41 protein-coding genes (1 of these 41 only partly in view) are annotated in these 57,671 nt (G+C 36.6%); 17 read left to right on the top strand and 24 right to left on the bottom strand.

Going from position 1 to position 57,671, the window contains the following annotated elements:
• The 3 genes from purT to KO502_RS10620 all read right to left on the bottom strand — a co-directional run.
• Nucleotides 1-77, bottom strand: partial view of a formate-dependent phosphoribosylglycinamide formyltransferase gene (purT, locus tag KO502_RS10630; RefSeq protein WP_216022549.1) — the 5' portion only. 1,111 nt of this gene lie to the left of the window's left edge; the window shows 77 of its 1,188 coding nt (coding positions 1-77); its start codon is at nt 75-77; its stop codon lies off the left edge, out of view.
• Between the two features lie 177 nt (nt 78-254).
• Nucleotides 255-965, bottom strand: coding sequence for a hypothetical protein (locus KO502_RS10625; protein ID WP_216022548.1), 711 nt, complete (start codon nt 963-965; stop codon nt 255-257).
• A gap of 348 nt (nt 966-1,313) precedes the next feature.
• A complete protein-coding gene (locus KO502_RS10620; RefSeq protein WP_216022547.1) occupies nt 1,314-4,124 on the bottom strand; it encodes a bifunctional aconitate hydratase 2/2-methylisocitrate dehydratase in 2,811 nt (936 codons plus the stop codon).
• 436 nt (nt 4,125-4,560) lie between these two features.
• On the opposite strand from KO502_RS10620, the gene KO502_RS10615 reads away from it, so the two are divergent.
• Nucleotides 4,561-5,562, top strand: a complete 1,002-nt coding sequence (locus tag KO502_RS10615; protein ID WP_216022546.1) for a rhodanese-related sulfurtransferase — start codon at nt 4,561-4,563, stop codon at nt 5,560-5,562.
• 161 nt (nt 5,563-5,723) lie between these two features.
• Here the strand turns inward: KO502_RS10615 and KO502_RS10610 are convergent, their stop codons facing one another.
• From KO502_RS10610 to KO502_RS10590, 5 genes are all read right to left on the bottom strand, one after another.
• The gene (locus KO502_RS10610) at nt 5,724-6,710 is read right to left on the bottom strand and encodes a glucokinase (protein WP_216022545.1); all 987 of its coding nucleotides are present in this window, start codon (nt 6,708-6,710) and stop codon (nt 5,724-5,726) included.
• Between the two features lie 49 nt (nt 6,711-6,759).
• Entirely contained in the window at nt 6,760-7,761 is a 1,002-nt protein-coding gene (locus tag KO502_RS10605) for a LacI family DNA-binding transcriptional regulator (protein ID WP_216022544.1), read from the bottom strand.
• A 149-nt stretch (nt 7,762-7,910) separates the two neighbouring features.
• Nucleotides 7,911-9,233, bottom strand: coding sequence for a glycoside-pentoside-hexuronide (GPH):cation symporter (locus KO502_RS10600; RefSeq protein ID WP_216022543.1), 1,323 nt, complete (start codon nt 9,231-9,233; stop codon nt 7,911-7,913).
• A gap of 72 nt (nt 9,234-9,305) precedes the next feature.
• Nucleotides 9,306-10,841: an MFS transporter gene (locus tag KO502_RS10595; protein WP_216022542.1), complete on the bottom strand. Its 1,536-nt coding sequence runs from the start codon at nt 10,839-10,841 to the stop codon at nt 9,306-9,308.
• 178 nt (nt 10,842-11,019) lie between these two features.
• Nucleotides 11,020-12,351, bottom strand: a complete 1,332-nt coding sequence (locus KO502_RS10590) for a GH1 family beta-glucosidase (RefSeq protein WP_216022541.1) — start codon at nt 12,349-12,351, stop codon at nt 11,020-11,022.
• A 281-nt stretch (nt 12,352-12,632) separates the two neighbouring features.
• On the opposite strand from KO502_RS10590, the gene KO502_RS10585 reads away from it, so the two are divergent.
• From KO502_RS10585 to KO502_RS10575, 3 genes are all read left to right on the top strand, one after another.
• A complete protein-coding gene (locus tag KO502_RS10585) occupies nt 12,633-13,889 on the top strand; it encodes a sugar MFS transporter (protein WP_216022540.1) in 1,257 nt (418 codons plus the stop codon).
• A 135-nt stretch (nt 13,890-14,024) separates the two neighbouring features.
• Nucleotides 14,025-16,583, top strand: coding sequence for an exo 1,3/1,4-beta-D-glucan glucohydrolase (locus tag KO502_RS10580; protein ID WP_216022584.1), 2,559 nt, complete (start codon nt 14,025-14,027; stop codon nt 16,581-16,583).
• Nucleotides 16,584-16,692: 109 nt separating this feature from the next.
• On the top strand, nt 16,693-18,252 hold the full coding sequence (locus KO502_RS10575) for a tryptophan halogenase family protein (RefSeq protein ID WP_216022539.1): 1,560 nt from the start codon (nt 16,693-16,695) through the stop codon (nt 18,250-18,252).
• A gap of 249 nt (nt 18,253-18,501) precedes the next feature.
• On the opposite strand, the gene KO502_RS10570 is transcribed toward KO502_RS10575, so the two are convergent.
• From KO502_RS10570 to KO502_RS10560, 3 genes are all read right to left on the bottom strand, one after another.
• A complete protein-coding gene (locus KO502_RS10570) occupies nt 18,502-19,992 on the bottom strand; it encodes a tryptophan halogenase family protein (protein ID WP_216022538.1) in 1,491 nt (496 codons plus the stop codon).
• A gap of 25 nt (nt 19,993-20,017) precedes the next feature.
• On the bottom strand, nt 20,018-20,746 hold the full coding sequence (locus KO502_RS10565; RefSeq protein ID WP_216022537.1) for a SapC family protein: 729 nt from the start codon (nt 20,744-20,746) through the stop codon (nt 20,018-20,020).
• A gap of 251 nt (nt 20,747-20,997) precedes the next feature.
• Nucleotides 20,998-24,027 carry a TonB-dependent receptor gene (locus tag KO502_RS10560; RefSeq protein ID WP_216022536.1) on the bottom strand — a complete coding sequence of 1,010 codons (3,030 nt, stop codon included), beginning with the start codon at nt 24,025-24,027 and terminating at the stop codon, nt 20,998-21,000.
• Between the two features lie 472 nt (nt 24,028-24,499).
• On the opposite strand from KO502_RS10560, the gene KO502_RS10555 reads away from it, so the two are divergent.
• The 9 genes from KO502_RS10555 (at nt 24,500) to KO502_RS10515 (ending at nt 34,411) form a co-directional block, all read left to right on the top strand.
• Complete coding sequence (locus tag KO502_RS10555; RefSeq protein WP_216022535.1) at nt 24,500-25,918, top strand: MFS transporter; 1,419 nt, start codon at nt 24,500-24,502, stop codon at nt 25,916-25,918.
• Nucleotides 25,911-28,355, top strand: coding sequence for an NdvB protein (locus KO502_RS10550; RefSeq protein WP_216022534.1), 2,445 nt, complete (start codon nt 25,911-25,913; stop codon nt 28,353-28,355). Before KO502_RS10555 ends, KO502_RS10550 begins: the two co-directional genes overlap by 8 nt.
• Entirely contained in the window at nt 28,352-28,927 is a 576-nt protein-coding gene (locus KO502_RS10545; protein WP_252730721.1) for a gluconokinase, GntK/IdnK-type, read from the top strand. Before KO502_RS10550 ends, KO502_RS10545 begins: the two co-directional genes overlap by 4 nt.
• On the top strand, nt 28,927-29,676 hold the full coding sequence (locus tag KO502_RS10540) for a CBM9 family sugar-binding protein (protein ID WP_216022533.1): 750 nt from the start codon (nt 28,927-28,929) through the stop codon (nt 29,674-29,676). Before KO502_RS10545 ends, KO502_RS10540 begins: the two co-directional genes overlap by 1 nt.
• A 144-nt stretch (nt 29,677-29,820) precedes the next feature.
• A complete protein-coding gene (locus KO502_RS10535) occupies nt 29,821-32,475 on the top strand; it encodes a glycoside hydrolase family 3 C-terminal domain-containing protein (protein ID WP_216022532.1) in 2,655 nt (884 codons plus the stop codon).
• A 172-nt stretch (nt 32,476-32,647) separates the two neighbouring features.
• Nucleotides 32,648-32,821: a helix-turn-helix domain-containing protein gene (locus KO502_RS10530; RefSeq protein ID WP_216022582.1), complete on the top strand. Its 174-nt coding sequence runs from the start codon at nt 32,648-32,650 to the stop codon at nt 32,819-32,821.
• Between the two features lie 23 nt (nt 32,822-32,844).
• Complete coding sequence (locus tag KO502_RS10525; protein ID WP_216022531.1) at nt 32,845-33,264, top strand: hypothetical protein; 420 nt, start codon at nt 32,845-32,847, stop codon at nt 33,262-33,264.
• A 176-nt stretch (nt 33,265-33,440) separates the two neighbouring features.
• Complete coding sequence (locus KO502_RS10520; protein ID WP_252730720.1) at nt 33,441-33,854, top strand: MAPEG family protein; 414 nt, start codon at nt 33,441-33,443, stop codon at nt 33,852-33,854.
• Between the two features lie 32 nt (nt 33,855-33,886).
• The gene (locus tag KO502_RS10515; RefSeq protein ID WP_216022530.1) at nt 33,887-34,411 is read left to right on the top strand and encodes a hypothetical protein; all 525 of its coding nucleotides are present in this window, start codon (nt 33,887-33,889) and stop codon (nt 34,409-34,411) included.
• A 125-nt stretch (nt 34,412-34,536) separates the two neighbouring features.
• On the opposite strand, the gene KO502_RS10510 is transcribed toward KO502_RS10515, so the two are convergent.
• A complete protein-coding gene (locus KO502_RS10510) occupies nt 34,537-35,238 on the bottom strand; it encodes a PEP-CTERM sorting domain-containing protein (protein ID WP_216022580.1) in 702 nt (233 codons plus the stop codon).
• A gap of 478 nt (nt 35,239-35,716) precedes the next feature.
• Between KO502_RS10510 and KO502_RS10505 the strand changes: the two genes are divergently transcribed.
• Complete coding sequence (locus tag KO502_RS10505) at nt 35,717-38,074, top strand: diguanylate cyclase (RefSeq protein ID WP_216022529.1); 2,358 nt, start codon at nt 35,717-35,719, stop codon at nt 38,072-38,074.
• 55 nt (nt 38,075-38,129) lie between these two features.
• Here KO502_RS10505 and KO502_RS10500 read toward each other — a convergent pair whose 3' ends face one another.
• Genes KO502_RS10500 through KO502_RS10490 form a run of 3 tightly spaced genes read right to left on the bottom strand, consistent with a single transcriptional unit; the run spans nt 38,130 to nt 42,485 of the window.
• Nucleotides 38,130-38,819, bottom strand: coding sequence for a response regulator transcription factor (locus tag KO502_RS10500; RefSeq protein WP_216022528.1), 690 nt, complete (start codon nt 38,817-38,819; stop codon nt 38,130-38,132).
• The gene (locus KO502_RS10495) at nt 38,798-40,648 is read right to left on the bottom strand and encodes a HAMP domain-containing sensor histidine kinase (RefSeq protein ID WP_216022527.1); all 1,851 of its coding nucleotides are present in this window, start codon (nt 40,646-40,648) and stop codon (nt 38,798-38,800) included. Before KO502_RS10495 ends, KO502_RS10500 begins: the two co-directional genes overlap by 22 nt.
• Nucleotides 40,641-42,485, bottom strand: coding sequence for a von Willebrand factor type A domain-containing protein (locus KO502_RS10490; RefSeq protein WP_216022526.1), 1,845 nt, complete (start codon nt 42,483-42,485; stop codon nt 40,641-40,643). The genes KO502_RS10495 and KO502_RS10490 overlap by 8 nt, the downstream gene beginning before the upstream one ends.
• A 204-nt stretch (nt 42,486-42,689) precedes the next feature.
• Here KO502_RS10490 and def point away from each other — a divergent pair, with 204 nt between their 5' ends.
• Nucleotides 42,690-43,232: a peptide deformylase gene (def, locus tag KO502_RS10485; RefSeq protein WP_216022525.1), complete on the top strand. Its 543-nt coding sequence runs from the start codon at nt 42,690-42,692 to the stop codon at nt 43,230-43,232.
• Nucleotides 43,233-43,249: 17 nt separating this feature from the next.
• Here def and KO502_RS10480 read toward each other — a convergent pair whose 3' ends face one another.
• The 3 genes from KO502_RS10480 to KO502_RS10470 are packed head-to-tail and all read right to left on the bottom strand — an operon-like array spanning nt 43,250 to nt 48,008.
• Nucleotides 43,250-44,206 (bottom strand): alkaline phosphatase D family protein, encoded by a 957-nt coding sequence (locus KO502_RS10480; protein ID WP_216022524.1) that lies wholly within the window; start codon nt 44,204-44,206, stop codon nt 43,250-43,252.
• Nucleotides 44,207-44,266: 60 nt separating this feature from the next.
• Nucleotides 44,267-47,392 (bottom strand): DEAD/DEAH box helicase, encoded by a 3,126-nt coding sequence (locus KO502_RS10475; RefSeq protein WP_216022523.1) that lies wholly within the window; start codon nt 47,390-47,392, stop codon nt 44,267-44,269.
• A 28-nt stretch (nt 47,393-47,420) separates the two neighbouring features.
• Nucleotides 47,421-48,008 carry a class I SAM-dependent methyltransferase gene (locus KO502_RS10470; RefSeq protein WP_216022522.1) on the bottom strand — a complete coding sequence of 196 codons (588 nt, stop codon included), beginning with the start codon at nt 48,006-48,008 and terminating at the stop codon, nt 47,421-47,423.
• 355 nt (nt 48,009-48,363) lie between these two features.
• Here KO502_RS10470 and KO502_RS10465 point away from each other — a divergent pair, with 355 nt between their 5' ends.
• Nucleotides 48,364-49,215, top strand: a complete 852-nt coding sequence (locus KO502_RS10465) for a hypothetical protein (RefSeq protein WP_216022521.1) — start codon at nt 48,364-48,366, stop codon at nt 49,213-49,215.
• A 72-nt stretch (nt 49,216-49,287) separates the two neighbouring features.
• Here KO502_RS10465 and KO502_RS10460 read toward each other — a convergent pair whose 3' ends face one another.
• The 3 genes from KO502_RS10460 to KO502_RS10450 form a co-directional block, all read right to left on the bottom strand.
• Nucleotides 49,288-50,874: a phospholipase D family protein gene (locus tag KO502_RS10460; RefSeq protein WP_216022520.1), complete on the bottom strand. Its 1,587-nt coding sequence runs from the start codon at nt 50,872-50,874 to the stop codon at nt 49,288-49,290.
• Nucleotides 50,875-50,936: 62 nt separating this feature from the next.
• Nucleotides 50,937-52,271, bottom strand: a complete 1,335-nt coding sequence (locus KO502_RS10455; protein WP_216022519.1) for an alginate lyase family protein — start codon at nt 52,269-52,271, stop codon at nt 50,937-50,939.
• A 141-nt stretch (nt 52,272-52,412) separates the two neighbouring features.
• Nucleotides 52,413-53,510 (bottom strand): YeiH family protein, encoded by a 1,098-nt coding sequence (locus KO502_RS10450; protein ID WP_216022518.1) that lies wholly within the window; start codon nt 53,508-53,510, stop codon nt 52,413-52,415.
• A 165-nt stretch (nt 53,511-53,675) separates the two neighbouring features.
• On the opposite strand from KO502_RS10450, the gene KO502_RS10445 reads away from it, so the two are divergent.
• Nucleotides 53,676-54,581, top strand: a complete 906-nt coding sequence (locus KO502_RS10445) for a LysR family transcriptional regulator (protein WP_216022517.1) — start codon at nt 53,676-53,678, stop codon at nt 54,579-54,581.
• 271 nt (nt 54,582-54,852) lie between these two features.
• On the opposite strand, the gene KO502_RS10440 is transcribed toward KO502_RS10445, so the two are convergent.
• The 3 genes from KO502_RS10440 to KO502_RS10430 form a co-directional block, all read right to left on the bottom strand.
• Nucleotides 54,853-55,707, bottom strand: coding sequence for a PA4780 family RIO1-like protein kinase (locus KO502_RS10440; protein WP_216022516.1), 855 nt, complete (start codon nt 55,705-55,707; stop codon nt 54,853-54,855).
• A 134-nt stretch (nt 55,708-55,841) separates the two neighbouring features.
• Nucleotides 55,842-57,032, bottom strand: coding sequence for a sodium/glutamate symporter (gene gltS / locus KO502_RS10435; protein WP_216022515.1), 1,191 nt, complete (start codon nt 57,030-57,032; stop codon nt 55,842-55,844).
• Between the two features lie 3 nt (nt 57,033-57,035).
• Nucleotides 57,036-57,530, bottom strand: a complete 495-nt coding sequence (locus KO502_RS10430; RefSeq protein ID WP_252730719.1) for a potassium channel family protein — start codon at nt 57,528-57,530, stop codon at nt 57,036-57,038.
• Between the last annotated feature and the right edge of the window lie 141 nt (nt 57,531-57,671).

Raw genomic sequence — 57,671 nt, 5'->3', positions numbered from 1 at the left:
GCAACTTCTTTACCTAACTCGCCAGAGCCTAATAATAAAACGCGTGTTGCGCTTTTACTTGTGGCTGTACCAAACATATTAACGCCTTAAAATTTATAAAATAAAGGGGATCATACTGTATTTGTTATAAAGCGCAATCTTGTTTAAAAGGAAAATTTTGTTTAAAAGTGAAATGGAGCAATTTGTTAATTGTAATGAAGGTAAACAGAGAGGGGGAGTTTTGTTAGGTGCAATCATTAGACACCTAACAAACATTATTTATCTTCTTTATAATATAACTCAACAGGTATTGCTAAACAGGTAGCAAGAAACTCTTTTGCGCGTGCTTTGCCTTGACCTTTGTATTTCCAACCTAAGTCTAAGGCTATTTGTGGTGGGCGAGTGCTAGGGTTGTTTTTTTCAGCTTCGGTAAACGGGTATGCAACGCCATTACCTTGCATTAGTTGCTCTTTAGTTAGCGGGTTTTGCTCGGTTGTTGATAAATCAAATGCGCGTTGTGAAAAGTCTACAAAGAATGAAACTGATGCTTGGCAGTAATCAAAACGCATTTTTTTGGCCATAAAAAGACTCTCTTCATGGGTCATTAAACGCTTACGCTTGCCTTCAGGTGCTTCTTTTCTTAATGCTTTTCTTAATACCTTGTATTGTTTAGCGTAGGGATTATCCATCAAGGCTAATTTGGTATGCATTTCAGGCCAAGAATTTGAGGCTAACTGTTTATTATATTCAGCTACTACCTCGGGACTCATTTCGGCCGTTATAGAAAGGGTATTTGCGTTCGCAGTAAAGCTTGTCGCAAGTAAACTTGATAAAACTAGTCCTACAATTGTAATACTAGGCGTTATCAAAAACATATTTTTAAAAATTATTGTTTTAAGCATATTTAGCGTTTTATTGTCAGTTTTATTTTTAGTGAGTGCGTTATTAAGGAAATATTGCCCGTAAGCATACATTTTCGCTTCCATGCTATTTCTCTTATTTATTATCTTGTTTGTCACCAATTGCTCACCATTGTATTGATGAAAGCTTCTTTATACCATTAGAATCTACCATAAAATGGAGATACGATAAAATTTCTACAAACTGTTAACTTTTTTCAATTAGCCTTAACAAATAGATAACATTTTCAAAAAAATCAAATAATTAATTTAAATTACCTAAGGGATTGTATCGTTTCTCTATTAAACTCAAGAAATGAAATCTCACCATTAAAAATAATAGAATAGCTTTATAAAAAAGGCGCCTTAACTTTAACAAGTTAAGGCGCCTCTTATTTTGCTTAAAGCTATATCATTAGCTTATAGGCTATTTGTTTAGCTAGGATCTGCAATTTTAACCGCAGTAGCGTCAAACACAGTAGTCATTGCTTCTGTTGGCGGTGTAAATTTAGTTAAATCAATACCTTCAACAGCTGCTTTGTATTCTGCAATTGATGGGAAACGACCCAAGATTGAAGAAAGCACAACTAACGGTGTAGAACCAAGTAAAGATTCACCTTTTTTCTCAGCAGTATCAGCAACAACACGACCTTGGAATAAGCGAGTTGACGTAGCAATTACTGTATCGCCTGGTTCAGCTTTCTCTTGGTTACCCATACATAAGTTACAGCCTGGGCGTTCTAGGTATAAAATGTTTTCGTACTTAGTACGAGCAGCATCTTTTGGATTTACATCATCGAATACAAAACCTGAGTATTTTTCTAAAATTTCCCAATCGCCTTCAGTTTTAAGCTCATCAACAATGTTATACGTTGGTGGAGCGACAACTAATGGTGCTTTAAATTCAATTGTAGTACCTTGTGCTTCCATGTTACGTAACATTTGCGCGATGATTTGCATATCGCCTTTATGTACCATACAAGAGCCAACAAAGCCTAAATCAACAGACTTGTCTGCGTAGAAAGAAACAGGACGAATAACATCATGCGTATAACGCTTAGATACATCATCGTTGTTTACATCAGGGTCTGCAATCATTGGCTCATCGATAGCATCTAAATCAACAACAACTTCAGCGTAGTACTTAGCTGAATCATCTGGTGATAATGGAGGTTGCTCGCCAGACTTAATACCAGCAATACGTGCATCAGCAAGGGCGATTAAACCAGCTAACATGCCTGCTTCATTGTCCATACCCTTGTTGATCATTATTTGGATACGGCTCTTAGCAATTTCTATAGACTCAACTAACGTTTCGTTATTAGAGATACAAATAGACGCTTTTGCTTTCATTTCTGCAGACCAATCAGTAAAAGTAAACGCTTGGTCAGCTAATAAAGTACCGATATGTACTTCAATTACACGGCCTTGGAAAACGTTTTCACCACCAAATTGCTTAAGCATTTGTGCTTGTGTAGCATGTACTACATCACGGAAATCCATGTGATTTTGCATATTACCTTTAAAGGTTACTTTTACAGACTCAGGAATTGGCATTGCCGATTCGCCTGTTGCTAGTGCAATTGCAACCGTACCTGAATCGGCACCGAATGCTACACCTTTAGACATACGAGTATGCGAGTCACCACCGATGATGATTGCGCGATCATCAATAGTTATATCGTTTAATACTTTATGAATAACGTCAGTCATTGCGTGGTAAACGCCTTTTGGATCACGTGCTGTGATCACACCGAAAGCGTTCATAAATGCCATTAACTTAGGCGTATTTGCTTTTGCTTTGCTATCCCAAACTGAAGCGGTATGACAACCAGACTGGAATGCACCATCAACAGATGGAGAGATAGTAGAAGCAGCCATCGCTTCTAATTCCTGACAAGTCATAGGACCTGTAGTATCTTGTGAACCAACAATGTTTACTTTAACACGAACGTCACTGCCTGCATGTAAAGGAGCATCTGAAGCAACACCTACAGCATTACGGTTGAAAATTTTCTCAACAGCAGTTAAACCTTGGCCTTCATGAGAAACTTCTTTTGCTAGTGCATAGATTGCAGGTGCTTCAATACCTAACGTTTCTGCCGCAAATGTTTGTATTTTTTTACCAAAAGTTACCGCGTAAGAACCACCCGCTTTCATGAACTCCATTTTTTGTGGCGTAAATGCCGAAGCAACGTCAACTAATTCTTTATCGCCGTTGTATAATTTTTTAGCTTGAGTATCAATTGTTAATACTGTGCCTGTTTCTACAGAGTAAGCTTCTTCTAATACAGGGTCGCCGTTTGCATCAGTAACTGTGTTACCGTTTGCGTCAACTTTCTTAACCCAGTTTTTAAGGTCAAGACCAATACCACCGGTTACATCAACCGTTGTTAGGAAGATTGGTGCTATACCGTTAGTACCTGCAACTACAGGTGCAATGTTGATAAATGGAACGTATGGAGAAGCTTGCTCACCTGCCCAAAGTGCAACGTTGTTAACACCAGACATACGAGATGAACCAACACCCATAGTGCCTTTTTCAGCAACTAACATTACTTTCTTGTCAGGGTGCTGTGCTTGAAGTGCAACGATTTCTTGTTGTGCTTCTGGCGTGATCATACATTGGCCATGTAATTCACGGTCAGCACGAGAGTGAGACTGGTGACCTGGCGATAATAAATCAGTAGAGATATCACCTACACCTGCTACGTAAGTTACTACGTCAATTTTTTCAGAAACGTCAGGTAGTTTTGTGAAAAATTCAGCGTTTGCGTAGCTTTCTAAAAGTTCTTTAGCAACGGCATTGCCTGCTTTGAATGCTGCTTCAAGACGGTCGGTATCAGCTTCGTATAAGAATACTTGAGTTTTTAATACTTCAGCGGCAGGTGTTGAAACACTTGTATCATCAGATAATGCTAAATCAAGTAATGCGGCAACTGAAGGACCACCTTTCATGTGAGAAAGTAATTCAAAAGCGAATTCAGGTGTAATTTCTGCAACAACCGCTTCACCTAAAATGATTTCTTTTAAGAATTTAGCTTTTTCGCCAGCAGCACTAGTAGTACCTGGTAATGTGTTGTAGATAAAGAAGTTAAGAGAATCTGCACGGTACTCATTCCCTTGGTCTTTAATTTGCTCGATGATTTCGGCTAATAACTCAGCACCATCAATTGGCTTAGGCGCTAAACCAAGATCCGTCTTACGGCTTTCAATTTCTGCTATATAATCTAAATACAGGCTCATTCGATTCTCTCTCGCTTTAATATGCTAAAACCATGCAAAAACTAACATGATAATTAACAAGGACAAATTTTTACGTTAGTTTACCTGATTTTCCCGCTACTAGGAATCATTTGGTAAAATAAGCGTTATTCATACTCGTGATAGGCTTAACCGTTTTTCTTTTCAAAAAAATAATTGCTTAACTTCAATAAAATATCAAGGGGATAGCTGTTAACTTTAGAAGAACATTTATTCTTTTTGCATGCTTTATGAACAGTAAGTGCCTGTGTATTGATTTTTAGAAGCTTGATCTGTATCAATTCATAAACTACCAAAGTATGAAGTTCTTTGATAAAATGCGCGCCCTTAAATAGACTATCTCAGAAAATATTTAAGATACTTTTACTAATAATCTACAGCACTGGATTTACGATTCAGCTAGTTCAATGGAGTACACATGAATACACCGAAAAACACTACCGCTAATAGCATCACAATTTGCGCTCTTTATAAGTTTGTTCGTTTAGATGCGTTTGAAGCATTACGAGATCCGCTTATTAAAAAAATGACCAGTGTTGATGTTAAGGGCACTTTGTTATTAGCAGCAGAGGGTATAAACGGCACCATTGCAGGCCCGCAAGCAGGTATTGAAACCGTATTAGCTTTTTTAGCCGAACAAGAAGGTTTAGATAACATCTCGCATAAAGAGTCTTTTGCCGATGAAAATCCATTTCACCGCACTAAAGTAAAGCTCAAGAAAGAAATTGTTACCATGGGCGTTGAAGGTATCGACCCTAACCAAGTGGTAGGCACTTATGTAAAACCGAAAGATTGGAACGCGTTAATTTCTGATCCAGAAGTACTTCTTGTCGATACGCGTAATGATTATGAAGTTGAAATTGGTACCTTTAAAAATGCAGTTAACCCAAACACCGAAACTTTCCGTGAATTTCCAGAATATGTAGAAAAAAACTTAGATAAGAACAAACACAAAAAAGTGGCTATGTATTGTACTGGTGGCATTCGCTGTGAAAAATCTACCGCGTACTTAAAAGAACAAGGCTTTGAAGAGGTTTATCACCTTGAAGGCGGCATTTTAAAATATCTTGAAGAAGTACCAAGTACTGAAACAATGTGGGAAGGCGAATGTTTTGTTTTTGACGGCCGGGTTGCAGTAAATCACGACTTAGAGCAAGGTAAATACGACCAGTGTTTCGCTTGTCGTTTTCCGTTAACAGAAGAAGAAAAACAAAGTAAACATTACGTAAAAGGCGTTAGTTGTCATCGTTGTTACGACAAAGTGACTGACGAGCAACGTAACCGTTACGCTGAACGCCAACGTCAAATTGCCTTAGCAGAAGCGCGTGGTGAAAGTCATATTGGTGGCGATATTAAACATATCATTGAAGAACGTCGCCAAGAAAAAAATGATAAGAAAGCTCAACAAGCTAAAAAGTAACTACGCCTTAAGGCCTTTGCGATTACTGTAGTCGCTTAATGAACATAAAAGGGTTAACCGATAATAATCGATTAACCCTTTTTAATAACCATTAAATTATTCAGTTATTACTGAAGCCGAGTTTAGGTTATTTAAACACGTAGTGTCTTGATGTGATTTGGTTATGTTATTTGATTAAGGTATGCAGCTGCGCCAAGTAAGCCTGGTTGACTCTCAGTAATAATATAAGTTGGCGTATTTTTATTTAAGTGGCTCATACGGCCTTTTGCTTCAAAACGATCTCTAAATTCACTGTTTCTGACATACTCAACAAACCTAGGCACTATGCCTCCTGCAATATAAACCCCACCAATTGATCCCGTTGTTAATACTAAATTCCCCGCAAAACTACCAAGTATTTTACAAAATTGTGATAATGCTTGTTTACATGTAACACAAGTATTATTTAAAGCATTGGTACTGATGTCTTTAGCGGTTAGTTTTGCTGATTGAGGATCTACTTGAACGTTATTAATCACTAATAATGCGGCATATATTTGTTCTATTCCATAGCCAGAAAGTAACTGTTCATAAGAGATACGTTGTTTAGTTTTTTGTAGTTCTTGAAATATTTTTATATCAAGTTCATCTACTGGAGCAAAGTCGATATGACCGCCTTCTCCTCCTAGACAATGCCATTGATCATTAATATTAACCAAGTTGGCAACACCTAACCCAGTACCAGGCCCACACACGGCGATAGGGAGATTTTTAGCTGCTTCACCTTGACCTATTTTTATTTTTTGATTATCACTTAAAGCAGGAATTGCCATTGCTATTGCCGTGTAATCATTTATTAAGGTTAAGCTGTTTAACTTTAATTCAGCTTTAAGTTCTTTTTGCGAAAATTTCCAAGGTAAGTTGGTCATAGCAATTGCATCAGTGTCAACGGGGCAGGCTATTGCCAAACATGCATTGATAGATGATGTTAGTAATTCTTTTTCGGTTAAATATTGACGAATAACATCAGATAACAATGGAAAGTTTTTACATTGATATGTTTCAATTTCACTAAGAGTATTATTTTTATCGGTTATGGCTAAGCGGATGTTGGTACCACCAATATCGGCAACTAAATTAACGATTTTAGTGTCTGGTAAATTAGTCATTTTAAATATTTTTCCTAGTTAAAATTTATAAGTATTAATTTCCTATTATTTACAAAATGCTAATAACAGAATCTCGAACAATAAGTGTGGGTTCAAAAAAATGAGTAATTTCAATATCACTTTGTTGATAAATATTTTTTAATACTAACTTGGCTGCCATGTGACCCATTAGGTTTACTGGGTTATCTATCGTAGTCAGTTTTGGGTAGGTGTGCTGCGAAAAAATAATGTTATCAAAGCCAATTATTGATAAGTCTTGTGGCAGCGAAAAACCTTGCTCACGTGCATAAGTAATAGCCCCTGAAGCCATTTCATCATTAGCGCAAACTAGGGCAGTAAAATGTCTTTTATTTTTAATAAAGTACTCTAGGCCTTCACTACCTCCGGTTTCTGAAAAGTCACCTTCAAAATAAAGAGTATCATGAAAAGGGATTTTGTATTCAGCTAGCGCTTTTTTATGACCCGCTAAGCGACATTTTGCATCAGATTTAAATTGAGGTCCTGCAATATACGCTACAGATGAATGGCCCTGGGTGATTATTGATTTGGTGGCTAAATAACCACCTAACTCATTATCTAAACTAATGCAGTTTTCTTTAATTTCTTTAATATAACGGCTCATTAAATAGACAGGGGTATTACCTTTACATAACTCAATAAGGTAGTCATCACTAACGGCTTCAACATGTAAAATAATAGCATCGCAGTTTCGGCTGATCAAAAACTCAATCCCCTCAGTTTCTTTATCTTCTTCACTGTGCCCCGTAGTAATAATGACGTGTTTACCTGCTAACCTTAATTCTGACTCTATACCTGCCATCATTTGACCAAAGAATGGACCATGTAATTCAGATACTAGAATGCCAACACTGTTTGTTCTATTAGAGGCAAGAGATTGCGCGATAGAATTTGGTCTATAGTCTAATTCAGCCATGGCATCAGTAACTTTTTGGCGTGTTTTATCACTCACCCGAGAGTTATTATTAATGACTCGTGAAACGGTTGCTAACGAGACTCCAGCAAGTTTTGAAACTTCATATATTGTCGCCATTTTATTCCTGTTTTATGTCATCTAATGCTATTAAACTATAATTTATGGCAAAATATTAGCATGTTTTTCGATAGCTTAACTAGCAGACATTACTTTGTATTAACGCCAAGGATCAGTGCACTGTATTCGTGTTCTATTTTAGCGCTTGATCAGCTTGTTTTTAATTCGTGTTGAATAGTTATTATCTTTTGTTCGGTTAAAGTGTATTTTGTCATGACCCAAGCAACTAAAATGGAACCCATTGCAGGGAATAAAGTAAATGATAAAAGTATCCCTTGCTTAGCTGCTTCTGTTTGCTCTATATCTGCTTGATAATTATAAAAAGTTAATAACCATCCCGCTAAAGCACCACCAATAGCTACACCCATTTTAATAAAAAATATTACGCCAGAGTATACTAAGCCAGTGACTCGTATCCCTGTTTTTTTATGACCATAATCAATGGTATCTGTCATTTTTGCCCATAACAGAGGAGATGCCATATCAAGGAAAAACTTCCAAGCGATAAAAGCGACAAAGGCTAATATTGTTTGGTCAGCAGGAATGAAAAAACTAAATAAACAAATAAGTGCGGATATGCTTTGTAAAGCAATATAGGCTTTGATTTTGCACACTCGTTTAGCGAGGTATTGTGCAAAGGCACAACCTACCATACTACCAATAACGCCAAGGGTGAGGAATGAGGTGATTAAGTCTTCTCTGCCAAGAAAATATTTCACATAATATACTGCCAACGTTAAACGAAGTACTTGCCCAGTAAGTAGAAAAAATGCAGCAATACATAAAATTCGCCATTGATCATTTTGCCAAAGAGATAGTAAGTTTTCTTTCATTGAAGAGTTTTGGTCTACAGGTGCGACAACACGCTCTTTTGTGCCTAAAAAACATAATAAAAACAGTACAACACCTAAACTGCTCATTGCTACCATGGTTAATTGATAACCTTTTGCAGTATCGCCTTGACCAAACCATTGCACCATAGGCATTGTGGTTGCTGCGACAATAACACCACCTAGCATGCCAAAAACAAAGCGATACGACTGAACGGTAACTCGCTCTTTCGCGTTATCTGTTATAACACCTCCCAAGCCGCAATATGGGATATTAATAGCGGTATAAGCAATCATCAACAAGGTGTAAGTTACAAAGGCATATATAACTTTGTTATTGCCAGTTAAATCTGGCGTACTAAAGGCAAGTATACTTATTAAAGCAAAAGGCAAGGCGAGCCAAAGTAGGTAAGGGCGGAATTGCCCCCATCTCGTTCTCGTTTTATCGGTTAAATTTCCCATTAATGGGTCTGTAATGGCGTCAATTACTCGAACAAATAAAAACATAGTTCCTACTAACGCAGGAGACAATCCAACAACGTCAGTATAAAACAATAACAAAAACATCATTACCGTTTGAAATATAATATTACTGGCGGTATCACCTAAGCCATAGGCTATTTTTTCTCTTATGCTGATCATTGTTATCTGATTCTCATTTTAATTATTATGCTGAGCCGTATTTTATGTTTTGTCGTAAACGTAAAGAAACACTTAAGATGCCGCTACAGCCTCTCTGCGTTTTTCTAAATCATCGCCTATTTGTTGATTATCTTGACTGGTTAAGGGGTAAAAAATCATTAATAAAGCACCAGCAAACGCAAAGCCTGCAGGAATCCAGCTCATAAGTAATTGCATACCAGGTAAAGATGCTTCAATCGTTGCTTTGTTCATACCGTCGTAACCATAACCAGCAAGCACTACTAAGACTAATGCACCAGCAAAGCCTCCCCCTGTTTTTTGTACAAAGGTTCCCGCTGAATAAATAAGGCCTGTTGCTCTGCGCCCATTTTTCCACTCAGAATAATCAGCAGAGTCTCCTAGCATGGTAAAGAATAATGTTGGCATTATTGCTGCGAAAAATTCAGCACTACAACCTAGAATAAAAATGGCGGTTATGTTTCCTTGAGGAACCCAATAAAAAGCGCCTGTAAGTAAGCCACTTAAGATAAGTGAGGTAATAAATAGTTTACGTTTTCCTAATTTATTTGAAAGGTAACTTGTTGATAACGCCCCCAGTATAGAAACGAGCAGTAAACCAATAAAGTATTGACCAGCCATTAGCTCATCACCTACATAGTATTTAAAATAGTAAGCAACAGTGCCATATTTTATGCCATTAAAAAGCATAGTTAAAAAGCCCATGCCTAGTAATATTAACCAAGGTTTATTTGTGAGTAGATCAACCATATCTCGTTGAGTTCCACTTAAATCTTCAGATGTGTTTTTAATTAACCTCTGAATAAAGAACCACATAGCTCCCATTACAACAACGAAAAATGTACCGCTATAAATTTCACGGTAATAGAAAAATAATGTCATCGCCAATAAGGGCAAAATAATAAAAGGAAGGTTTTTACTTAAATCGAGTAATTCTGACTTTAAATTGGTCGACTCATCTATTGTTGGCGTCACACGTTCTTTGGTGCTTTTGAATGTTATCAGCATCAATATCATTAACAATGAAGCAAAGAAATACATAGTATATTGATAACCAATAGCACTATTACCATCACCAAAATAGGCCACTAAGTCAGGTAAAAAACCCATAACAAGCAAACCGCCAGCAAAAGCGCCGGCGAAACGAAAGCCAGATAAACTAGTTCGTTCGGTATCACTTGGCGTCATTACGCCCATTAATGCTGAATAAGGAACATTATTAAGTGTATAGGCAAGTGTTAACCCGATATAGGTGATATAGGCATAGATTAATTTTGCGGTGTAACTTAAATCAGGAGTTGTAAAACTAAGCACCATAAAAAGTGCTAAAAGTGGTGTAGACCATAATATCCAAGGACGAAACTTTCCCCAACGCGTGTTGGTTCTATCGGCAATCATTCCCATAATAATATCGGTAACACCGTCGGATAAGCGCACGACTAAAAATAGCATAGCGGCTGCAGCTGCAGTTAAGCCGAAGGTATCTGTGTAAAATACGGCCAAATAAGCTAAAGCGCCACGCCAAACTAAATTAGCTGCAGCGTCGCCCATGGCGTAGCCAACTTTTTCATAAAAGGGGAGTTTAGTCATCAGGTACCTATCGTTCTTATTGTTGTATTTAGTATTATTTTTATAGGGTTGATTTTTTTGTTGTTGCGTTATCAGTCTAACCCTGTATTTAACATTATTATGTATTCTGAATTATTTTTAATTGCTAATGTTGTCAGAAATAGTGTGGTTTCACACCATTTCTCTGCTTACTTTACGATTATCTATTTGTTATTAATGCTTTATACGCGAGTCCGCTTGATTTTATGGTTCTTTCTTGAGTGTCGTAATCAACATAAACAATACCGAAGCGTTTTAAATAACCCTCAGCCCATTCAAAGTTGTCCATTAAACTCCAAGCAAAATACCCTGATACATTGACGCCCTGTTCAATTGCATTATGCACAGCATTTAAATGCGCTTGGTAATACTCAACACGGTCTTGATCATCTACAGAGCCATTAACCATTTTATCTGCCATGGCTGCACCATTCTCAGTGATATATACCGGTGGTAAACTATATTTTTCATTAAGTGATACTAGTAATTCAGTGAACGCTTTCGGGTAAATTTCCCAACCGATATCTGTACGAGGTGCAGGAGGATCTATTTGGAAAAAATGCTCTTCTTTATCAGCGCGATAAATAGCTCGGGTATAGAAATTAATACCTAAAAAGTCTAATGGATGAGTAATAATATCCATATCACCTTCATGAATTTCAGGGTGATTCTCAATAGGAAGTTGTGCCAATATTGCAGGATATTCACCATCAAATAATGGTTTTATGTACCATTGATTAAAATAATCATCGGCAAATGATGTTGCTTCAATATCTGCTTGTGAATCTGACTCAGGATAACAAGGCGTAAAATTAAGTACGATACCATTAAGTGTGTTCGGACTATTTTTAGTTAACACCTGCATGGCTAAACCATGAGCGAGTAATAAATGATGGGCAGCTTTTTTACCGAATTCTTTACCTACAATGCCAGGTGCATGTATGCCAACTTCATAGCCTAAAAAAGCACTACAAAAAGGTTCGTTTAGTGTCGCGTAAGAGTAAACGCGGTCACCAAAGGCTTTTGAAATTAAATCAGCGTAATCCCTAAACTTATAAGCAGTATCTCGGTTTAACCAACCACCTTTGTCTTCTAAATGTTGAGGTAAATCCCAATGATATAGCGTTACAAATGCTTTAATGTTTTTCTTTGCTAAAGCATCTAAAATATTGATGTAATAGGCAACACCTTCAGGGTTTAAATCACCTGACTCGGTTATAACGCGGGGCCAAGAAATAGATAAACGGTAAGCATCAACGCCTAATGAGTCAATTAACTCAATATCTTCTTCCCATAAGTTAAAATGATTACAAGCCGTTTCGCCATTTGATCCATCTACAACTTTATTCGGGGTGTCGCAAAACGTATCCCAAATACAAGGAAGTCTTGAGCTTTTACCACCTTCTATTTGAAAAGAAGCTGTAGCCACACCATAGACAAAATCATTCGATAGCATTGAAGAGTTAGTTGGTAGGGTAATTTTTTTATTCATTAACAATTTACCTATTTATGTAAGCCAGTTTCTTTGGCAATTATCTCAGTGTCATTTTAAGTACGCATAAACAAAAAAGGTTGTAAAAAGTATTTAAATGTTCTTTAATGTTAAATGTAAGCGCTTACATAAAGATTAGTGCTTTATCGGACATAGGTCAACAAATTTAATAAAATTTCAAATTAATCAATTTTAACTGTTTAAGTTACGTATTTATTTTTATTTGGATAATACTTACATAACAATTAGTTAATAATAAAAAAACAAAGGAAATTATTACAATGCATATAGATGCTAGCGCTGTTACACAGCCCCAAGGTACGCCCGAAAACAATAATTATGCCTTTGCACTTTCGTCATTAACTACATTGTTTTTTATGTGGGGGTTTATTACTTGCTTAAATGATATTTTAATTCCTCATTTAAAAGGGGTATTTGACTTATCATATAGCCAAGCAATGTTAGTTCAGTTCTGTTTTTTTGGCGCATATTTTCTTATTTCATTGCCAGCTGGCTTTATAGTAAAGAAACTTGGCTATCAAAAAGGCATTGTGATTGGTTTGCTAGTCGCTGCAATAGGTTGTTTGTGCTTTTATCCAGCCGCTTCTCTGCATAGCTATCCAGTTTTTCTATCTGCTCTTTTTATTCTTGCTAGCGGCATTACGTTATTACAAGTATCAGCAAACCCATATGTAAGTATGCTTGGTGATGCTAAAACCGCTTCTTCACGTTTAACTATGACCCAAGGTTTTAACGCCTTAGGCACTACAGTTGCACCATTTTTTGGTGCTCTTTTAATTTTAAATCAAGCTGCTGATGCGTTAACGCCACAAGAGTCTGCTGCGTCGGTACAAATGCCTTACATCTTTTTAGCTGCGTTGTTATTAGCTTTGGCGGCTATTTTTGCTTGGTTAAAGTTACCTCATTTAGAATCAACGGAAGAAGAAACAGCTTTAAGTGCCGAGGAAGGTAGTGCATGGCAGTACACTCATTTAGTGTTGGGCGCGGTAGGTATTTTTGTTTATGTGGGTGCTGAAGTTGCCATTGGTAGCTTTTTGGTAAGCTTTTTAGCTGAACCTACAATAGCAGGCTTACAAGAGCATGAAGCAGCTAAGTACATTACCTATTATTGGGGTGGTGCCATGGTAGGTAGATTTATAGGTGCAGCAGTAATGCAAAAAGTAGCGGCAGGTAAAGCTTTATTTGTTAATGCCAATGTTGCGGTGCTTCTTATTCTTATAGCCGTGTTTTCTTCAGGAACCATTGCAATGGTTTCAATCTTACTTGTTGGTTTATGTAATTCAATTATGTTCCCAACTATTTTTAGTTTAGCTATTCAAGGTTTAGGCAAACATACTAGCCATGGCTCAGGCATTTTATGTTTAGCTATTGTCGGTGGTGCTATTGTTCCTCTTTTACAAGGGTTTTTAGCTGACTTTATAGGTGTTCAACCCGCTTTTTTATTACCAATATTATGCTATTTATTTATTGCTTATTACGGTATATCGGGTAGCAAAATCAGACAATTAACTAATTAAACTAGTATGTTTCATCAAATTAACGGTATTAAAATGAAAATAATAATGGGTACAGCTATGTTAACGAGTAAATTGAGAAAAAATAGAACCAGTCACTTTAGTTTTAATCTAAGTTTTAATCTTTTAAGTTTAGCGATGACTTCACTGCTTTTAGGTTGCAATTATAACCAGACACTACCAGCAGACAGTAACGCAAATGCATCTGCAACGAAGTCATCTATACTAGTGCAAGATAATACCAATATTAATATTTGGCCAACCCTTGATATAGAAGTTAAAACCAATGAAGCGATTGAAAATAAAATAACGGCTTTAATCGCTAATATGACGCTAGAGCAGAAAGTAGCGCAAATGATACAACCAGAAATACGAGATATTACCGTTGAAGATATGCGTAAATACGGTTTTGGGTCCTACTTAAATGGTGGCGGTGGCTTTCCAAATAACGATAAGCATGCAAGTGCTAATGACTGGGTTAAGCTTGCTGAAGATATGTACCAAGCATCCATTGATGATTCGTTAGATGGTAATAGTATTCCAACTATGTGGGGTACCGATGCGGTACATGGGCATAATAATGTTATTGGCGCTACATTGTTTCCTCACAACATTGGTTTGGGTGCAACTAATAACCCTGAACTGATTGAAAAGATTGCTGCAATTACTGCGACTGAAGTTATGGTAACAGGTATTGATTGGGTTTTTGCTCCAACTGTGGCAGTAGTTCGAGACGATCGCTGGGGCAGAACGTATGAAGGGTATTCAGAAGACTCAGCAATTGTTAGAGAATACTCTGCAGCCATCGTGAAAGGCTTACAAGGCTCAGCAGATAAAGACTTTCTTGGAGATAAACGTGTCATAAGCACAGTTAAACATTTCATTGGTGATGGTGGCACACAAGGCGGTGATGATCAGGGTAATAATATTGCATCTGAGCAAGAGCTTTTTGATATTCATGGTCAAGGTTATGTGGGGGGATTAACTGCTGGCGCACAATCGGTTATGGCTTCTTTTAATAGCTGGCATGGTAAGAAAAATCACGGTAATAAATATTTATTAAACGATGTGCTAAAAGACAAAATGGGCTTTGATGGCTTTGTTGTAGGTGATTGGAATGGTCACGGACAAGTTAAAGGATGCTCAAATGAAAGTTGCCCGCAAGCGGTTAATGCCGGTTTAGATATTTTTATGGTGCCAACTGCTGCATGGAAACCTTTGTACGAAAATACCATTACACAAGTTAAAAATGGTCAAATATCACAAGCCCGTATAGATGATGCTGTGAGCAGAATTCTACGAGTAAAATTCAGAGCAGGACTCTTTGATAAACCTAGCCCAATCAATAGGCACTTATCAGGTAAAACGGAATTAATTGGTGCAGCAGAGCATAGAAAAATAGCTAAACAAGCGGTAAGAGAGTCATTAGTATTACTGAAAAACAAAGGCAATATACTGCCAATATCACCCCAAAACACTATTTTAGTTGCAGGTGATGGCGCTGATAATATTGGTAAACAATCTGGCGGTTGGAGTATTACTTGGCAGGGTACTAATAACGAAAATACAGACTTTCCAGGTGGTAGCTCTATCTATTCAGGCATTAAACAGCAAGTGTTAGCTGCTGGCGGTAAGGTTGAACTTAATGTTGCTGGTGATTATAGCAATAAGCCAGACATTGCCATTGTAGTCTTCGGTGAAGAACCTTATGCAGAGGGTGTTGGTGATATTGAAAATCTAGAATACCAGCAAGGTATTAAGCAAGACTTAGCCTTATTAAAGAAGCTAAAAGCTCAAGGAATACCAGTAGTATCGCTGTTTATTAGTGGTAGACCTATGTGGGTAAACGCTGAGTTAAATGCCTCAGACGCATTTGTAGCGACTTGGTTACCTGGCTCAGAAGGTGATGCTGTTGCAGATGTTTTATTCACTAAAGCCAATGGTGAAGTGCATCATGATTTTATTGGTAAATTATCTTTTTCTTGGCCAGCAACGGCAACACAAACACAGGTAAATCGCTTCGACGAAAACTATCAACCATTACTACCTTATGGTTTCGGTCTAGCTTATGGTGAAAAAAATACATTAGCAGATAACCTACCCGTTAATACCGATAGTTCACTAACTAATTTACAACGCATTACTTTATTTGAAAATGTGGTTAAATCGCCTTGGAAATTAACTATATCTGATACCCTCTCTTCCGCTGATATGGTGAGTAGTGTTATTGAAAATAAAGCACTTTATATTCGTACTATTGACAGAAATGTTCAGGAAGATGCGAGAAAAGTTATTTTTAATGGGACAGAAAAAGGCCAAGTAGCTTTCAATAGCAACCATGGTATTAATTTAATGCCTTATCATAAATTAGCGTCAGTACTTGAATTAAAAATACGTCTACCTGACGGGTATAACGCGGTAACAGAAAAACCTGTTTATATCTCAATGAACTGCGATGGTGATTGTCAAAAAGATAATACAGGGCAAATTGATATTAGCCACACTTTATCTACTATGGCAGCTAATCAGTGGCAAACGGTAAATATAGATTTGCAGTGTTTTGAGAAAGAGGGTGTCGATTTAACTAACATCACTAGCCCGTTTTCTTTAGCGACAGAATCCGTTTTAGCTATTGATTTTATGGATATATTTATTAAGAAAAAAACGCCTGATGCTATTAACATTTCATGTGAGTAAAGAGTATTATTAAACGGATTAAGTAACCTGAGATCAAGTTAAGTAGTCCGTTTGATATAAATTAAAATCTCTATGAAAAATATAACACTTTACTATTGGCAGAATAATAATGAATAAAGCAATTAAAAAAGTGGTTATTGTCGGTGGCGGAACTGCAGGGTGGTTAACTGCAGGTGTTATTGCAGCTGAGCATAATTCAGCGTCAGAATTAGGTTTGCAAATAACATTAATTGAGTCGCCAGAGGTTAAAAGCATTGGTGTCGGCGAGGGTACTTGGCCAACAATGCGAGAAACCTTAGACAAAATAGGTATAGATGAAACCGACCTGTTTAGAGAATGCGAAGCGTCATTTAAACAGGGTTCAAAACTCTGTAAATGGGTGACTGGTGAAGACGATGATTACTATTACCATCCATTCGTATTGCCACAAGGTTACACTAAAACTGATCTTATTTTTCCTTGGCAAAAACATAGGGAGAAAATAGCTTTTGCTGATGCGGTAAGTTATCAAGGTCGTATTTGTGAGCAAGGCCGCGCCCCTAAACTTATTTCAACGCCTCAATATGCTGGTATAGCAAACTATGCTTATCATCTTGATGCAGTGAAGTTAGGTCATTTTTTACAAAAACACTGTATTGAAAAGCTAGGTGTTACGCACGTTGTTGATCATGTAACTGAAATAAATAGTACTGACGATGGAGATATCGCTTCAGTAACCACAAAAAATAATGGGGCTGTAGTTGGCGATTTATTTATTGATTGCTCAGGCTTATCTTCAATGTTGCTAGGTCAACATTTCAACATCCCTTTTATTAGCAAAAAGCATATATTATTTAACGATACTGCTTTGGCTGTACAAGTTCCTTATTCTGATGATCATAGTCCTATTGCTTCGCATACTATTTCAACCGCGCAAAGCTCAGGGTGGATTTGGGATATAGGCTTACCTTCACGACGTGGCGTTGGTTATGTTTATTCAAGTGAACATACTAATGAAGTGGCAGCTGAAGTAGAGCTGCGCGATTATATTGAAGCCTCTATTGGTAAGGTTGAGGCGGACAAGTTAACGGTTAGAAAAATAAACTTTAACCCGGGACACAGAGAAAAATTTTGGCATAAAAACTGTGTTGCCATTGGTATGTCTTCAGGCTTTTTAGAGCCACTTGAAGCATCAGCTTTAGTATTAGTTGAGCTTGCCGCTGCTAAAATAAGTCGAGAAATGCCTGCAACACGTGAAACGATGGACATAGTCTCGAAACGATATAATAAGCAGTTCCTCTATCGTTGGGAGCGTATTATCGACTTCTTAAAGCTTCATTATATTTTAACCAAAAGAACAGATTCTAACTATTGGCGAGACAATTGTAATCCTGAAACTATCCCAGAAAGTTTGCAAGAGTTAATGGCGTTATGGAAACATACCCCACCAGGGCCACAAGATTTTCATCATGTTGAAGAAATATTTCCTTCTTCAAGCTGGCAATATATTCTTTATGGAATGGGTTTTGAGACACAAGAAAGTGAGCTTTCACGAAAGTTTATTAATGAAGAGCTAGCGCATCAATTTTTCACTGAAAACGAACAATTAACTCAAAAATATTTGTCGGCTTTACCGAGTAATAGAGAGTTAATCGATAAAATAAAACAGTATGGCTTACATAAGATTTAGTTAACCTAGATTTGGGTGCTTGTGCTTTGGCGGTTGCTGTCACTGGTGTTGGTATCGACATGGTAATTTATGCCGCACTTGTTTTACTCTGCCGTGCTGATCTCAAAATAGCTATTCCTACCTCGATTCTTATTATGGCTTTTTACTTCATCGTCATTTGAATAGAGCTTCTCAAACACCTATTCATGGAATATGATAGATAAAAAAGCGCAACTTCTTTATTAAGTTGCGCTTTTTATTTAATACCGTTTAAGTAGGCTGAACGTCTGTAGGGCAATACTGGTCTAAAAATGCTTGGTGGGTCGGTAAATTACTGACACCTTTTTCTATCGCTTGCCTTATGTCACCCAAGAATTTTGTTAGTTCATGATCTTTCATAATCGCGGCAATTTGATGATATTGCTCAGGGTAAATACCTTGCCCTAGCATTACCTGTACCCATGAATCAGCACGGAATAATTCACTTTCGGTAATAAATACTCGTCCAGTTTCTCTAAATAAATCAATTCTCTGTTTCAGTGATTCAGGTATGTCCATTGTTTTACAATCTTGCCAAAATGGCGAGTTTACGCGTTCATTCGCGTGGTAATGTAAAATAATAAAATCTCTAATATGTTCAAATTCAGTGGTGAACTGTTTGTTATATTCGTTAACGGCTGAAGTGGTGGTACCTTCAAACGGAAACAAGCGAATTAACCTTAAAATACCTGACATGATTAAATGAATACTTGTTGACTCTAAAGGCTCTAAAAAACCACTTGATAAGCCTAAAGCAACACAGTTTTTATTCCATGCTTTTTCACGTCTACCTGTTTTAAATTTAATAACGCGAGGTTGGGTAAGTGGTTCACCTTCAATATTATTAAGTAATAGGGTTTTAGCATTGTCGTCAGACAGGTATTTACTACAAAACACTAAACCGTTGCCTACACGGTGTTGTAAAGGAATACGCCATTGCCAGCCGCTATCATGGGCGATAGAGCGAGTATAAGGTACAGGCTCAGACACTGAGTTAGTTTGCACTGCTATTGCGCTGTCGCACGGTAACCAATGAGTCCAATCTTCATAGCCTGTATTTAAGGTTTTTTCTATAAGTAATGCGGCAAAGCCTGTGCAGTCAACAAATAACTGTCCATCAATCACTTGACCACTTTCAAGTTGGATAGCGGTTATGTCGCCCGTTTTTTCATGGGTGGTTACATCAATTATTTTGCCTTCTAAGCGTTTTACGCCATGTGCTTCAGCAAAAGAGCGTAAGAACTTAGCATAACGAGTAGCATCTAAATGATATGAGTAATTAAGCCCTGCTTTAGAAAGAGCAAACTTTTTCGCTTTAGCTGCTTGAATTTCTGGGCAGTATTTACCGTAGTCAAAATTAATATTTTTACGTTTACCGTGTAACCAAAAGTGTTGAAATTCACCAGCCCAACACTCTTTGCCGACACGGCCAAAGCCATGCATATATTCATCGTCGCCGTTTTTCCAGTTCTCAAAATTAATACCTAATTTGAACGTTGCTGAAGTGGCTTTCATAAAGGCTTGTTCATCGATACCGAGTAAGCGATGAAATGCGGTAAGTGTTGGTATACCTGCTTCGCCTACACCTACAGTGCCTATTGCGTCAGATTCAACTAAGCAGATATCAAAAGACTTTCCTAGTAATTTTGATAAGGCTGCAGCAGCCATCCAACCCGCAGTTCCACCACCAGCAATAACTATTTTTTTTATTTTATTATCCATTATAACCTCGAGGTTTGTATCAATTTCAGCGAGTTAGATCTTGTGCATTTTTTAAATCAACTAGGCGTTTAATATTACCTAAAGAAGCAGTAATAAAGTAAGCAATTCTTAACAGGCCAGCGCTATGAAGCTCATTAAGTGCGTCGCCAGTTAGTTTAGAAAGCTTCTCTTCGTTAATTGTATAATTACCTGCAAGGTTTATTTTACTACCGTTGTTTAATTCGATATTTAAGGCGATAGGTTCAATTAAATCATGTTTTAAAAACGCTTTGAACATTTCTTGATTAAGTAAAGAGCCATCATAAAGAGTTTTTAATGACTGGTTTACTTGCTGGAGATATGGGCTCGCGGTGCTATTTTCTAAAAATAAAGCTTCACCACTTTTGGTATTAACTCGCGGGTTATCCATATCAATCGCAACAATGGGTTGTTTAATCTTTTCCCCATTATTGTCTTTTTCTTCAAAGGCTATGACAAAAGGACCTTTGCTGATCATTGCTGGAATATAACTCGCTTGCCAACCTTTATTAATATAAAGGTTTTCGTTTTCAACAAGCCCTAATAATACAACACTTTGAAATTCACCTGTGTCAGGGTTTTTAATAAAAAGAATAGGGTAGTCACGTTGGGCATCTTTAATTTCAGTCGGGAAAATTAATGCGCTATTGGTTTTTTCTGAAAATTTATCGTCAAAATCGGTAATTATTTTTATGTCTTTGTGATTTTTATTATCGAGAATATTGTGATTAGCCATGATGTATTCCTTGCAATGAATATTTTATAAAAGGAGTTAAAAAACCTCTCTTTAGAAAATATTATTGTCGTGTGTTTTTATTAGAATCAACAGACTCTAACATAGTTAGCAAAATTACGGTTTTAGATAGATTAAGCCGCTGACCTTGCGATACAGCGGCTTATAGCAATATATTCATTAGCCTATGACTAGAAACCATTAACATTGATAATAGTTTCAAGTATAGGGTGAATAGTTAACTTTTCAAAAATTTAGAATGTGTAACGAGCACTAAGCTCATAACGCGCATCCCATTCTTCAGCAGAAGTTAATTGGTTGGCAGTACGACCATGCTTACGAGGGTCTTCACCTGTAATGTTTATACCCGCGAATGACATTGATAACTTCTCAGTTACTTGATAACCAATGCTGAAGTCAATTTGTGAATAGGCCTCAGTAAACTCAGGTTCATTTTCATAAATTGCCGCGTTGTTTAAAAACTCATCACGCCAGTTATAAGCGATACGAGCAGATAAATCATCCATTTCGTATAGTAATACTAGGTTGGCTGTATCACTTAAGCCTAGTAAAGCAAACTGCTCTTCAGTACTGGCTAAATCAAACTCTATATCTCCATTAACAAGAGTGTAGTTAGCTTGTACGCCAAAACCACTATCCCCAAAGAAGTGTTGAACCGCCAATTCTAAACCATCAATTACCGCTGATTTATTATTAACAGGTGATTGAGAAAGGAAATTCATTTCTGGATCGTCACTATTGCCAATTACATCAACCAATGATTCATAATCTAAATCCGTATGGCCATTTGCATAAAGCGCTTCACCTAACTGATTAGCTGCCATTTGTGAAAATAACGTGGTTGCGTTTAGAGTGATACCAGCAGCAGCTAAATCAGCTACAGCTTGTTCAGCTCTTGGGCCGCCGCTAGGGTCAGTTAAACCATAATATGGCTGATCTATAGGTCCATTGCCGACAAATTTATCAACATCTTTTCGGAAGTAACCCGCAGATACATAGCTTGTATCATCAAAGTACCATTCCATTGAAATATCAAAATTCGTTGACTCTAATGGTACAAGTGATGGGTTACCTGTATTGGCAGAGCCAGGGGTTGCATTAAGTACTGATGGTGAACTTGGGCCACCTGTAATTGATGTCGCATTACTTAATTGACCGTAAGTAGGGCGAGCAATGGTTTGACTAAATGAAGCACGAGCTTTTACGCTTTCGATTATATTAATATCAAAATCGATATTAGGTAAGAAATGAGAATAAGAATTTGAAGTGCTATAGAAATCAGCATCTACGGCTGCTCCTTGGTTGATCTCAAAGTCATCGTTACTCTTCCATACTACCGCTGTTGGGGATGCAATGTTAGCTGTTGATGTTGACTTAGTATCTTCATAGCGTAAACCTACAGCAACGTTATACGGCATATCAGCAATATAATCACTATAAGAAGCTTTTACGTACGCTGCAGTGACATCTTCTTGAATACGACGATCTGTACCGACAGATGTATCTCGACCTAAATCTAAATCGTAAACTGTTGCAGCCCAGTCAGCCAAGGCGATTGTGTCGCCACGGAAACCTTGAGTCCAGCCTGCTGTTTTATAATCATTTAAAGCATCATTGAAGTCGATAGCTTCAATCATACCTGCAGGAATTTCACCAGGATTATTTACACCCCAATCACCCATTGATTGGTTGGTACTTGATTGAACCGAGTGGTTATCCATTTCTCTTGATTCAACACCAAAATCAATTCTACCATCTTCAAACTCCCAGGTACCGTCAATGCGAATTTGAGTAATATCATTAGTATTATACGCATGTGCTTTTTGGTAAATTGAAGTACCTACATCGCTCTCATCAAATACATTATTACAGTTTAAACCAATGCGTGAATCACAATCATCAAAGTCAACATGAATTTCAGGAATACCACTCGCACCATAGGTTGCGCCTTGTCCTGCTAACACGTTAGACCCTAAACCAACAGTTACATCATTACCATAGCTTGAGGTTGGTGATGATTCAGAAGATGAATCGTTATAATCCAATGCAAAACTTAAATCATCATTGACTTGCCATTCTAAATTAAGACCAATAGATTTGTCTTCCGTAAGTGAATTACGGTATTTTTGTTTTACCGCGATATCACGTGGGGCTTGTTCTCTTCTGTCTTCTGCATAATATAAAGGTGATGGATTTAAACCTTCAGTAAAAGTGATATCACTTTTATAAGTATCCATCCAAATAGATAACTCAGTACCTTGTTGCTCTTGCTCTAATTTTGAATAAGTGTAGTCAAACGTTGCTGTAACACTTTCAATAGGGCGATACTGTAATGTTAATTGAGCGTTTGTACGTTCACGTTGTCTGTCCCATAAACGGTAAGCAAGATCTGAAGGAAGCGCATGTGCTTCTCCCATGCCTGGTTCATTGGTAATTTGTAGAGGCGTGCCTGAGCCGCTAGGTACTTCGCCAGCTACTGTACCGTCCCAAGGTGTATTTCTCCATTGTGCTACTTCAGCACTTGTTGAGCTACTATCACGTTTAGAAGTACTAGCGGTTAAAGAAGCACCAAACATTTCTTCTTCGTCTGTCCAGCTTAATAAGCCTGAAAATTCAGGTGTTACTTTATCACTATAATCAGCAACGCCACCTCTTACCGAAGTATCCATAAGTACTGCGCCTGCAACACTGGCAATAAAGCCTGGATTATCAAGTGGCTTAGAAGTATTAATATTAATGGTTGCACCAATACCTCCACTTGCAACTGCAGCATTACTTGTTTTGTATACTTCGACAGACTGAACCGCATCAGAAGCAAGATTTTGGAAATCATATGCACGGTTATCTGAAGCGCCACCACCATCTGGTAAAGAAGTAGAAGCCATTTGACGACCATTTAACGTTACCATGTTGTATTGTGGGCCAAAACCACGAACCGTAACACGGCTACCTTCGCCATTTGAGCGATCAATGGATACACCAGTAATACGTTGTAGTGATTCGGCTAAGTTGGTGTCTGGAAATTTACCAATATCTTCTGCTGATATAGCATCAACAACACCAGTAGCGTCACGCTTCAGTCGCGTTGATTCTTTGATACTTGAGCGTAGCCCTGTTACTTGAATTGTTTCAACATCGGCATTAACAATAGCTTGTTTTGAAACGTCTTCTGCTGCAATTGCAGGTAGAGTTGTTGCGCCGAGTATTAACGATAAACTCGTCGCAATTTTTGTTTTAGTAAATGATTTGTTATACATGTGCATCCCCAGTTTTTGTGGAACATTTTATAATTATTGGTTTAAATGACGCTTAATTTGCTATACAAAAAAATCAACCCGTTACTAAATTTTAACAAGTGAATATAAATATATTTATGTAAGCGCTTACATAAAAGGTAGGTTAATAATAATTTCTCGTCAATAGTTATTTCAAATTAAATTAAAGCTTATACACTAAAACTATCATATTAATATGAATTAATATATTTATTAAAAATAAATAACCCTTTTATTTCAATGGTTTGATTTATTTTTGGCATGTGTTTAATAATTTAGTTATTGATAATAATTATAATGCACGTATATTTGTAAGCGCTTACATTTTTTGCTTGTTAGAATAAATATTCATGATTTAAGCTACATTCTTGTGATAGATGTAAATGCAATGATAATGAAAGTCAGGTGCTAAGCTAATAGGAGCTGTAAAAAATATACAGACATTAATAAGGTTGAAAGAATGATAAAAAAAATAAAACATCAACTCTCTATAACAGAAAAAGTAGGATACGCCTGTGGTGATGTTGCCTCTAATTTTTATTGGCGAGTATTCGACGTATTTCTCTTTATTTTTTATACCGATGTCTTTGGTTTACCTGCCGCAGCGGTAGGTACTATGATGTTGGTAACGCGTTTAGTTGACGCCTTTTCTGATCCGTTAATGGGCGCATTAGCTGATAGAACGACAACACGACTTGGAAAATTCAGGCCGTATTTATTATGGGGAATCATCCCTATGGTGGCCGCAGGTGTTTTAACGTTTACCGTACCTGAGGTTAGTGATAGCAATAAACTCATTTGGGCGTACGCTACCTATATATTCATGATGCTTGCCTACACTTTTATTAATGTGCCTTATGGCGCTTTATTAGGTGTAGTAACAAGTGATAGCCAACAAAGAACAACGTTAACAAGTTTCCGTTTTATTGGTGCCTTTTCAGGCGGTAGCCTTGTTGCCTATATGACACCAGAGCTAGTTAGTTATTTTGGCCAAGGCGATGAAGTACTTGGTTGGCAGCTTACTATGCTGCTTTATGGTTTAATTTCTGCCGTACTTTTTATTATCACTTTCTTATCAACTAAAGAACGTATATCTCCACCGCCACAACAAAAAACACCTGTATTACAAGACTTAACGAATAATGCCCCTTGGAAAATTTTATTTGTATTAGCGTTAATTATCATGATGACTATCTCCTTAAGAGCTAGTACCGGTACTTTTTATTTTAAATATTATGTAGATCGCCCAGATTTAATAGGGAGTTTTGCCATGGTTTACATGATTGCATTAGCGATAGGTGCAGCATCAACGCCACTATTAACTAAGTTTGTTGATAAACGTATTTTGTTGATGATTTTAATGACAATAGTGGCAGTACTTTCATTCGTTTTTTATTTTGTGCCTAACGACAACGTCACATTGATGTTTATTTTACAAATTCTTATTGGTTTCGCGTTAGGGCCGAAATCCCCTTTAGTGTTTTCAATGTATGCGGATACTGCTGATTATTCTCAGTGGCGCACAGGTCGAAGAGCAACAGCAATGATTTTTTCTGCGGCAGCTTTTGCACAAAAGCTGGGTGGCGCATTAGCTGGCGCAATGATCGGTTGGCTTTTAGGCTCTCTCGGTTATGTAGCAAATCAAGTGCAAACAGGTAATTCTCAAGAGGGCATTGTTTTATTAATGACAGTAATCCCCGCTATTTTTGCTGCTATTGCAGTACCGTTAATTTACTTTTATCCGTTAGGAGAAAAACAACTGAGTAAATTACAAGACGAGCTTTACAGCAAAGAAAATGCACCTCAAACAAATGCACCTCAAACAACAGTAAACTCTGATGGTAATAAAGTAGAAGGTAGTGGAGCCGTTAATGTCTAATTTCCCTTTAATCACGATTGAAAAAATCAGTGATAACAATGACAAGCATAGTCAGCGTATTCAACATAATCAGCATAGTAGGGTAAAACTTAATAGCCCAACAACATTGCCTAATGCTACAGGTTTTTTATGGAATAACGGCATGGTTGTACAAGTTAACTGCCGTGGTTATGTTAATTCACTTTTTATGCAACCAGAGCCAGCTAAATATTCTTATGCCCCGAATATGGAAGCTAAAAGCTTTATTCAACCAGAGCATAGTTATTTTAGTCATCATCCAGGACGATTTTTTTACTTAAAAGATGAAGATAGCGGTGAGATTATTTCACTGCCTTACGAGCCAATGCGCGTACAACTCGACAGCTTTTCTTTTGAACTGGCTAATAGTCATATTGCTTGGGCAATTGAACATAAAGGTTTGAAAATAAGTATTAAAGTGAGTTTAACTCAGGATGACTTAGTGGAGTGTTGGTCTTTCTCTATGACGAATTTAACCAGTGATATAAAGAATATTAGTGTTTATCCGTACTTTACTATTGGTTATATGTCATGGATGAATCAATCAGCCACGTATAATGAAAGTTTAAATGCCATTGTTGCCGACTCTATTACTCCATATCAAAAGGTAGAAGATTATTTTAAGCATAAAGACTTTAAAGATAAAACATTCTTCCTAAGTGATATCAAGCCAACGTCTTGGCATGCTAATCAAAAAGTATTTGAAGGTGAAGGAGGGTTACATAATCCTTCAGCATTACAAAGCGAGTTACTAGACAATGTTGATGCTATTTATGAAACACCTGTAGCGGTAATGCAATTTAAGCAGCAACTGTTAAGTGGTGAAGAAAAGCATCATCAATTTTTATTTGGTCCAGCAAAAGATGAAGCTGAGATTGAAAAAATTAAAGATAAATACCTTAGTAAAGCAAAACGAATTACAGCAGAAAAAAACTACCAGCAATACATTAACCAAGGTAAGGCTTGTTTACAGCTTAATACTGGCAATGAAGGTTTTGATGATTTTTTCAATCACTGGTTACCAAGACAAATGTTTTATCATGGTGATGTAAATCGTTTAAGTACAGATCCACAAACCCGTAATTATATTCAAGATAATATGGGTATGGCTTTTATTCAGCCAGAAAAAACTAGAGCAGCTTATATTTTAGCGGTATCGCAACAAACAGTTAATGGCGCCATGCCTGAAGGTGTTTTGTTATATAAAGAGGCTGAACTTAAATATATTAATCAGGTACCTCATGCAGATCATGGTGTCTGGCTACCAATATGTTTATCAGTTTATTTAAATGAAACAGGTGATGTTGATTTACTCGATGTAATGATTGGCTTTGCTGATTCTTCAGAAAAACAAACTTTCGCTCATCATATAGAATTAGCGTTAGATTACCTTATAAAATCAACTGATCATCGACAACTAAGCTTTATAGAGCAAGGTGATTGGTGTGACCCCATGAATATGGTGGGTTATAAAGGTAAAGGTGTTTCAAGTTGGTTATCACTCGCAACAGCTTACGCTATTACAACGTGGTGTGACCTTTGTGATGAATATAATATTGCTATTAATCAACAAAAATATAATGACTATCGCATTGCTGCTAAAAAAATTAATGATGCGGTTAATCAATACTTATGGCATGGAGAGTGGTTTGCCCGTGGTATTACTGATGCAGGACGTGTGTTTGGTACCGATAAGGACGTTGAAGGTAAGATTTTTCTTAATCCACAAAGTTGGTCAATATTAAGTGGTGCATCAAATAAACAGCAACAAGCACAAATGATAACAGCAATCGCTGAAAAGTTAATAACGCCAAAAGGCGTAATGATGTTAGCGCCAAGTTACACCGCTATGGTCGAAGATGTCGGCCGTATTACCCAAAAACACCCAGGTATCTCTGAAAATGGTTCTGTGTATAACCACGCGGCAGTATTTTACATTTATGCGCTTTATCAAATAGAACAACATGATTTAGCTTTTGACCTTATCTGTAAAATGTTGCCATCAATTGATAACGCCCAAGTTACAGGGCAATTACCTATTTATGTGCCTAACTACTATCGCGGTGCTTATCATCAACTTCCTAAGCAAGCTGGTCGCTCAAGTCACTTATTTAATACGGGTACTACTTCTTGGTTATACCGTTGTTTAGTCGAAGAGCTGTGCGGATTAAAAGGTTGTGCGACAGGTTTACAAGTAGCCCCAAAATTACCAACAGACATTAAATTTTTATCAGGCCAGAGGCTGTTTAGGCAAGCAATTATTAATTTTGAATTATATCAAGATAGCGAAATAACTAAAATAGAAGTCATGCTCGATGATCGAGTCATTGAAAATAACATTTTAACGGGTTTAAAAGCAGGACAACATTATAACTTGAAAGTAAGAATTCCACCGAAAAATAAAAGTGCTCACTTATGACCAAATTAATTACATCTTTACCCAGAAATACCTTAATAACTAAGCCAATTTTATTTATCGTGATGGGGGTTAGTGGTACAGGTAAATCAGTGATCGCTAAAAAATTGGCTGATGATATTTCATTAGTATTTATTGACGCAGATGATTTTCATAGTGAACAAGCGAAAAGACATATGGCAGAAAATAAGCCATTAACTGATGAAATGAGAATACCTTGGTTACATAAAATTATTGATCATTTAAATACATTATATGCAGAAGGAAAATCGGTAGCGCTAGCGTATTCAGGTTTAAAATCAGCTCACCGAGCGTTATTTAAAACGTTAGCATTTAGCTGTCATTTTTTTTATTTAAACGGAGATAAAAGCATTATAGCTAAGCGTATATCACAACGTAAGAATCATTTTTTTTCATCTAATTTGTTAGAGAGTCAATTTCTAGCTATGGAACCACCTGAATGCAATGATGATGTTGTTATTATCGATATAAATCAGCCTTTGTTATCGGTCTCTGCAGAAGTAATTAAGCATGCTCATATAATGATCAACCAAAAACTTGGAGAAAAGGAATAATGGCTAACTACTTTAAGTTATTAACCACAGTGCTGATGTTGATTTCCCTAAATACATTGGCAATTGAAGCAAAAAAAGCGAATGAACCAATAAAAATTGATGGCATAGCCACTGATGCAAGTTGGTTGTTAGCTAAATGGCACCCGATAGATAATATTATTTTAGGTAAAGACCTCACGCCTGAAGACTTTTCAGGTAAATATAAAATTATGTGGGATGAGCAGCAATTATATTTATTAGTAGAAATAACCGATGACGTGTTATTTGATCAACACGCAGATCCGCGCCATTTGTATTGGGATGACGACGCATTAGAGATATTTATTGATGCTGATGCCTCTGGTGGTAATCATCAATTTAACTTTAATGCTTTTGCTTACCATATTGCGCTTGATAACCAAGCTGTTGATATTGGTGAGAAGAATGCAGATGGCTCAAATAATTTTGTTTTATTAAATGATCATATTACGAGTAAATGGCAGCGTAGCGAAAATCCACCTTATAACGTGGTTTGGGAAGTGGCGGTACGTCTTTACGATGACAGCTTCACGATGAGCGACAAAAAAACACAGCCTATGAAATTATTCACCGGTAAAAAGGTCGGTTTTATGTTGGCTTATTGCGACAACGATGGCAGCAAAGAACGAGAACATTTTATTGGCTCAACTGATATTAAAGCGGTAAATGGTGATAAGAATCTAGGTTATATAACAGCTGATGTATTCCAGCATATTATCTTAAAAAATTAATACTTTTTAGCAATCAAATTATTACTAATCAAACTATTTACAACTCACTATAAACAACAAATTAGCTACAACAAATTATCAGCAACTAAATAATCAGAAATAAAGATGACTAACTTAAAACAACTATTAAAAGAAGGTTCGTTTATGAAATTTACACTTAAATCTAGCTTGTTATCGGTTACGGTACTGACCTTAACAACAAGCTTAAGTGCTTGTGTTAATGATAATAACTTAGCATCAACAAAAACGAACAAACCTTTAGCACAAGCAGATAAGTCGAAACGTTTAGCCACGGTTGAGCAAGATGTTGAAGCAATGTTAAACAAAATGACCTTACCAGAAAAAGTCTCTTTAGCGCATGCCAGTGGTAAGTTTCATGTTAATGCTATTGAGCGCGTTGGTATTCCTGAAATGTGGTTATCAGACGGCCCTCATGGAGTGCGCCATCAAATAGAACGTCATACATGGGCGTCAGCCGGTTGGACTGATGATCACGCAACCTACTTACCTCATTTAACTTCTGTTGCAGCAAGTTGGGATGTCGACATGGCCACCTTACATGGCGAAATATTAGGCGCTGAAGCGCGCGATAGAAAGAAAGACTTTATTCTCGGGCCGGGTGTTAATTTGGCGCGTTTACCATTATACGGTCGTAATTTTGAATATATGGGAGAAGACCCTATTTTAGCGGCTAAATTAGTAGTACCACAAATTCAAGCTATTCAAGCTAATGACGTTGCCGCCACCGTAAAACATTACGCATTAAATACTCAAGAATTAAACCGTATAGGTGTGAACGCTAAACCTGATGAACGTACATTAAGAGAAGTGTATTTACCTGCATTTGAAGCTGCAGTTAAAGAAGGTGGCGTACTGGGTATGATGGGTTCATATAACCAATACTACGGAACAAATGCTAATCAAAGTAAGCATTTAGTTATGGATATTTTAAAAGGTGAATGGGGTTATAAAGGCGTATTACTTACCGACTGGCATGTAGACATTAATACTTATGATGCTGCGATTAACGGCTTAGATTTGGAAATGGGTACAAAAGTTGATAAGTACGAAGATTACTTTTTAGCAAAACCGTTTTTAAAAATGATCGAAGAAGGAAAAATAGCAGAATCAGTTGCTGATGAAAAAGCGCGACGTATTTTAAGAGTACAACACAGCATTGGTATGTACGATAAAAACCGTTTGCCTGGTTCAAGAAATACTAAAGCTCACCAAGAAGCCGCGCGACTAATCGCGACAGAAGGTGTGGTGTTATTAAAAAACAACTTAGTTGGCAACGAGCAGAAAGAGACTATTTTACCGTTAGATAAACAAGCAATAAAAAATATTTTAGTACTCGGGCCTAATGCTGACAAAAAGCACGGTACTGGTGGCGGCTCATCGGAAGTTAAATCGTTATACGAAATGACACCACTAGAAGGGTTAAAAGCTGAATTTGGCGATGATGTAAATATTCAGGTGATGAGGGCACGTAGTAGTGAATTATCTGCTATTGCGAGTGACTATGTTGAAAGCCGTCATTGGACAGGAACAGCGGCTTGGAATATATCGTATTACTCAGAAAGAGAACGTAAAAATCTTATTAATGAGTCTTGGATTGTTGATTCTAAATTCACGGCAAAATCTATTGCTGAATCAACAACTAATAACCTGCCTTTAAAGACACAGTTTATTACTATGACAGCCAAAATTAAGCCGCTTAGTACAGGCTTACATCAGTTAGTCGTTGAAAATATTGGCAACTTCACATTAAAAATAAATGACAAACTTGTTATTGATTCACATAGTAACCTTGCGCAGGAGACAGAGAAAACATCTGTTAATGAAATGAGCAAACTGACCCATGATATTGAACTTAATGCCGGCGAAACTTATGAGTTTGAAATTAATTATGATGGGAATGATAGTTTCGTCTTAGGTTGGAATGCTCCTGGTGAATTATTCAGTAGCGAAGCAGAATACATCGCCGCGGCTAAAAAAGCAGACGCAGTTATTTACTTTGGCGGTTTGAGTCACGCAGATGATAGAGAGTCTATTGATCGTCCTGATATGAAATTACCTAATTCACAAGATGAGATTATTAGTAAACTTATTGCGGCTAATGAAAAAACTATCGTATTTCTTGTTGCAGGCTCTGCAGTAGAAATGCCTTGGGCAGATGAAGCTAACGCTATTGTTTGGGGCTGGTATGGCGGGATGGAAGCGGGCGCTGCCTTTGCTGACATTTTAACGGGTAATGTTAACCCAAGTGGTAAAATGCCAATAACCTTACCTGTTCGACTTGAAGATACTGCACCTATTGCGCTAAATGACTATAATGCAACTGAAAGTTTATACTCAGAAGGTGTATTCATTGGTTATCGTTGGTTTGAACAACAAAATATAAAGCCAATATTTGCCTTTGGTCATGGCCTTTCTTATACCCAATTTACACTGACAGATATAGGGTTATCATCGGAAAAAATTACTGAAGATGAAGAACTTAAGGTCACGGTTAAAGTAACCAATACCGGCGATGTCGCTGGCGCAGAAGTCGTGCAACTGTATTTGCAAGATATAGAAGCAAGTGTTGAACGACCAATAAAAGAACTTAAAGGTTTCGCTAAGGTTCACCTAAAACCTGGTGAGAGCAAACAGGTGACTATTTCATTAAACACACGAGATTTATCTTTCTGGGACATCAAGACCAATAATTGGCTAGCAGAAGCAGGTAAATTTAACGTGTTACTTGGTACGGCACTAAATAATATAAAGCAACAATCCACATTCTATTACCAATAATAACAAAGAAATATAACCATTAAACCCACTAGCCAGAAGCTATAATAAACATCTGTTAATATTTTTTAGCTTTCTTTTTGGGTTATATATCAAACAAAAAATATCAAAATACGTATCTACCAAGTGAAAACTATAACGCTAAGCGTTATAGTTTTATTTAAGGAAGGGATGCATTAAAGCTATCCGTGAAAGTTTTCATGTGAGTCAAAGTGTTTTTGCTGCGTATTTAAATACAAGCCCTTCGACAGTAAAATCATGGGAACAAGGTGGGAAATCACCAAAAGGAACCTCATTAAAGCTGCTTAATCTGGTTGCTCATAAAGGCTTAGAGGTACTCGTTTACTAATTAACAAGGAGGTTTTTTAACCTATGAATATATCTTTAATTATTGCCGGCGTTTTAAGTGCAATAGCTGCTATTTTACATCTTGGTTGTATTTACTTTGGTGCTTCTTGGTATCGTTTTTTTGGTGCGGGGGAGGGAATGGCACAACTTGCCGAGCGCGGTAGCATGCAACCAACCTTGATCACTAGCGGTATTGTATTAGTTTTATCAGTTTGGTCACTTTACGCTTTCTCTGCGGCAGGTGTTATTGTTCGCTTACCTTTACTGCGTTTAGGACTTATTTTAATCACCTGTATCTATTTAACTCGCGGTATTCTCGGATTATTATTAGTGAATAACCCTATGGGGCGTTCCCCAGAGTTTTGGGTGTGGAGTTCATTTATTTGTTTAAGCTTTGGTATTGTTCATTTTATTGGCCTCAAACAAAAATGGTCAAAGCTTTGAGTCGTGATGGGTTGAGGAGTATAAGTATTCGTCCTGTTATGCTAAAAGTGTAATTTAATCATTTAATCATTTAATCATTTAGTCATCTATTTTATTCATCTAATCTAATCACTTAAGTTAATCTTATTTAAGCTATTATTTTGGTAATATAATTCTCATCAGGAGCGATCATTTTAATGAGTACTTTATTGTTATACCCCATGTTTGCAATGGTATTACTAACGTTTATTATTGCCTGTATTGCTGTTAAAGCTAGATTCGCTAGTGTGAAAACAGGTGAACTAAGCCCTAAGTATTTTCGGTTAATGGACGGGCAAGATGTGCCTGATTTCATTACCAAAACAACACGTAATTTTAACAATCAATTTGAGATACCGACGCTATTTTACGTGGTTTGTACTCTCTATATTTGTTTCGGTATCGAAAGCTCTGTTGCGCTAGTGTTTGCTTGGTTGTTTATTATTTCTCGTGTTGCGCACTCAATTATTCATTTAACTTATAACCATATTTTACATCGTATGCTGACATTTTGGGCTTCATTTATGTGCGTTATGGCGTTGTGGATTAACTTACTAATACAGAAAATATAACCTATTCAGAAACCGCATTTTTTACTTAAGGAATGAGTATTATCAAATTCAAAACCGAAAAGAAAAACGAAGAAACAGTAGAATATGCTGAACAATACCCGAAAAATGAGCGGATTCGCATAATACTGCTAATGATGTTAGCGGCAACTTTTATTGTAATTACCCATGAAAAATGGGTTTTCCCTTTTATTGGCTGGTATGCGAGAACGGCGCATTGCCATACGCCATTAGGATTCTCTGGCATATCAGTGCTATGGCATTCAGTACTTGTAGGTTTACCGTTGTTTTGTGCGTTAATAATTGGAGTTTTCACGATGCCAATTGGCATCAAAGGGCTTAAAGATAAACAGTTTCCGCCAAAAGGTATGAAGGTATTAAAGCCGACAAAAATCCTTAAAGGCTGGAAAGGCACCTTTAAATCAGTAGGGCATATAATTGTACCTACCATTATGGTTGGCATAGCTGTTTGGGGGTATTTCCAAGTAGATACAATGCCTCACGAGCCACCGAAAGATATTGATTACAGTATTTGTGAAATGGAGTTGTGGCCTAAATAAGCAAGCCTAGATACAGAACTAAAAGCTGTTACTGCAAGAAGATAACAACTATTTTAATTATAAAAATAAAAAAGGCACTGATTATCAATCAGTGCCTTTATCATGAATTATGGTTAATTAATGTCTTATGATTTTATTGAACGACGTGCAACAAAGCCAATAAGAGCAATAGCCATTAATGCAATTGATGTAGGCTCAGGTACTTGTACGCTTAATTTAGTATTTTCAAACGCAGCGCCTTGGTATTGACGTGCATTACCGTATAAAACAAAACCGTTGTTTACTGTGTCACCATTAACCCAACTACGAACAATATTGGTAACGTCAACAGAGAACGTTTCTGCAGTAGCAATGTTAACATTTACGTTGCTCGCAAATACTTCTGGGTTTAATGAGTCTGCAGCCCACTCAAATAATGGCACTGTACCTGTAAATAATGAATTATCCCAAGTTTGATTATTTACGGCACCAATCATTACAGCTAAGTCGTTTTTTGGGTTTAATTTACTTGTTAAATCCGCTTCGAATGAAGCAGAAAAAGATGATGAATTTACAATACTTGCTGTTAAGCCTGTTAAATCAAACTGAACAAAAGACGCAGTACGTAACTGTTGATTGTCTGATTTACGCTCACGTACAAAAATTTCATTAATGTAATCGAAGTTGTTACCGCCTACAGCGCCAACAGAGTTACTGTCACCATTTATTGATGCATTCACAATGTATTCTGGCGCTATTATGCTTGCACTTGCTTGAGTCGAAACGATTGCTGTCAATAAGCATAAACTTGCGAACGCACTTGAAATGAACTGTTTTGAAATTTGCATAATTACCTCTTAATGCTAAATTTAATAAAATATTAGTTATTAATAAGCAGTTATTAGGCCAATATTGCAAAAGCAAGATATTTCATGATGTTAGAACGTTATTGTTCTTAAGTGCAATTTAAAGTGTAAAGCTTACCGACATAAAAAACACCGTAAGTGCTTAATTATATTAATATTTTTACATATGTTAAACAATATGTGCAGAATATTAACATATGACTTAGCGCTATAGATGGTAGTCAATATTTTGCTGTTTTGGCTTTATTCTAGCTTTATTCGTTTAATTAGGCGTGGATCAAACTTATTTAACTCGCTTCTAGTACACTATATAGATTGTGACGATAACAAGGCGAATTCTTAAAGTATAAACTTTTGGTGTACTATATCGTCTGTATTAGTTATTTTCATAACATTAGGCCACTATATTAAAGGATGAATAGTTGGCCTGTATTTCTATTTTATAAATAAGGTTTTATTAGTGCGTTTTAGTCGAAAAAGTTTAATAACTATTAGTGTAGTCATCCTCATTATTGATTTGTTTTTTGTTCTCGCCAATAAAAAAATTGCTGAACAAACTTTTGAACAAGAGTTAAACCGCGCAGGTAATGATCTTAAATTAAATTATGAATTAATCTTACATCAATCCTACGAAAAACTTTCTAGTCTTGTTGATTTCATTGGTAATAACAAAGAGCTAAATGCATTATTTTATCAAGCTTATCTACTTAATTTACAAAAAAGTAGTGAAGTATCGCTTGCGGAAGTACGAAATCAATTAAATAAAAAACTGGCAGATAGCTGGCAACAATTACAAAATAAGCATGCGGTTAGACAACTGCATTATCACTTCGGCCCAGGCTCAACAAGCTTTTTAAGAGTACATAAACCCGGTAAGTTTGGCGACAATATGGACGAAGTTCGTCACACTATTGTTAACGTTAACCAACAACATAAAGCAGTTCATGGTTTTGAAACTGGGCGTATTTATTCAGGCTTAAGAAGTGCCATACCTATTATTCACACGCTCGACAATGGTGAAAAAGTCAATGTTGGCGCTTTAGAAGTCGGCTCATCTTTTGATAATGTATTAACCGCTTTAATCGAAAAAGTTGGCATAAATGGCGCTGTATTTTTAAATAGAAATCATGTTGAAAAAAACATGTGGCCAGAAGCTATTATCACTAAATTTGAAAATCATAGTATAGGGTCTTGTGATTGCTTTTTAGAAAGTGCGACTATAGAAAATGTATCTGGTTTAGTTGATGAAAAAATCACGCAGGGCTTTAACCTTGCAAAAACTGAAACCAGAGCATTGTTTTTTGATAATCAACATATCGCACTAACCTCATTCCCTCTTTACGATTTTAAAGCCGAATTAACTGGAGGAAAACCCGTTGGTTCAATTTTCTTATGGCGTAATATTAATGATGAAGTCGCAACATTAAATCAGTCTATTTGGTTTAATTATATCTACGGCTTACTCGGTTATATCTTTGTAGAGTTTTTATTTTTATTAGCGGTTCACTCAAGTTCTCGCCAATTTAAAAAGAGAATAAATGAACAAATACAAGAAATTAATGAGAGTGAAAAACGTTTAAATGCCGCTCAAAAAATAGCGCACATTGGTTCATGGGAATATAACTTAGCTAGTCAAACTCTCTATTGTTCAAATGAAATATTTCGCATTTTTGAAATTGAAAAGGACAGTAAATTAGCACTTTATGATCACCTTCTTACGGTAGTGCATGATGAAGACAGAGCCCAAGTTAACCTTGCTTATCAAAATTCGTTAACTTCTAAAAAGCCATATCACATTATTTATCGCTTACAAATGGCTAATGGCACTATTAAATACGTAGAAGAAAGGTGTAATACTTTTTTTAATAACCAAGGTGAAGCGTACAAGTCAATTGGTACAATTATAGATATTACCCAGCAACACCTGTTACAAGAAAAAGATCGCCTTGCAAGTAATGTATTTCGTTACGCCGCTGAAGGTTTAATGGTGGCTGATATTAATGAAATTATTGTTGATATTAACCCCGCTTTTTGTGACATAACCGGGTATACAAAAAAGGAAATACTAGGAAAACCATTATCATTTTTAAATTCAAATAAACACGATGATAGCTTTTATCAGGGAATTTCCGACCATCTTACAGAACATAGTTATTGGCAAGGGGAAATATGGAAAGTGAAAAAATCGGGAGAGGTATATCCGCAATGGTTAAGGATTAGCCCGATACCTGATGATAAAGGAAATATTGTAAGTTACGTGCACTTTTTCTCTGATATATCAGAACAAAAAGCCTACGAACAGCATTTATATGAAGCGGCAATGTACGATAAATTAACCGGCTTACCCAACAGAAAACTTATTCTTGAACGGTTAGAGCAAAGTGTTTTAGCAGCAAACAGAACACGCGCAACCATTGCTGTAATGTTTATAGATTTAGATGGCTTTAAAGCGATTAACGATAATTATAGCCATGAATCAGGTGATGCAGTACTCGTTAATGCAGCACAAAAACTACAAAATCAAATACGGAAAACTGACACCAGTGCACGTATTGGTGGCGACGAGTTTGTAATACTTTTTAATCAAGTAACCGATCAGCAAGGGATTTTAAATATAGCGACAAAACTATTAAACAACCTGAATCAACCACTTGAATATAAAGGAAATAAATTAATTGTTTCAGCCAGTATCGGTATTTCTTTCTTTAACGGAGAAACACCAAAAACGGTTGATATGCTTTTAAATGAAGCTGATAAAGCCATGTATCAAGCAAAAAACAGTGGTAAAAATCAGTTTGCGGTATACAGCGATACGTAATAGAAATTTCAATAATTATGTGACTTTTTACAGACTCCAATCAGCAACTAGATCGTTATTTAGCTGTTTGGGTGACCAAGCTATAACCAACGCCGCGAATAGTTTTAATTTTATAATCAGAGTCTTGTGTAACCGCTAATTGTTTTTTTAAGTTATGAATAAAATTATCAACGGTGCGGTTATCAACATAAACATCCTTCCCCCAAACTGCATCTAAAATATCATCTCGGCTGCAGGTGTTATTTTGGTGGCTGAACAAGAAATGTAAAATATCGAAAGCTGTTTTGGTTAAATGAATTTCTTCGTTATCTTTTCTTACTTCTCTTAACTGCCAATTAACTTCAAAGCCATTGATGGAGGTAATGGCAACATCGCTGACTGTTGGTTTTCGGCGTAATAATGCTTTTATTCGTAATAACAATTCGTTAATGCGATAAGGCTTGCTGACATAATCATCAGTACCGGCAATAAACCCTTCAACTACGTCTTTTTCTAAGCTGCGAGCGGTTAACATTAAAATTAATACGTCGCAGTGTTGGCGTATCCAACGGGCTAATTCATAGCCATTACCGTCGGGTAACATAATGTCTAACACTATTAAATCTACGGTGTTTTCAGTTAACCACTGGCGGCTTTCTTCGATTAAGGCGAACGAAAATACTTGGTAGCCTTCAATTTCTAAGTTATCTGCCAAAGAATTTCGTAAATTATCATCGTCTTCTACTATAAGAATACTATTTGCCATGTGGTGCCTTCTTTACTTGATTGCTGTATTGAAATATCTGCATTATGTTGTCGTAAAATCAATTTGCATAAAGCTAACCCAATGCCATTACCACTGATGGCTTTTTGTTGGGGAAGGCGTTGGAATTCATCAAAAACCTGTTGCCATTGATGTGGTTCAATACCACAAGAATTATCAACAAGAATTAACTTTCTATCGGCCTCGTGGTAACTCACCTTAAGAGTTATTTCGGTTTTATCGTTATATTTTATCGCATTTGAAATAATGTTACTGATCACCAATTCAAACAATAACTCATCAACTTGGATCAGCGCATCTGGCGAAATATTATTGCTGAGTGTCGCTGGTTTAGGACTATGTTCATTATGTTTTTCAAAGCTGTAATCAATAATATTATGCAAGCTAACGGTTTGCAGAGTCAGTGCTACTTCATTTGATTTTAGGCGATTCATCGACAGTAAGTTATCAACCATTAACCACAGACGGTCTACTTCATTAATAATACGTGTGGGATAGTCTTTTACACTTAATTGTTTAGTACTGCGTTTTTCTACGGTTTCAGACATGATTCTTATTGCCGCTAGCGGAGTTTTTAATTCATGGCTTACTAAATTAATAAACTGTTCACGCATGGCAATATAGCTTTGTTTCTTTTTTTGCTGACTAATCAATAAGCGTGAAACAAGTGTTAAAGAAACAATAAAGACAATTAACAATACAAATTTAGAGATAAAAAACCATTGCTGTTGTTCAGCTAATGTTTGCCAAGCGGGTTTGTTAATAATAAAGCTGACATTGGTTAAATTGGAATTAGTTAAAGCAGTCTCAGAGTTTAAAAGAATAACGTCATCAGGCATCAAAACACCTTGTTGCTTTAATTCGTTAATGGCTTTGGGTAATGCTTTAGTTAATGAGTAGGGCATTAATAGCTGATAATTATTATCTAACTCAAGGTAAATATAACCGGGTATTGATAATGAATAATTAACCTGTTTTTCTGCAAGAATAAATGGCCTAGTAGTTCCTATTTTAATAGATTTAAGCATTAGTTCAGTATTTTTTGTTAGCCAAGTGGTATTAAGGTTTGCTTGCTCTAGCAACTGCAGCATCATTTGTTGTATTTTGTCGATATCCGCTTGGCTAAAGTGTTTATTGTCTTTATATAAATAATAAGCGACAGGCTTAAACAGTGTATTGCCGCTGATCAACATTTGCTGAACCAAGGTTTTATTCCATTGGTTTTCGCTATCAATGGTTAAAAATTTTAATGCTGAGATAACTTCACTTAACGCCGATAATTGAAAGTTAGCCACTAAATCAAAATAGTTATTAGTTTGTTGCGTTATTGCTTGGTTGTCTTGCGACTTTATCGCTATCGATAGTGCTTGTAATGCTTCGATTCTTGATTTTTCTGCAGGTGACAAGCTTTGTGCTAATTGTGTAAATTGCTGCCATTTTTCTGAAAGCTGTAATGATGCACTGCCTAAAAATTGATACGGGTAACGCTGCTTATCATCAAATAAATACATATTGCTAGCGAGTGTTAGCCATTGTTCTTCAACCTGCTTATTGGTTGTAGGGTAATGTTTTACTTGTGTTGTTGCTTGGCTGATTAAGGTTTTTTGAATGGTATTAGTTAATAACTGATAATTATCGTTAAGCAGCAGCTTATTTTGCTGTGCTTCCACAATAAATAAGCTGCCAATTGCGATACCTACCACACCAATAACAAGGTAAATTAATGTGGTAAGTTTGTTATCTGTTAAATTCTTAGAATTAACGTTCTTATAGTTATAGTTCTTAGAATTAACCTTTTTAGAGTTAATCAAGTAACGGCACTCTTTCAAAGTTCATTTGCGCAACCGGATATTGCGCTTCAAAATCATCACTTCGGTTATCAATTACTTCAGCGTGTTTAAGTAATTTTTGTAGTTCGATAACTTGATCTTGTTGACGATATTGTAATGGCAAGTTGTTCAACAAATCATTTATTTGATTATATTGATAACTTCTAGCCCAATAGGTTTGACGAAGTTTTTCAGAAAATGAAGCAACCGCGATAGAAAGTACGCTCGCAGGTGATGCCTTTCCAATGTTATCAACAATAACTTTATGCGGGATAGATTTTTTCATGGTGTTAACTTTGTTACCCATCGGCTTTTTATAAGCAACCGCGACTTCAGCTAAACTCGCTTCTGCATCTTTATTTGATAGTTGTTCAGTAAGTTTTACTTCATATAAAACAGTAACACTGTGTCCTGCGCCTATTTCGCCACCATCTTTATTTGGGTCGGTAAAATCTTCTGTTTTTAAGGCGCGGTTTTCATAACCCAATAAACGATAACTGCTTACGGCTTCTTCATTAAAAATTACTTGTACTTTGGCATCTTTAGCGACAGTTTGTAATGATTGAGTAAGTCCATCAACAAAGTTATTTTGAATATCCTTTGTGTTACCTAAATATAAATACTGACCGTTACCTTGGTTGGCTAATTGCTCAAGTAAATGGTCGTTAAAATTACCTTGGCCTACGCCAACCGTTGTTAAAAATATGCCTTTGTCTTTACTTTCCGTAATTCGATTTAAAATACCTTCAGGTGAAGTTGAGCCTACGTTTGCCATACCATCAGACGTTAAAATAACGCGATTGTTAAAGCCTGGCGCATACATTTTTTCAGCTTGTTGGTAAGCCAAGTTTATACCCGATGCAGCATTGGTACTGCCATTGGCTGTTAAGGAATTTATTACTGCGTAAATGGTGTTTTTATCTGCTACTTTGGTTGCGGGTAATACTACGTTTGCTTGATCGCTATAGGTGATAATAGACACATTATCGTTTGCATCAAGCTGTGATACTAAGGTGGTAAACGCTTCTTTTAATAGCGCTAAATTACCACCGCGCATCGAGCCTGAGGTATCAGCAACTAACACTAAATTACTCGGATTACGCTCAATATCTTTTAATTTTTTAGTTTGTACGCCCAAGTGTAGTACATGATAACCCTCACGATTTGGCGACGGAAAAACCTGCGCGCTAATGCCAAAAGTGTCTTTGCTTGGGGTGTAATCGTAGTCAAAAGCATTAATAAATTCCTCAATACGAATACCGTCTATATTAGGCAGTCTATTTCTGTTGAGCATATCTGCGGCTAATCTATATGAGCCGTTATCCACATCCATTGAAAACGTTGAAACAGGGGTGTTACGCGTTTCTAAAGTTGGGTTTACACCGTATTTTTTAAATATTTGATACGCGTTTTGTGAGTGCTTTGGTTCGAGCAATATTTCAGGCATAGGTTGCACATCACTCTCAAAACCTTGGCCTTGTTCGCTCATTACCGCTAATGAGGAAGAAGTTGAACGAGCTTGCGCTAAATGGGTTTTCGCCATCACTGGTGGCGCTGGCGCTCTTTCTCTTTTTTCCATTTTTATCGCACTTTTTTCAGCATTTTTGGCTGTTAATTCTTGTTGAGCGGCAACTTCGCGAGACATGTCACTTTGCATGCCTTGAACGTCAATAACATCGACTTCTTTTTGCTGGTTAGCGGATATTACTTCAGGTGTAGACTTTTCATCTGCCGAGTCTTGCTTCATTTGGCTTGAGCAGTTAGTCAGTAAGGCAATTGAAACGGCTACGGTAATTAGGCTTAAAATATGTTTATTCATAAGAGTCATCCTTTTTATTTTGATATAGCTATCATATCCCGCTTAATTTTATCAATTGTCATGGTTGTATCATGATTCATATTTAATATGAGTATTAAACACAACTATTTGATTCATCGGTAATGTTTTTAAGTTAATATTTTATCTTGTGAAAACTTACTTGTTTTCTACTTTAAATTCTACTCATACAATAAGTTGAAAGTAATGGCGAACACCACAACCAAAGATAAAAGCAATATAGCTCAATTAGGCGCGCAAGTGTTAAGACAACGCGCGCTTGAAGTCGACGACATATTAGGTGATGACTGCCAAAACCTGATTAAAGCAATGATGTCTACAGTACAAGCGGCAGGTGGAGTTGGTATTGCCGCACCGCAAGTTCATCACAGCGCACGAATTTTTATTATGTGTTCAAAACCCAATGCGCGATACCCAGGCGCACCTTTAATGGAGCCAACAGCCATTATTAATCCTGAAATTATCGAATACTCAGATGAAAAAGTTAAAGACTGGGAAGGGTGTTTAAGCGTGCCAAGTATGCGTGGCTTAGTACCAAGACATACCCGTATTAAAGTACGTTACTTTGACCAACAAGGCATTGAACATAACCGCGAACTTAACGGCTTTATCGCCCGTATTTTTCAACACGAGCTAGACCATCTAAACGGCTTAACGTTTATCGACCAACTAGAAACCACACAAGATTTGATCAGCGAAAGTGAATGGTATAAGCAGTATTGTAGGTAAATTAATTGTTATAGCACTTAGCCAGTATTTAAAAGAGATAAAGTGCTACGTGTGCATTCTGTTTCTTTTATTTCTCCCAAATTACTTACTTTTACCTTGTGTAACTCAACGGTGACGGAGTTTTCATCAAACTCTATACTTCCCCAATTGTGTCGGTCATCAAAACTAAAAGGTAATGCTAAGTAGTTTACTGAAATACCTGAAGAAATTATTTCATAACACGGACGTTTTTTATTGGGCTCGAGTAATTTGTTTTTATGTATATCACCAGCAACAAAGAAAACATTAGGCTCAGAAGCGTGTACGGCTTGGCAAAAAAGCGCATATTCGTCGCTAAAATTGGACCAGTCTTCACCACCTTGCGTTAACGTCAGACTTGAACAAACAAAGGTATGGGCAAGCTTGTGCTGCATTTTTTCTAGTAAAAATGCCATCTGTGTTTCACCCAGCATACTTTTTTTGTTTGAGTAACTACGGTTATCTAAAATAATAAAACGTGCGACTGGGTTATCTTTGGGTAAATCAACATAACGATAAATTGGTTTATCATCAGGCTTTTCTTGTCCCAAGACCCACTGTTTAAATAATCTGGTTGAAACCGCTTTTTTATCATCAGGTACATCGCTACCTAAGGCGTTATCCCAAGCAAAATCATGATCGTCCCATGTGGCAAAGAGAGCATTTTTTTCACGCATTTTAGTGATTAAATTATTGAAATGAGGTACGGAAAACTGCTGAGAATACTTAGCGTCCATTTTGGCTTCAAATTGATCTATAGTTAATTTTTCAGGGGAGCGAATATACTCTTGACTAAAAAAGCGAAGCCCGTAATCCATATAAATTTGATCGCCTAATAAGAACAGGTAATCAGGGTTTGTGTCCGCAACAACTCGCCATTCAGCTTGCTTTAAATTATGCGGTATATGTGGAAATGATTCATAGCGGCAGCAGGAAGCGAACGCGATTCTGGTCATTGTAATGCCCTTATTTTTATTAAAACTTTAATAGCTATACTGTTGATTAATTGATTAAATTTACATTGATAATACTGATTTTAACCGTGCAAATGTATGCATATATTCATTAGCTAGTTTGTCGGTGTAATCTGGGTTATTCGCTACTAATACATATTGACCATTACTTTGTTTTTTTACTACGCGTAATAAGTATTGGTCGTCACCTGACTCGTCCTGCATTTCTATAGCGAGTGTTAAACCCGAAATAGAACCTGAATTGGTTGGCGTGATCAGTTCAAGTAATAGTAAATCACCATCTTTAACAGGGTTTTTACCGCCGTTCATTGAGTTACCTGATGCTGTCGCAACAAAATGAATAGTCGGATTTAATGCGCCAAAGCTATGGGCATGATCGGGGATAAATAAATTTTCAACTTCTTCATGTTCACTGGTTTTAAAATGTCCACAGGCAATTTTTAAGCTTGGATAGAAGGGTAGATCTAAACCTTGAATATTATCAATTTCGTCTTCATTTGCCGCTTGTGTGTTAGTCGTTTCAGCCTCTTTGAGTGTTAATTCTTGAGTCTGATTTGTTGAACCTTGCTTGGTTAAATTGCTGAAGTCGTTTTCCGTTAAGGTAATATTTATTTTTTGATAGTAATTAATACCGTCATCAATCATTTGTTTGGTGATTTTGGTAATATCTTCATGGTTCATTTTTTCCCAAAGAACAGAGTCGAATGAAATAATATTCAGGTCATTACACTGATAAAAGAAACGCTTACGTTCAAATTTTTCAAAAGGATTTTCCCTTAAACTTCTTTTTAAATAGGTAAGATTGTCGAGATTTTCTTGCTTGTTTAATGGGTTTTTAGCTTTTTCAGCAGAGCCAAATTTATCAAGTAATGTTTGATAAAAGTCTTGGTATATTAATACTAAATCATCAATGGACTGTTCGCCGCGCTCATTACAATGGTTAACCATGGCAAGTAAGAAGATAATTTTGTAGGAGAAGTTATAATCTCTTTTTTCTAAAAATTCATAAAAATCGGTTTTACGTGTGTCTTCGGTTCGCTCTTTTATATTGTTTGCGATTTTAATTTCTGTAACTTGTTCGTCAGAGAAGTAGTTTAAGGTTTTATTACCGAAAGGTAGGGTTTTAAATGGCGAAATTTGATCTTTTTTCAACCATGCTCTGATAGTGCCTGTTGATAAAAATAACTCTCGTGCTAGTTGCTCTTCATTGAGTAAGTCGCCAAATTCTTTTTCAAAATTAAAAATATTAATTGGCTCTAAACGGCGCTCTTCCTCCCATAACCCGTCTAGAATGGTGAGTTCACTCGTTGGCGTTGCAACATTGTCGACTAAATCAGCAAAAGGCTTATATAAACCAAAATTAAATAAACTGTGCACAGACCAAGGTTGTAAAGCAGAGCTGTAACTATCCACTACGTCAATAACGTAAAGTGCTTCTTTGTCAGGGTGACTACGAGTTCCGCGGCCAAGCTGTTGGGTATATAGCACTTTAGACATAGTTGGTCTTGCCATTACGATGATTGATGTTTGCGGTGCATCCCAACCTTCGTTAAGTAAATCGCAAGCGCAGAGAAATTGTATATTACCCTGTTTATATTCACCTAAACCTTGCCTATCAGTACCGTGAACAGAAGCGGCTTTAATACCATGTTGTTTGAGTAATGCAGCCATGCGGTTGGCATGTTTGATATCGACACAAAAAATAACGCCTTGCTTGACCGTCAGTGACGAAGCATTATCGCTAGTTTCGGTGAAGTATTTTAATAGTAAATCTACTACTAATTGGTCGCGAGACGGTACTTGTACGGTTTTTTGTAAGTCACTTTTTATGTACTCTTTACCGTTAAAGCGCACGTTTGATAAATCAATATTTGAAAGTAAGCGAAAGGCTCTGATTTGTGGAACGAGCTTTTGTTTTATTGCTTCTTCTAAAGTGAGGTTTACTTGATAACTACCAAAAATATCTTCTAAGCGTTGCTGATCTAATCGTTCATCTGTAGCGGTTAAGCCTAGTAAACTCTTAGGTGTAAAATGTTCTAATACGTTTCTTAATCCGTGGGCAGCAGCGCGATGTGCTTCATCAACCAGAATATAATCAAAATAATTGGTTGGTATTGTTCTGAAATGACGTAAGACATAAGCGCTAGTTTGCACAATTACATCAAGGTTTGAGTTATTAACATTCTCACCGACATTAATGTTGGGTAATTGGCTTTTAACTCGTTCAATCAGTTGTTTTTTTAATTCTGTACTTGGCACAATTGCCAGTGATTTAGTGATATTACCTTTGGCAAACTCTTGCCTGAAATCTTCAATAAAAACTTCTGTTTTACCTGTGCCTGTTGGTAATACTATTAAAAAGGTTTGTTCGCCTTGCTTGCGTTTTTCTTGTAATGCCTCAACCGCTTTTTCTTGATGTGCATATAGTTCAAAATCTACGTTACGTGTGGCGCGGTAAAGTGGTGCTGATTGAAAATTATCACTACTACCAAAATACTCTTTTAATTGATCTTCAAACTTAAATTTGTCTTGCATACCTCGATTTGACCAACGATAAACTTGATAACCATCATGTACTAAAGAGTTTTGTTTAAATAACTGTGAGCGGTATTTCTTTTCAGACACTATTGCTGAAAGTGGGTGATGATATTGTTCGCCGTTAAGTTCAATGGCAATTGGGTGAGATGTGCGGTGTAAAACATAATCAATGTGACGGCGATGACCTTGGCAATCTACATAAGGTGCTTCGGGGTGTAAGGCATGAATATGTTTACCACTAAAAACTTGCTCAAACGATAAGGCAAAATTGTATTCTGGTGGTGTGGGATCAATATGGCTGTCAGTGCGGTTAGCGCCGTATATTTTTAAATTAAGCTCACTTAATTCTTTGTTTGCTAAAAATAGAGATAATTCGTTTTCTAAAAGTGATAAATCTGTCGCTAAAAAACGATAAACACCATTGTATTGATGCATGATTCTGTTTTGATAACTGGTGTAATCAATGTACTGGTAATCTTCTATCGACAATTGATAAAGGTTTGAATCAATAATAACGGCAGGTTGGTTTGTTTGAGTATAAAGCCGACCTACGGTAATAACTTCTGCGAACGAATAATTAAATTGAGCGAGTAAGTTATCAAGGGCGGTGTTTCTTTCAGATAAAGTCATAGAGAATTTCGCGGCAGAATATATATCATTACACTTTTCGTAAAATGGCATTTAACCATTTTTCATCTTGACGATCAGGACGAACATCATCAGTAATCCATATTTTTTCAATAACTAATGGAGTGTTTTCTATGAAGCTAGCTAAACGTGCCGCATCAGCATTAGTGAAGTAACGGCCATTGCGATGTGTATCTTCAGTACCTAATTTAAACGAGCAATAAAAAATGCCATTTTGCTGTAACTGCGTGGCTAAATTTGAAAAAGAAGCGGCTATCTTGTCACTTGGTACGTGTAGTAAAGAAGCGCAAGCCCAAATGGCATCAAATAACGGAGTTGTAGGCTCGCGCTGAAAATTCTCAAAGGTATTTAAACTAATCGCTAAGCCAGTATGTTCACGTGCTTTTAAGACTAACGCTTCACTGGCATCAAAAGCGGTGACCGAATAATTTTTTTGGCTAAAAAAAGCGGCATCTCTACCTGAACCACAGCCAGCATCAAGGATATGAGCATTGCTTTTTAATAAGGGTAAAAAGTTTTGGTAAATATCGGAAAGATCAGCATTGATAGTATCGTCAAAAAAGCCGCTTGCGTTTTCATTATAAAAATCAGTTGTCATGGTGCGCCTTTATGTCCTTATTCTATGACGAGTTCTTAAAAGTGTAATAACAACTTATTAGAATGTTTTTCTTTATGTTTATCAACTCTTAACCAAGATTTTTAGTTAAATAAGGCAGAGTAGTTAACAAGCTAGTATGTTATTGGTGTAGTATGGGGGTTAGTTAAGTCTTTTTTATCGTTGCAGTAAATACATTAGCTGCTGCAATTGCAACAACATAAAACAAAAAAGTTATTATCAATCATTTATTAATACGTTAACTCAATATACGCATAGCGTTGAATTCAAAACTAAAAATTAATCACTTAGCTAATCAATAATAGATTTATAAGTATGCACTTAGGATTAAAAATATATGCTCGTATTTAATTGCACCAAGGCTGCCGCAGATTTTTTTACTACCACTAAAAATGGAAATAAGTTTAGCTGTATTGAGCCTGCACCAGAAAAAAACATACCATACGATGATATAAAGCCCGCTAACGTAAATGTTTTAAGTACGCATACTGCTTTTGGTAATACTGAGTCTCCGTGGCAGTGGTTAGTGCATGTTGTTAAAGTAAAACGAAAAAATATAGTTATTGTGATGGATTGTCACTCGCGTTTTTCTATGACTTTTAGCGGTATAAAAAAAGGTGATGAATTAGCCTTTCTTAATATGTTTGAACACCATATTACCTTGCATATAACGCAAATGATGTCAGTGTTTGCCGATATTCCTGGCGCAGTTGAAGAAGATGTTACTGATGAAATATTTGATAGTATAGAGTGTTACAACAACATGCATACTAATTGTGCTTTTCATCAGCGAGGTGATCGCTCGGTACAAGCAACATTGAATGATGTGGTTTGGCATTTTGAGCAACAAGCACATGAATTTGGTTATATTGCCGAAGATTTTGGGTTAATTAAATTTGATGATTTTATTAATCAAATGCTTAGAAAAAATAAAAGTGATAAACAGTATTTTTCACCACACCATAGATTTTTAAAAGCTTGGTTAACTGATTATACCGATAATAATACACAGGAAATTGCACGTAAAATAACCGACTTTAAAGCGATAGAAAGATCTATTTATCAGGAAATAAAAGAGCATATTGAGTACGCCGAGCATATTACCCAAAATAAGCAAGACGTTGAAAATACCGAGGCTATACCTGATAACGTGATATCCCTTGACTCTTACCGAGAAAAACAATCATAAATTTCAATCGCTTAGCGTTGAGTAGCTAGGTAGCATAATATTAGTTACCTTCAATGACCACTTCTATTCTAACTAGAGAATATTCTTTGGTATTACGCGTCGTAGTTTAACTTTAATGCGTTTTAGTTTGCTTACTTCGCCGTCAGGGTTCCAATCAAGTGTTGTCTGCCATGCATTTTCGGGCTGCATTTCCTCTAACATTCCCGCTTTAACTGTTGTTGTTATTTCTTTCGATGGAATAATAACTATGCTTTCGGTATTTAAGTTAGCACTACGTGGATCTAAGTTAAATGTGCCGATTACGGTTATATCGTCGTCAATAACCATAGATTTTGCATGTAAACTAAATATTGGCTCAGCAGGCAGTTTGCCGTCTAATTCTGCCGACATCACTTTTTGTCTGATTTGCGCGTCGGGTTTAAATTCATAAATTTTAACGCCGGTTTCAAGGAGTTCTTTTCGGTCGCGTTGATAGCCACTAAAAGCATCTAAATTATCGGTAGAGGCTAAGCTGTTGGTGAGTATTTTTACCTCAATACCGCGGCTTACTAACCCTTTAAATAGTTCTTTACTTAAATCGGTTGTTACTAAGTAAGGGGTTTGAATAGTGACTGATTTTTTAGCTTGTTGTAATAATAAAATCAGTCGTTCGGTAGATAATCCGCTGCCACCTAAAAATTTATTACCTGCATTTTTACCGGGTAAGTCTGAAATATATTCAACATTATCAAGCCACTGTAAATGTCCGTCTTGTTCAATTTCTTGAAAAACACTAGGTAGGTCTTTTATTTGTTTTCTCACGGAAGCTGTAAAATGTAATGGGTTACAAGCGTATTGATGTAATGCAGTAAAGTCGGTATTGAAGTTAGTTTTACTGGTGACTAATTTTTCAATAGGTAAGCTTAATGCATTGTCCCAGTATTGATTGAACGATAACTGTATATCGTTGCTAATGCCGCCAAGTAATAGTACATCGCGATCTCTAAAGTTAAATTGATGGTCATAACCAAAGTATTCGTCGGCTACATTTCTGCCGCCAGTGATTGCTACTTGGCCGTCTACCGTAAAGGTTTTGTTGTGCATACGTTGGTTAATGCCATGAAAATCTGTCGCTAAATTAACAAATTTGGCAATAAAGTTTTTACCAATATTGATGTTTGGGTTATATATTTTTATTGATAAATTTTCGTGCGCCGCTAATTTTAGTAAGTCGCTACCATTAGCATCAAGCATAATATCGTCAACTAAAACTCTAACTTTAATGCCTCTTTCTGCGGCTTTTACAAGGTAATCAACGGCGATTAAGCCAATGTTGTCTGCTGAAAATATAAAGTATTGTACGTCTATGCTTTTTTGTGCGTGTTCGCTTAACCAAGCGCGGGTAAGTATTGCTTCGGTACCTTGCTCTAATACATATACGCCAGTACTGTTTGCCATTTTAGCTTGGTATGGCTTGAGGTAGGTGGATAATACGGCAGAGGTTGAGGTGTCTATTGCGGCGCAAAAATCTTCATCTGAGGTTGGCATTTGGTCATCTCTATCTGTACAAGCCGTTAACATACTGAGCGGCAGGGCTATAAATAATAATGTAAAGTTGAAACGTATTTTTTTATACAAGCTAAATAGTGTTGTGTTGTCGCGCTGTTGTGTTTTATCCATGAAACTTTGTTAGTCATAAACTAGGTTTATAGCTAATTCTCCTAGGTGGTTAAATTAGTCGCTTACATGAGTTGTGGTGTTAATAAAGCAAACTCGTAGTATTTGTATTTTTGATGTGAAGTTAAGTTATCTTTGTTGCCTAAATTACTCATTATTTTACTGAGCGTTGTTTGGTATTTAGGCATATTACCATACATTACCATACCTGCTAATATTGGAGATAATTGGCTCGGATCTAAATTTTTACTGGCATGTTGCCACTTTTCACCGCGCGTTACAGGCATTAAATATTCTACTGCGAGTGTTAAGCTATGTCCTTTAGGTGATTGATATCGCCATATTGGGGTATCGCCTTTTTCAGCTAAATTTGCTACAAGGGCAAGTGCTTGTAAGTTAAAGCAGCTATAGAAAAAAGCACGGGTTCTTTGTAGCTCATGTTCTTGCGCACCTTGCTCATTAAATTGCTCTGAAAAACTGTTTATCGTTGCAACAATAGTTTTTTCAAACAATGCTTTGTCGCCTAAGTACCAAGACAAAGCGGCTATTTGAAAACGATACCATGAGCCGTGATTATTTTTTTGTGTTGCGCCGGTTTTACCTAATTTACTGGTAGTTAACCAGGCTAAATAGTCGTTTAACCATGAGTTCATTTGTGTAGCTTTTTCATTTGTCCAAGCGGGTGATGCTGAGAAAATTGTGATTGAGTCTAATACTCGTTCAGGGATTAATCGGCCATCTAACATACCCGAACGACGGCCGTTAGGGTTGCCAGGTACACTTTGCGCGTATTGCAAATGCGGGTTCATTTTGGTTTTTTCATCTAAAAACCACGTATTGATTAAGCTAATACCTTTTTGTGCGTATTTTTCATTTTCAGAAAAGTAATAAGCTAACGCTAATATTCTTATCGCGCTAGTGGTTTTGCTTAATCGGCCTCGGTCTACATCATCGGTTTGCGTATCTGGGTTAGTAACGCCATCTTTTCTTATCCAAGGTAAACCATCTGCAGATTTAGGATCTGGCCACCAGTAGCGACTTAAACTTAAATAGTCATGCTTGTTTTTGCTTGGTGGTAAGAAGTTTTTATCCATAACACTTGGGTTGGTCATTGCAAGTGTTGAGTCAGCTTTTTTGAGTAGTAATTCATAAGCCTTTTGAGTGATCTTTGCAGCTTGCCCGTTTTGTAATGACAGCTTAACGTTAGCTAGGCTTTCGGCGCTATATTGAATAAAGTCGATTGATTTATTTGCTGAGACTCTTGTTGATTCATCTACGGGCTTTAATGGTGTCGCAGCATGTGTTGTGAATACTTGTAAGGCTAAAAAAGTAATTAATAAGTTGAATGTTGTCGGTAAGTAACTGAAAATTACATTTATTTTTTTATTTAAAAAAGACATTGTTAGCCTCTGATTATCCGGATACTAGTAGGATTTAAGCCCCACTATAATGAATAATTAGAAATAAGCATAATATAATAAGCAGAGAATATTGTGCTTATCTCTTCAGTCGGTTGCGATTAAAAATCCTTATTACTTGAATTAGGATAAAAAATGAGCCACTAGCGTATTTATTAGGTAACCACCCAGAGTTAAAAATATAAATAAACAGCCGCCAAGTAATAATGGTTTTACGCCAGCCTGTTTAATTGCGCCAATATGTGTTCGTAAACCTAATGCCACCATAGCAATGGTGAGTAATATATTGTCTATTTTTAAAATAAATTCGCATACTTCTTCAGGAATTAACGCTAAAGAGTTTATACCACTGACAATAATGAACCAAAGTGCAAACCACGGAATATTAATAGCGTTTTTATTACTTTTGCACTCTTTATGTTTACCTGCATCAATGGTGGCATTTTGCTTAGCATACCAACATGATAAAACAACTAAAAACGGCGCTAACATCATTACTCTTAACATTTTTTCGATAACTGCAATATCTGCAGCGTTTGTACTTACCGCACTACCTGCAGCAACGACTTGAGCTACTTCATGAATAGTTGACCCCACAAAAATACCGTATGCTTTTTCGCTTAAGCCCGTGCCTGATAAGTTCATATAATTGAAAAAAATAGGGTAGACAAACATGCTGATTGTGCCAAAAACAACAACGGTAGCTACGGCAACAGACACTTTATGCGCTTGTGCTTTTATTACAGGCTCCGTTGCCATAATCGCCGCTGCGCCACAAATTGAACTACCCGCGCCAATTAATATAGTGGTTTGTGTATCTAGCTTAAATAGACGCTTACCTAATTGTATAGCGAGTAAAAAAGTACTAATTAACACAAGAATATCAGTCACTAAACCATGTAAACCAACGCTAGCGACTTGAGAGAAGGTAATTCTAAAACCAAACAATATAATGCCTGCTTTTAGTAAAGTGCTTTTAGAAAAATCTACGCCTACAGCAGTATGTTTTGCAACACGTGAAAATACGGTATTACCAACAATAATCCCCACTAAAATACCTAAAGTTAGTGAGCTTAATTGTGCATTTTTAAAGAAGGCTATTTCACTCAATTCACTAGCTACAAAAGTTAATAACGCCACAAGTGCGACACCAAAAATCCAACGCGGATCACAGTATTGGCTGTTAGTTATTTTCTTATAGCTTTGGTTAAGAGCAAACATGGTCTTCCTAAGAATATAGCTGCGCAAGTGCTATTGATTTAGCGCACTTAATTAAGTTGACTTAATGGTAAAAAATACCTCAATATAACTCCAATACATTAATATCATGATTCTATAACCTGAAGTTATGCAGTGAAGTGGGTTATACAGTTAAGTGGGTTAAAAATGAATTTGCACAGTTTAAACTTACAATCGCTAAGAGTGTTTTATACCGTCGCGAAGCTAGAAAGCTTTTCTCGCACAGCAGAAGCCTTGTATATAAGTCAGCCTGCAATATCAAAATCGATAAAAGATCTGGAGCACCAGTTAGATATACAGTTAATTGAGCGTGCAGCAAAAGGTAAGAAATTAAGTTTAACGGAAGCAGGACACGCGCTATTTGAGCATGCCCGGAGTATTTTCGCTATTGAAAAAGCGGCAATTGACGACATAAATGCACGAACAGGTCTTAAACGCGGCACCCTTGTTATTGGTACAAGTACGACTATTGCCAGTTATTGGTTACCCACGTATTTAGCGCAATTTTGTGCAAAATACCCAGACATAAAAGTAGAGTTACAAGTCGCTAATACCGCGCAAATAGAACAAGCCCTACTTGATTGTACTATTGACTTAGCTTTAGTTGAAGGTAGTCCAAGTCAAGACAATATTATGAGTAAACATTGGCAAAACGATTTAATGAGTATTGTTTATTCGGGTCAAAAAACATTGCCGAAAAATAGTAAAAAATGGCTAGCAAAGCAACAGTGGTTATTACGGGAAGCGGGTTCAGGCACTTTAGAAATATCACTTAAGCTTTTATCTGAGCAAAAAATAGCAATAGAAAAAAATATGGTGTTAGGTAGTAATGAAGCGATAGCTCGTGCTGTTGCACAAGGTATGGGGGTTGCGTTATTACCTAATGTGGTTACCGAAGATTTAGTACAGCTTGGTAAGCTAAATCGCTTTACTGACTATGAAGGAGAGGGGTTTTCTCGACCGTTATATCAATTACGATATCGTGATCGCCCATCATCACATGCGGCACAAGCCTTTGAGAAATTACTGTTTAACCTCAAGGTTTGTATGTAAGAAGCTACATGGATGTAGCTTCTTAGAGAATGCAGGAGTATATTCTCCTGAATAACCCTTTTCTTCAATTAATTAATTAATGCCTTGCCTCTAAGCTTTTTAATTTTCGCTGAGTAGGAAAGCACTTAATCAACTTGGTATAACTATTTACAAGCACCCCAAAAGAGAAAATATAATCATAAATAATAGTGTTAGTTGATTATTTATAGAAACCTCAAATTATGAGTATTGTATATATTTAAAGGTAAGACGAAGTTCTTATTTATTATAGCTACTGCTCAGCTGCTTCTTTTAAATAAGCTAATCTATCTTGCTCTTGTTCGAACGCCGCTTGAATTTCAGCAAGTACGGTTTCAACATCTGCACTTTGCGTATCTTCAGCAAACTGTCCTGTTAACTTAGTTGTGTCACTTAACTCACCTGCCTCATATAAAGCCCACATCTCTTCGCCAAATTTAGTTAGTGCCAAATTAGGAGCGAATTGTGCGTAATAAGTAGTGATATTGTTTACATCGCGCAATAACATTGAACGTGCGTTATTGTTGGCTGAAGCATCAACCGCTTGGGGTAAATCGATTACTACAGGGCCGTATGAATCTACCAATACGTTAAATTCTGATAAATCACCATGCACAATACCTGCACATAACATACGCATAATATAAATCATCATTAACGCATGATCTTCTAACGCTTGCTCGGCTTCCATCACCACATCGTTTAAGCGCGGAGCGACATTACCTTCTTCATCGGTAATTAATTCCATTAACAATACGCCGTCATAACAACCAAAAGGCTGAGGTACACGTACATCGTGTTCAGCAAGAGTATATAACGCATCAACTTCAGCATTTTGCCATGCTTCTTCTTGCTGGCTTTTACCGTATTTGGAGCCTTTTTCCATGGCTCGCGAACGTCTGCTGTTACGGCTTTTTCTACCTTCAGTATATTGCGATGCTTTTTTAAAGCTACGCTTCATGGATTCTTTATACACTTTCGCGCAGCGGATTTCTTCTCCACAACGTACTCGATACACAGTGGCTTCTTTCCCGCTCATTAATTGATTGAGTACCTCATCAATTAAACCCTCTTCGACAAGAGGTTGAAGACGCTTTGGAATTTTCATTTAACTTTTGTACCTTTACAACATGTAGAAATAATTATAGCAACTTCACCGATTATGGGAGTATGTAGCGAAAGGCTGAGTATATCAGTATTAGCCGCCCCTTCAAGTGTAATGGCTATATATCCCAAGAAGCATTAACTTAATAAGGTAAAGAATATTTCAATGACAAAAGCATTTGCTAGATCAATAAAAAAAGCACCGATTAATGGAATAACAATAAATGCTTGTGGTGAAGCACCATATTGCTTGGTAACGGCTGTCATATTGGCGATAGCGGTTGGCGTGGCGCCAAGCACTAGGCCAGAATAGCCAGAAACCATAATGGCAGCATCGTAGTTTTTACCTAATGCTCTGAATACCACATGAATGGTAAAAAATAAGACTAAGAGTACTTGTGCGGTAAGTAAGAATAAAATTGGCAGTGCTAAATCAATTAATGTCCATAACTGTAAACTCATTAATGACATCGCTAGAAATAAGCCCAAAGACAAGTCTGATATTAACGCTAATGTTGGCGTGCCTGTTGGCCAGTGAACTTTTTTCCATATTAACGGAATCGTGTTGGTTAGTAGAATACCGCCAAATAAACAAGGTACAAAAATCGGTAATTTAAGACCTATGCTGTCTATTAAGTGGTGTAAATGCAAACCAATACCAATGGCGATACAAAGTACTAAAATAGAGCTGTATACACTATGAACGGTAATTTCTTCTTTTTCGTTTTCACTGCCGATAACAATATGTTCTGAGCTGGTAGAGGTAAGGTTATGTCGTTTTATTAAATAGCCTGCAATTGGACCGCCACAAATACCACCTAATACCAAACCAAAGGTTGCACATGCTATACCTATCTCCATAGCATTCTCAATATTAAAGTGGCTAACAAAGCTAGGTGCCCAAGCGATTGAGGTACCGTGTCCGCCACTAAGAGATACAGAGCTACCTAATAAACCTGCGGGTGGTGAAAGGCCTGATACCATTGATACGGCTATGCCAGTAATGTTTTGTAAAAATAAATAACAAATGGCTAAAAGCAACATAATAACAAGTGATTTTCCGCCTTTAATTAAGGTAGAAAGCCTGGCAGATAAACCAACACAAGTGAAAAATATAACCAATAATATATCGCGTTGTTGTAATGAAAACTCGATACTTAGATCGAAAATATAATAAAGGACACTAAAGAAAAGCGCAGTAATAATGCCGCCTGTTACAGGCTCGGGGATATTGTATTTTTGTAAAAAAGCTACTTTTCGGTTTAAATAGCGACCTAAAAATAAAACTAATACCGATAATATAATGGTTTGTCTTTCGTCTAATATCATTGCTTATGTAGACACTTTGTTGCTATCGTCGCTGGCGTTAAGTTTGTTTTCTAATTCGGTTAACTTTTTATAAATTTTATCGTTCTGTTTTAATATTTCTTCGTTTTGTCTTCTTAATTCTCTATTCTTTATATTGGTGTCAGTAAAGCCGAACACCTTGGTCGCGAAAATGGCACCAACACTACCTAAAATCCCTACCCCTAAAATGAACATTATGAACACCATAATACGGCCAGTTAAGGTCACGGGGTAAACATCACCAAACCCTATGGTGCTAGATGACATTAACATAAGCCAAAATGCATCGGCGTAATTTTTCACAGGGGAGTTAGTTGCTTCAAGTTCAGCAATATAAGTTATGTAGCCTAATGAAATATTAATAACGGCAAATATTACAAAAGATAATACGGTAATTATTCCGTAGTTATAATTTTTAACGCCATAGTCATCAATGCGGTAAAAATTACTTTTTTCCATGGCGTGTTTTATAATAATCATTGTTTTCTCTATGACAGTAAGTGAACTTAATTTAATTAAATTCATGATATTACAATATCAAACTATAGAAAAGTATTGCGGCAAGTAAACTAAAATTCAGCCTATATATTTAATTTTTTAGCATTATACCAATCTGATTAA

Source organism: Colwellia sp. E2M01 (assembly GCF_018860585.1).
Taxonomy (GTDB): domain Bacteria; phylum Pseudomonadota; class Gammaproteobacteria; order Enterobacterales; family Alteromonadaceae; genus Colwellia.
Note: the sequence above shows the minus strand (reverse complement) of the source record. Positions and strands in the feature narration are given on the sequence as shown.

Excerpts from the sequence above, each read along its gene's own strand:
- KO502_RS10445 (WP_216022517.1), top strand. The coding sequence starts at position 53,676 with ATGAATTTGCACAGTTTAAACTTACAATCGCTAAGAGTGTTTTATACC.
- KO502_RS10455 (WP_216022519.1), bottom strand. The coding sequence starts at position 52,271 with ATGTCTTTTTTAAATAAAAAAATAAATGTAATTTTCAGTTACTTACCG.
- KO502_RS10575 (WP_216022539.1), top strand. The coding sequence starts at position 16,693 with ATGAATAAAGCAATTAAAAAAGTGGTTATTGTCGGTGGCGGAACTGCA.
- KO502_RS10440 (WP_216022516.1), bottom strand. The coding sequence starts at position 55,707 with ATGAAAATTCCAAAGCGTCTTCAACCTCTTGTCGAAGAGGGTTTAATT.
- KO502_RS10580 (WP_216022584.1), top strand. The coding sequence starts at position 14,025 with ATGACTTCACTGCTTTTAGGTTGCAATTATAACCAGACACTACCAGCA.
- KO502_RS10610 (WP_216022545.1), bottom strand. The coding sequence starts at position 6,710 with ATGACTAATTTACCAGACACTAAAATCGTTAATTTAGTTGCCGATATT.
- KO502_RS10550 (WP_216022534.1), top strand. The coding sequence starts at position 25,911 with ATGTCTAATTTCCCTTTAATCACGATTGAAAAAATCAGTGATAACAAT.
- KO502_RS10520 (WP_252730720.1), top strand. The coding sequence starts at position 33,441 with ATGAGTACTTTATTGTTATACCCCATGTTTGCAATGGTATTACTAACG.
- KO502_RS10450 (WP_216022518.1), bottom strand. The coding sequence starts at position 53,510 with ATGTTTGCTCTTAACCAAAGCTATAAGAAAATAACTAACAGCCAATAC.
- KO502_RS10605 (WP_216022544.1), bottom strand. The coding sequence starts at position 7,761 with ATGGCGACAATATATGAAGTTTCAAAACTTGCTGGAGTCTCGTTAGCA.
- KO502_RS10555 (WP_216022535.1), top strand. The coding sequence starts at position 24,500 with ATGATAAAAAAAATAAAACATCAACTCTCTATAACAGAAAAAGTAGGA.
- KO502_RS10595 (WP_216022542.1), bottom strand. The coding sequence starts at position 10,841 with ATGACTAAACTCCCCTTTTATGAAAAAGTTGGCTACGCCATGGGCGAC.
- KO502_RS10625 (WP_216022548.1), bottom strand. The coding sequence starts at position 965 with ATGGAAGCGAAAATGTATGCTTACGGGCAATATTTCCTTAATAACGCA.
- KO502_RS10460 (WP_216022520.1), bottom strand. The coding sequence starts at position 50,874 with ATGGATAAAACACAACAGCGCGACAACACAACACTATTTAGCTTGTAT.
- KO502_RS10515 (WP_216022530.1), top strand. The coding sequence starts at position 33,887 with ATGAGTATTATCAAATTCAAAACCGAAAAGAAAAACGAAGAAACAGTA.
- KO502_RS10490 (WP_216022526.1), bottom strand. The coding sequence starts at position 42,485 with ATGAATAAACATATTTTAAGCCTAATTACCGTAGCCGTTTCAATTGCC.
- KO502_RS10535 (WP_216022532.1), top strand. The coding sequence starts at position 29,821 with ATGAAATTTACACTTAAATCTAGCTTGTTATCGGTTACGGTACTGACC.
- KO502_RS10615 (WP_216022546.1), top strand. The coding sequence starts at position 4,561 with ATGAATACACCGAAAAACACTACCGCTAATAGCATCACAATTTGCGCT.
- KO502_RS10475 (WP_216022523.1), bottom strand. The coding sequence starts at position 47,392 with ATGACTTTATCTGAAAGAAACACCGCCCTTGATAACTTACTCGCTCAA.
- KO502_RS10620 (WP_216022547.1), bottom strand. The coding sequence starts at position 4,124 with ATGAGCCTGTATTTAGATTATATAGCAGAAATTGAAAGCCGTAAGACG.
- KO502_RS10560 (WP_216022536.1), bottom strand. The coding sequence starts at position 24,027 with ATGCACATGTATAACAAATCATTTACTAAAACAAAAATTGCGACGAGT.
- def (WP_216022525.1), top strand. The coding sequence starts at position 42,690 with ATGGCGAACACCACAACCAAAGATAAAAGCAATATAGCTCAATTAGGC.
- KO502_RS10465 (WP_216022521.1), top strand. The coding sequence starts at position 48,364 with ATGCTCGTATTTAATTGCACCAAGGCTGCCGCAGATTTTTTTACTACC.
- KO502_RS10585 (WP_216022540.1), top strand. The coding sequence starts at position 12,633 with ATGCATATAGATGCTAGCGCTGTTACACAGCCCCAAGGTACGCCCGAA.
- KO502_RS10525 (WP_216022531.1), top strand. The coding sequence starts at position 32,845 with ATGAATATATCTTTAATTATTGCCGGCGTTTTAAGTGCAATAGCTGCT.
- KO502_RS10500 (WP_216022528.1), bottom strand. The coding sequence starts at position 38,819 with ATGGCAAATAGTATTCTTATAGTAGAAGACGATGATAATTTACGAAAT.
- KO502_RS10480 (WP_216022524.1), bottom strand. The coding sequence starts at position 44,206 with ATGACCAGAATCGCGTTCGCTTCCTGCTGCCGCTATGAATCATTTCCA.
- KO502_RS10600 (WP_216022543.1), bottom strand. The coding sequence starts at position 9,233 with ATGATCAGCATAAGAGAAAAAATAGCCTATGGCTTAGGTGATACCGCC.
- KO502_RS10545 (WP_252730721.1), top strand. The coding sequence starts at position 28,352 with ATGACCAAATTAATTACATCTTTACCCAGAAATACCTTAATAACTAAG.
- KO502_RS10540 (WP_216022533.1), top strand. The coding sequence starts at position 28,927 with ATGGCTAACTACTTTAAGTTATTAACCACAGTGCTGATGTTGATTTCC.
- KO502_RS10430 (WP_252730719.1), bottom strand. The coding sequence starts at position 57,530 with ATGATTATTATAAAACACGCCATGGAAAAAAGTAATTTTTACCGCATT.
- KO502_RS10570 (WP_216022538.1), bottom strand. The coding sequence starts at position 19,992 with ATGGATAATAAAATAAAAAAAATAGTTATTGCTGGTGGTGGAACTGCG.
- gltS (WP_216022515.1), bottom strand. The coding sequence starts at position 57,032 with ATGATATTAGACGAAAGACAAACCATTATATTATCGGTATTAGTTTTA.
- KO502_RS10590 (WP_216022541.1), bottom strand. The coding sequence starts at position 12,351 with ATGAATAAAAAAATTACCCTACCAACTAACTCTTCAATGCTATCGAAT.
- KO502_RS10470 (WP_216022522.1), bottom strand. The coding sequence starts at position 48,008 with ATGACAACTGATTTTTATAATGAAAACGCAAGCGGCTTTTTTGACGAT.
- KO502_RS10510 (WP_216022580.1), bottom strand. The coding sequence starts at position 35,238 with ATGCAAATTTCAAAACAGTTCATTTCAAGTGCGTTCGCAAGTTTATGC.
- KO502_RS10565 (WP_216022537.1), bottom strand. The coding sequence starts at position 20,746 with ATGGCTAATCACAATATTCTCGATAATAAAAATCACAAAGACATAAAA.